Origin of the sequence: Delftia sp. JD2, assembly GCF_001682645.1 — a bacterium.
Classification (GTDB): Bacteria; Pseudomonadota; Gammaproteobacteria; order Burkholderiales; family Burkholderiaceae_C; genus Comamonas; species Comamonas acidovorans.
The window spans coordinates 1-55,201 of the sequence record NZ_LFJT01000044.1; the positions used below are offsets into that span (position 1 = coordinate 1).

The 55,201-nt window shown below is 66.8% G+C and carries 51 protein-coding genes and 1 pseudogene; 22 read left to right on the top strand and 30 right to left on the bottom strand.

Annotated features, from left to right (window positions below; all coding sequences use genetic code 11):
• Positions 1–12: 12 nt before the first annotated feature.
• The 3 genes from ACM14_RS21055 (at position 13) to aspA (ending at position 3,938) form a co-directional block, all read left to right on the top strand.
• Positions 13–948 (top strand): amino acid ABC transporter substrate-binding protein, encoded by a 936-nt coding sequence (locus ACM14_RS21055; protein ID WP_065347251.1) that lies wholly within the window; start codon positions 13–15, stop codon positions 946–948.
• A 126-nt stretch (positions 949–1,074) separates the two neighbouring features.
• Positions 1,075–2,505: an amino acid permease gene (locus ACM14_RS21060; RefSeq protein ID WP_065347226.1), complete on the top strand. Its 1,431-nt coding sequence runs from the start codon at positions 1,075–1,077 to the stop codon at positions 2,503–2,505.
• Between the two features lie 14 nt (positions 2,506–2,519).
• Positions 2,520–3,938 (top strand): aspartate ammonia-lyase, encoded by a 1,419-nt coding sequence (gene aspA / locus ACM14_RS21065; RefSeq protein ID WP_065347227.1) that lies wholly within the window; start codon positions 2,520–2,522, stop codon positions 3,936–3,938.
• Positions 3,939–3,948: 10 nt separating this feature from the next.
• Here aspA and ACM14_RS21070 read toward each other — a convergent pair.
• Both ACM14_RS21070 and ACM14_RS21075 read right to left on the bottom strand, forming a co-directional pair.
• Positions 3,949–5,011 (bottom strand): annotated as a pseudogene (locus ACM14_RS21070) (MFS transporter).
• Between the two features lie 71 nt (positions 5,012–5,082).
• A complete protein-coding gene (locus tag ACM14_RS21075; protein ID WP_065347228.1) occupies positions 5,083–6,360 on the bottom strand; it encodes a serine hydrolase in 1,278 nt (425 codons plus the stop codon).
• A gap of 117 nt (positions 6,361–6,477) precedes the next feature.
• Between ACM14_RS21075 and ACM14_RS21080 the strand changes: the two genes are divergently transcribed.
• A complete protein-coding gene (locus ACM14_RS21080) occupies positions 6,478–7,449 on the top strand; it encodes a LysR family transcriptional regulator (protein WP_065347229.1) in 972 nt (323 codons plus the stop codon).
• Positions 7,450–7,739: 290 nt separating this feature from the next.
• Positions 7,740–10,736: a diguanylate cyclase gene (locus ACM14_RS21085; protein ID WP_254662113.1), complete on the top strand. Its 2,997-nt coding sequence runs from the start codon at positions 7,740–7,742 to the stop codon at positions 10,734–10,736.
• Between the two features lie 67 nt (positions 10,737–10,803).
• Here the strand turns inward: ACM14_RS21085 and ACM14_RS21090 are convergent, their stop codons facing one another.
• From ACM14_RS21090 to ACM14_RS21120, 7 genes are all read right to left on the bottom strand, one after another.
• Positions 10,804–11,481, bottom strand: coding sequence for a DUF1028 domain-containing protein (locus ACM14_RS21090; RefSeq protein WP_065347230.1), 678 nt, complete (start codon positions 11,479–11,481; stop codon positions 10,804–10,806).
• Between the two features lie 53 nt (positions 11,482–11,534).
• Complete coding sequence (locus ACM14_RS21095; RefSeq protein ID WP_065347231.1) at positions 11,535–11,969, bottom strand: RidA family protein; 435 nt, start codon at positions 11,967–11,969, stop codon at positions 11,535–11,537.
• A gap of 53 nt (positions 11,970–12,022) precedes the next feature.
• Positions 12,023–13,297, bottom strand: coding sequence for an NAD(P)/FAD-dependent oxidoreductase (locus ACM14_RS21100; RefSeq protein ID WP_065347232.1), 1,275 nt, complete (start codon positions 13,295–13,297; stop codon positions 12,023–12,025).
• A gap of 115 nt (positions 13,298–13,412) precedes the next feature.
• The gene (locus ACM14_RS21105; protein WP_065347233.1) at positions 13,413–14,111 is read right to left on the bottom strand and encodes an ABC transporter ATP-binding protein; all 699 of its coding nucleotides are present in this window, start codon (positions 14,109–14,111) and stop codon (positions 13,413–13,415) included.
• Positions 14,104–14,931 (bottom strand): ABC transporter ATP-binding protein, encoded by an 828-nt coding sequence (locus ACM14_RS21110; protein ID WP_016448201.1) that lies wholly within the window; start codon positions 14,929–14,931, stop codon positions 14,104–14,106. The genes ACM14_RS21105 and ACM14_RS21110 overlap by 8 nt, the downstream gene beginning before the upstream one ends.
• Positions 14,921–16,102, bottom strand: a complete 1,182-nt coding sequence (locus tag ACM14_RS21115; RefSeq protein ID WP_065347234.1) for a branched-chain amino acid ABC transporter permease — start codon at positions 16,100–16,102, stop codon at positions 14,921–14,923. The genes ACM14_RS21110 and ACM14_RS21115 overlap by 11 nt, the downstream gene beginning before the upstream one ends.
• Positions 16,102–17,019 carry a branched-chain amino acid ABC transporter permease gene (locus tag ACM14_RS21120; protein WP_065347235.1) on the bottom strand — a complete coding sequence of 306 codons (918 nt, stop codon included), beginning with the start codon at positions 17,017–17,019 and terminating at the stop codon, positions 16,102–16,104. Before ACM14_RS21120 ends, ACM14_RS21115 begins: the two co-directional genes overlap by 1 nt.
• Before the next feature lie 289 nt (positions 17,020–17,308).
• Between ACM14_RS21120 and ACM14_RS21125 the strand changes: the two genes are divergently transcribed.
• The 3 genes from ACM14_RS21125 (at position 17,309) to ACM14_RS21135 (ending at position 21,055) form a co-directional block, all read left to right on the top strand.
• Positions 17,309–18,457 (top strand): branched-chain amino acid ABC transporter substrate-binding protein, encoded by a 1,149-nt coding sequence (locus ACM14_RS21125; RefSeq protein WP_012204869.1) that lies wholly within the window; start codon positions 17,309–17,311, stop codon positions 18,455–18,457.
• Positions 18,457–19,971: a 4-hydroxyphenylacetate 3-hydroxylase family protein gene (locus tag ACM14_RS21130; RefSeq protein WP_065347253.1), complete on the top strand. Its 1,515-nt coding sequence runs from the start codon at positions 18,457–18,459 to the stop codon at positions 19,969–19,971. The genes ACM14_RS21125 and ACM14_RS21130 overlap by 1 nt, the downstream gene beginning before the upstream one ends.
• Before the next feature lie 133 nt (positions 19,972–20,104).
• Positions 20,105–21,055, top strand: coding sequence for a LysR family transcriptional regulator (locus ACM14_RS21135; RefSeq protein WP_034398359.1), 951 nt, complete (start codon positions 20,105–20,107; stop codon positions 21,053–21,055).
• A gap of 29 nt (positions 21,056–21,084) precedes the next feature.
• Here the strand turns inward: ACM14_RS21135 and ACM14_RS21140 are convergent, their stop codons facing one another.
• Complete coding sequence (locus tag ACM14_RS21140; RefSeq protein WP_065347236.1) at positions 21,085–21,645, bottom strand: dihydrofolate reductase family protein; 561 nt, start codon at positions 21,643–21,645, stop codon at positions 21,085–21,087.
• 220 nt (positions 21,646–21,865) lie between these two features.
• Here ACM14_RS21140 and ACM14_RS21145 point away from each other — a divergent pair, with 220 nt between their 5' ends.
• Genes ACM14_RS21145 through ACM14_RS21155 form a run of 3 tightly spaced genes read left to right on the top strand, consistent with a single transcriptional unit; the run spans position 21,866 to position 24,354 of the window.
• On the top strand, positions 21,866–22,972 hold the full coding sequence (locus ACM14_RS21145) for an alkene reductase (RefSeq protein ID WP_065347237.1): 1,107 nt from the start codon (positions 21,866–21,868) through the stop codon (positions 22,970–22,972).
• A gap of 59 nt (positions 22,973–23,031) precedes the next feature.
• Positions 23,032–24,051 (top strand): zinc-binding alcohol dehydrogenase family protein, encoded by a 1,020-nt coding sequence (locus tag ACM14_RS21150; RefSeq protein WP_047470751.1) that lies wholly within the window; start codon positions 23,032–23,034, stop codon positions 24,049–24,051.
• A 3-nt stretch (positions 24,052–24,054) separates the two neighbouring features.
• Positions 24,055–24,354, top strand: coding sequence for a putative quinol monooxygenase (locus ACM14_RS21155; RefSeq protein WP_013802999.1), 300 nt, complete (start codon positions 24,055–24,057; stop codon positions 24,352–24,354).
• A gap of 55 nt (positions 24,355–24,409) precedes the next feature.
• Here ACM14_RS21155 and ACM14_RS21160 read toward each other — a convergent pair whose 3' ends face one another.
• On the bottom strand, positions 24,410–25,354 hold the full coding sequence (locus ACM14_RS21160; RefSeq protein WP_254662114.1) for a LysR family transcriptional regulator: 945 nt from the start codon (positions 25,352–25,354) through the stop codon (positions 24,410–24,412).
• A gap of 105 nt (positions 25,355–25,459) precedes the next feature.
• Between ACM14_RS21160 and ACM14_RS21165 the strand changes: the two genes are divergently transcribed.
• Positions 25,460–26,440: a tripartite tricarboxylate transporter substrate binding protein gene (locus ACM14_RS21165; protein WP_065347239.1), complete on the top strand. Its 981-nt coding sequence runs from the start codon at positions 25,460–25,462 to the stop codon at positions 26,438–26,440.
• A 12-nt stretch (positions 26,441–26,452) separates the two neighbouring features.
• Complete coding sequence (locus ACM14_RS21170) at positions 26,453–26,845, top strand: 5-carboxymethyl-2-hydroxymuconate Delta-isomerase (RefSeq protein ID WP_065347240.1); 393 nt, start codon at positions 26,453–26,455, stop codon at positions 26,843–26,845.
• A gap of 74 nt (positions 26,846–26,919) precedes the next feature.
• On the opposite strand, the gene ACM14_RS21175 is transcribed toward ACM14_RS21170, so the two are convergent.
• Positions 26,920–28,206, bottom strand: coding sequence for a pitrilysin family protein (locus ACM14_RS21175; protein WP_065347254.1), 1,287 nt, complete (start codon positions 28,204–28,206; stop codon positions 26,920–26,922).
• A 270-nt stretch (positions 28,207–28,476) separates the two neighbouring features.
• Between ACM14_RS21175 and ACM14_RS21180 the strand changes: the two genes are divergently transcribed.
• Entirely contained in the window at positions 28,477–28,908 is a 432-nt protein-coding gene (locus tag ACM14_RS21180) for a hypothetical protein (RefSeq protein WP_065347241.1), read from the top strand.
• A gap of 167 nt (positions 28,909–29,075) precedes the next feature.
• On the opposite strand, the gene guaA is transcribed toward ACM14_RS21180, so the two are convergent.
• The 4 genes from guaA to ACM14_RS21200 form a co-directional block, all read right to left on the bottom strand.
• Positions 29,076–30,692, bottom strand: coding sequence for a glutamine-hydrolyzing GMP synthase (gene guaA, locus ACM14_RS21185; protein WP_034364424.1), 1,617 nt, complete (start codon positions 30,690–30,692; stop codon positions 29,076–29,078).
• 31 nt (positions 30,693–30,723) lie between these two features.
• Positions 30,724–31,158 (bottom strand): type II toxin-antitoxin system VapC family toxin, encoded by a 435-nt coding sequence (locus ACM14_RS21190; RefSeq protein WP_012204856.1) that lies wholly within the window; start codon positions 31,156–31,158, stop codon positions 30,724–30,726.
• Positions 31,155–31,433: a type II toxin-antitoxin system Phd/YefM family antitoxin gene (locus ACM14_RS21195; RefSeq protein ID WP_065347242.1), complete on the bottom strand. Its 279-nt coding sequence runs from the start codon at positions 31,431–31,433 to the stop codon at positions 31,155–31,157. Before ACM14_RS21195 ends, ACM14_RS21190 begins: the two co-directional genes overlap by 4 nt.
• Before the next feature lie 139 nt (positions 31,434–31,572).
• A complete protein-coding gene (locus ACM14_RS21200) occupies positions 31,573–32,502 on the bottom strand; it encodes a LysR family transcriptional regulator (protein ID WP_047474145.1) in 930 nt (309 codons plus the stop codon).
• A gap of 93 nt (positions 32,503–32,595) precedes the next feature.
• Here ACM14_RS21200 and ilvD point away from each other — a divergent pair, with 93 nt between their 5' ends.
• Positions 32,596–34,290, top strand: a complete 1,695-nt coding sequence (gene ilvD, locus ACM14_RS21205; RefSeq protein WP_043820742.1) for a dihydroxy-acid dehydratase — start codon at positions 32,596–32,598, stop codon at positions 34,288–34,290.
• Between the two features lie 89 nt (positions 34,291–34,379).
• Here the strand turns inward: ilvD and guaB are convergent, their stop codons facing one another.
• Entirely contained in the window at positions 34,380–35,855 is a 1,476-nt protein-coding gene (gene guaB / locus ACM14_RS21210; protein ID WP_013803023.1) for an IMP dehydrogenase, read from the bottom strand.
• A gap of 136 nt (positions 35,856–35,991) precedes the next feature.
• On the opposite strand from guaB, the gene ACM14_RS21215 reads away from it, so the two are divergent.
• Entirely contained in the window at positions 35,992–36,546 is a 555-nt protein-coding gene (locus ACM14_RS21215; protein WP_065347243.1) for a DUF4124 domain-containing protein, read from the top strand.
• Positions 36,547–36,559: 13 nt separating this feature from the next.
• On the opposite strand, the gene ACM14_RS21220 is transcribed toward ACM14_RS21215, so the two are convergent.
• Together ACM14_RS21220 and ACM14_RS21225 are read right to left on the bottom strand one after the other, a co-directional pair.
• Positions 36,560–36,904: an RnfH family protein gene (locus ACM14_RS21220; protein WP_065347244.1), complete on the bottom strand. Its 345-nt coding sequence runs from the start codon at positions 36,902–36,904 to the stop codon at positions 36,560–36,562.
• On the bottom strand, positions 36,897–37,349 hold the full coding sequence (locus ACM14_RS21225) for a type II toxin-antitoxin system RatA family toxin (protein WP_034398355.1): 453 nt from the start codon (positions 37,347–37,349) through the stop codon (positions 36,897–36,899). The genes ACM14_RS21220 and ACM14_RS21225 overlap by 8 nt, the downstream gene beginning before the upstream one ends.
• A gap of 168 nt (positions 37,350–37,517) precedes the next feature.
• Between ACM14_RS21225 and smpB the strand changes: the two genes are divergently transcribed.
• The 4 genes from smpB (at position 37,518) to ACM14_RS21245 (ending at position 39,955) form a co-directional block, all read left to right on the top strand.
• On the top strand, positions 37,518–37,991 hold the full coding sequence (smpB, locus tag ACM14_RS21230) for an SsrA-binding protein SmpB (RefSeq protein WP_013803027.1): 474 nt from the start codon (positions 37,518–37,520) through the stop codon (positions 37,989–37,991).
• Positions 37,992–38,100: 109 nt separating this feature from the next.
• On the top strand, positions 38,101–38,517 hold the full coding sequence (locus tag ACM14_RS21235; RefSeq protein ID WP_012204847.1) for a hypothetical protein: 417 nt from the start codon (positions 38,101–38,103) through the stop codon (positions 38,515–38,517).
• Between the two features lie 30 nt (positions 38,518–38,547).
• A complete protein-coding gene (locus ACM14_RS21240) occupies positions 38,548–39,105 on the top strand; it encodes an RNA polymerase sigma factor (protein ID WP_065347245.1) in 558 nt (185 codons plus the stop codon).
• Between the two features lie 10 nt (positions 39,106–39,115).
• Positions 39,116–39,955, top strand: a complete 840-nt coding sequence (locus ACM14_RS21245) for an anti-sigma factor (protein WP_065347246.1) — start codon at positions 39,116–39,118, stop codon at positions 39,953–39,955.
• A 15-nt stretch (positions 39,956–39,970) separates the two neighbouring features.
• Here ACM14_RS21245 and ACM14_RS21250 read toward each other — a convergent pair whose 3' ends face one another.
• A complete protein-coding gene (locus tag ACM14_RS21250; RefSeq protein WP_012204844.1) occupies positions 39,971–40,666 on the bottom strand; it encodes a hypothetical protein in 696 nt (231 codons plus the stop codon).
• Positions 40,667–40,822: 156 nt separating this feature from the next.
• On the opposite strand from ACM14_RS21250, the gene ACM14_RS21255 reads away from it, so the two are divergent.
• Positions 40,823–41,488, top strand: a complete 666-nt coding sequence (locus tag ACM14_RS21255; RefSeq protein ID WP_065347247.1) for a TetR/AcrR family transcriptional regulator — start codon at positions 40,823–40,825, stop codon at positions 41,486–41,488.
• Between the two features lie 73 nt (positions 41,489–41,561).
• Here the strand turns inward: ACM14_RS21255 and ACM14_RS21260 are convergent, their stop codons facing one another.
• The 4 genes from ACM14_RS21260 to ACM14_RS21275 all read right to left on the bottom strand — a co-directional run bounded on the left by ACM14_RS21260 (position 41,562) and on the right by ACM14_RS21275 (position 45,565).
• A complete protein-coding gene (locus ACM14_RS21260; protein WP_065347248.1) occupies positions 41,562–42,653 on the bottom strand; it encodes an enoyl-CoA hydratase/isomerase family protein in 1,092 nt (363 codons plus the stop codon).
• A gap of 142 nt (positions 42,654–42,795) precedes the next feature.
• On the bottom strand, positions 42,796–43,827 hold the full coding sequence (locus ACM14_RS21265) for a tripartite tricarboxylate transporter substrate binding protein (protein ID WP_065347249.1): 1,032 nt from the start codon (positions 43,825–43,827) through the stop codon (positions 42,796–42,798).
• 42 nt (positions 43,828–43,869) lie between these two features.
• Complete coding sequence (locus ACM14_RS21270; protein WP_013803034.1) at positions 43,870–44,367, bottom strand: MaoC family dehydratase; 498 nt, start codon at positions 44,365–44,367, stop codon at positions 43,870–43,872.
• A 1-nt stretch (position 44,368) separates the two neighbouring features.
• Positions 44,369–45,565, bottom strand: coding sequence for a CaiB/BaiF CoA-transferase family protein (locus ACM14_RS21275; protein ID WP_065347250.1), 1,197 nt, complete (start codon positions 45,563–45,565; stop codon positions 44,369–44,371).
• An 83-nt stretch (positions 45,566–45,648) separates the two neighbouring features.
• Here ACM14_RS21275 and ACM14_RS21280 point away from each other — a divergent pair, with 83 nt between their 5' ends.
• A complete protein-coding gene (locus tag ACM14_RS21280; RefSeq protein WP_012204838.1) occupies positions 45,649–46,536 on the top strand; it encodes a LysR family transcriptional regulator in 888 nt (295 codons plus the stop codon).
• Positions 46,537–46,680: 144 nt separating this feature from the next.
• On the opposite strand, the gene typA is transcribed toward ACM14_RS21280, so the two are convergent.
• The 6 genes from typA to rimP all read right to left on the bottom strand — a co-directional run bounded on the left by typA (position 46,681) and on the right by rimP (position 54,917).
• Positions 46,681–48,507 (bottom strand): translational GTPase TypA, encoded by a 1,827-nt coding sequence (typA, locus tag ACM14_RS21285; RefSeq protein ID WP_034398352.1) that lies wholly within the window; start codon positions 48,505–48,507, stop codon positions 46,681–46,683.
• 23 nt (positions 48,508–48,530) lie between these two features.
• Positions 48,531–49,496 carry a tRNA pseudouridine(55) synthase TruB gene (gene truB, locus ACM14_RS21290; RefSeq protein WP_012204836.1) on the bottom strand — a complete coding sequence of 322 codons (966 nt, stop codon included), beginning with the start codon at positions 49,494–49,496 and terminating at the stop codon, positions 48,531–48,533.
• Positions 49,497–49,500: 4 nt separating this feature from the next.
• Positions 49,501–49,872: a 30S ribosome-binding factor RbfA gene (gene rbfA / locus ACM14_RS21295; protein ID WP_012204835.1), complete on the bottom strand. Its 372-nt coding sequence runs from the start codon at positions 49,870–49,872 to the stop codon at positions 49,501–49,503.
• 6 nt (positions 49,873–49,878) lie between these two features.
• Entirely contained in the window at positions 49,879–52,740 is a 2,862-nt protein-coding gene (gene infB / locus ACM14_RS21300) for a translation initiation factor IF-2 (protein ID WP_013803037.1), read from the bottom strand.
• 23 nt (positions 52,741–52,763) lie between these two features.
• Entirely contained in the window at positions 52,764–54,251 is a 1,488-nt protein-coding gene (gene nusA / locus ACM14_RS21305; RefSeq protein ID WP_012204833.1) for a transcription termination factor NusA, read from the bottom strand.
• Positions 54,252–54,338: 87 nt separating this feature from the next.
• The gene (gene rimP / locus ACM14_RS21310; RefSeq protein ID WP_034392158.1) at positions 54,339–54,917 is read right to left on the bottom strand and encodes a ribosome maturation factor RimP; all 579 of its coding nucleotides are present in this window, start codon (positions 54,915–54,917) and stop codon (positions 54,339–54,341) included.
• Positions 54,918–55,201 lie beyond the last annotated feature (284 nt).

Below are 55,201 nucleotides of genomic sequence, written 5' to 3' on the forward strand. Positions count from 1 at the left end.
GCCCTTGCGCTGCTGGCCGCCACGGCCGGCGCGCAGGAAGCCGACACGCCCGACCGCACCGCCGCCAGCCGCGCGCCCGCCACGCTCAGCGGCACGCTGGCCAAGGTGCGCGCCAGCGGCTCCATTGCGCTGGGCTACCGCCAGGCCTCGGTGCCGTTTTCCTACCTGAACGCGCGCAACGAGCCCATCGGCTACTCCATCGAGCTGTGCAAGGCGCTGGTGACCAGCATCGAGGATGCGGTCAACAGGAGCCTGGCCATACGCTGGGTGCCCGTCACGGCCGACAACCGCGTGGACGCGGTGGCCAGCGGCCAGGTGGACCTGGAATGCGGCTCCACCACCAGCAACCTGGAGCGCCAAAAGCGCGTGGCCTTCTCGCCCATCATGTTCGTGGCCGGCACCAAGGTCATGGTCCGGCAGGACACGCAGATCCGCTCGGTGCGCGACCTGGCCAGCAAGAAGGTGGCGGTGACGGCCGGCACCACCAATGAAAAAGCCATGCGCGACCTGGACAGGAAATTTCACCTGGGCATGCAGCTGCAGGTGGTGCCCGACCACTCCCAGGGCTTTGCCCAGGTGGCCGGCGGCCAGTCCGACGCCTTCGCCACCGACGACGTGCTGCTGTACGGCCTGATCGCGGAGAACGCCGGCAAGGCGGATGGCAACGGCGGCACGGGCGCGAGCACGGACGCGAGCCCGGGCGCCAGGTTCCAGGTGGTGGGCGACTACCTCTCCTACGACCCCTACGCCATCATGTTCCGCAAGGACGACCCCCAGCTGGCCCAGGTGGTGAGAACCAGCTTCCAGGCGCTGGCCGAGGACGGCGAGATCGAGCGCCAGTACAGGCGCTGGTTCCTGCGCCGCCTGCCTTCGGGCACCAGCCTGGACCTGCCGATGAGCGCCCAGTTGCAGACCCTCATCGAGACCCTGGCCGCCCAACCCCGTTGAGGCGGTTGCTTCCTGCACCTGCACCCATTGCGCGCCGGATGGCGCCTCGCCCGGCTTTGCTCTGCGCAAGGCACGCAGCACGCGGATCGCGCCCACTTTGCAACAGCAAACACAAGGAGACAGGAAATGAGTCAGCAACTCGAAGGTGGGCTGAAGCCGCGGCACCTCACCATGCTATCCATTGCGGGGGTGATCGGCGGTGCGCTGTTCGTCGGCTCCGGCAAGGTGATTGCCAGTGCCGGCCCCGCAGCCATCCTGGCGTACATGGGCGGGGGCATCCTGGTGGTGCTGGTCATGCGCATGCTGGGCGAGATGGCCGTGGCGCAGCCTGACAGCGGCTCGTTCTCCACCTACGCAGACCGCGCCATCGGGCGCTGGGCCGGCTTCACGATCGGCTGGCTGTACTGGTGCTTCTGGACACTGCTGATGGGCTGGGAGGCCTATGTGGCCGGGGCCATCCTCAACGCCTGGATGCCGGCCGTTCCCATCTGGGGCTACATGCTGGTGGTGGTCTTCGGCCTGATGGCCGTCAACTTCTTGCCGGTGCACAACTATGGCGAGTTCGAGTTCTGGTTCGCTCTGATCAAGGTCGTGGCCATTGTGCTGTTCATCGCCATCGGAGCGCTGGCCATCGCCAGGCTCTGGCCTGCGGGCGATGTCGCAGGCATGGCGTACCTGACCAGCAAGGGCTTCATGCCCAACGGCCCCGGCGCCGTGGTGGTGGCGCTGCTGGGCGCGATGTTCGCCTTCATCGGTGCCGAGATCGTCACCGTGGCGGCGGCCGAATCCCAGGACCCGGGCAAGGAAATCGTGCGGACCACCCGGTCCGTGGTCTGGCGCATTTCGCTGTTCTACGTGGGCTCCATCTTCATCGTGGTCTGCCTGATTCCGTACGACACCCCGGGCCTGATCCTCTCCACCGAAGGCACCTATGCCGTCGCGCTCAAGCACCTGGGCATTCCCTTCGCCGGCCAGATCGTCAACTTCGTGGTGCTCACTTCCGTGTGCAGTTGCTTCAACTCGGCGCTCTACACCTCCAGCCGCATGCTGTTCTCGCTGGCGCGCCGCGGCGACGCCCCCCGCCTGTTCACGACCCTGGGCCGCAGCACCAGCGCGCCCTACATGGCCGTCATCGCCTCCAGCGCGCTGGCCCTGCTGACGGTCGCCCTCACCGCCACCGGCCAGATGGACGTGTTCGATGTGCTCATGGCCGCGACCGGCTCCATCGCGCTGCTGGTGTACCTGTGCATCGCCGTGTCGCAGTTGCACATGCGCCGCAAGCTCGAAGCCAGCGGCACGCCCATCCGCCTGAAGATGTGGTGCTTCCCGGCGCTGACCCACGCCACCATCTTCTTCATCGTCGCCTCCATGGTGGTCATGGTGGCCGAGGGCACCTACCGCAAGGAAGTGCTCTACACCAGCGTGCTGGGCGGTGCATTGGTCGCCCTGGGCATGCTGGCGCAAAAGCTCCACTGGGGCCGCCCGAAACCCGGCCGCGTGGAGCAGGAGCAGGCCGTTCAGGAAGGCCTGGGTCCGTTGATCGTCAAGTCCGAATAAATGGAGACACAAGCATGAGCACCGATCCATCCGTCCGCATCGAACACGACCTGCTGGGGGACCGCGAGGTTCCTGCCGACGCCTACTACGGCGTGCACACCCTGCGCGCCCGGGAGAACTTCGGCATCACCGGCACGCCCATCTCCATCTACCCCGAACTGATCCGCGCCCTGGCCAGCATCAAGCAGGCGGCGGCCATGACCAACCATGAGCTGGGCCTGCTGGACCAGCGGCGCTGCGATGCCATCGTGCGCGCCTGCCAGGAGGTGCAGGGCGGACGGCTGCACGAGCAGTTCGTGGTGGATGTGATCCAGGGCGGTGCCGGCACCTCGACCAACATGAACGCCAACGAGGTCATCGCCAACCGCGCGCTGGAGCTGCTGGGCCACCACAAGGGCGAGTACCAGTACCTGCATCCCAACGAGCAGGTGAACATCGGCCAGAGCACCAACGACGTCTACCCCACCGCGCTCAAGATCGCCACCTGGTTCGGCATCCACGGGCTGATCGACGCCATGGACACGCTGCGCGTGGCCTTCGCGCAAAAGGCCGAGGAGTTCCAGGATGTGCTGAAAATGGGCCGCACCCAGCTGCAGGATGCCGTGCCCATGACACTGGGCCAGGAATTCAGCACCTATGCCGTGATGATCGAAGAGGACCAGGCGCGGCTGCGCGAGGCCGTGCTGCTGATCTGCGAGATCAACATGGGCGCCACCGCCATAGGCACGGGCATCACCGCCCATCCCGACTACGCGCCCCTGGTGCTCAGGCACCTGCAGGAGATCACCGGTATTGCGCTGCAGACCGCGCCCAACCTGATCGAGGCCACCCAGGACTGCGGCTCTTTCGTCCAACTGTCGGGCGTGCTCAAGCGCGTGGCCGTCAAGCTGTCCAAGACCTGCAACGACCTGCGGCTGCTGTCCAGCGGCCCGCGTGCAGGCCTGGGCGAGATCAACCTGCCGGCCATGCAGGCGGGATCGAGCATCATGCCGGGCAAGGTCAACCCCGTGATCCCCGAGGTGGTGAACCAGATCGCCTTCGAGGTCATCGGCAACGACATCACCGTCAGCTTCGCGGCCGAGGCCGGGCAGCTGCAGCTCAATGCCTTCGAGCCCATCATCGCCCACAGCATCTTCAAAAGCGTGAGCCACCTGCGCAACGGCTGCCTGACGCTGGCCGAGCGCTGCGTGCAGGGCATCACCGCCAACCGCGAACACCTGCGCGCGGCGGTGGAGAACTCCATCGGCATCGTGACCGCGCTCAACCCCTACATCGGCTACGCCAATGCCACCTCCGTGGCCCAGCAAGCCCACGCCAGCGGCGGCAGCGTCTACGACATCGTGCTGGCCCGGGGCCTGCTGACCAAAACGCAGTTGGACACCATCCTGCGGCCCGAGATCCTCACGCGGCCCACGGCGCTGAAACTCGGATGACCGGTCTGCCCTACCTGCACACCGCAGGAAACCCATGCCGCCTGGCCGCCCACACCACGGCCAGCGATGCGCCCAGCAGCGCCAGCAGCACGGGCGTGAAGGCGCCCACGCCCATGCGCGCCAGCAGCAGGCCGCCCACGATGCCGCCCCCGGCAATCGCCATGTTCCAGGCCGTGACCAGCATGGACTGCGCCACGTCGGCGGCCTCGCCCGCCGTGTGGGCAATGGCGGTCTGCAGCAGCGTGGCGGCGCCGCCAAAGGCCAGGCCCCAGACGGCCACCGCCGCATACACCAGGGCCGGCGCATCTGCGGCCACGCCCAGCATCAGTGTGGACAAGGCGAACAGCGCAATGCTGGCCAGCGTGAGCGCACGCAGGTGGCGGTCGATCAGCACGCCGGTGATCCAGATGCCCAGCACGGAGGTGGCGCCGAACACCAGCAGCACCAGGTCCGTGCGCGCGGCCATGCCCGCCACCGCCAGGAAGGGCGCGATGTAGGTGTAGAGAATGTTGTGCGCCAGCACGAAGGCCAGCACCACGAACAGCACGGGGCGCACGCCCGCCAGGGTGAACACGCGCCGCAGCGGCAGGGCGGGCGCGCACCCAGACCATGAGCGCCAGCGCCAGCACGCTCATGAGGCCGAAGCACAGCCGCCAGCCCACCAGTTGGCCCAGCACGGTGCCGGCCGGCACGCCCAGCGACAGCGCCAGCGGCGTGCCCACCATGGCAATGGCGATGGCGCGGCCCTTGAGATGGCCGGGCACCATGCGTGCCGCGTAGCCGGCCAGCAGCGCCCAAAGCAGCCCGGCCGAGACCCCCGCCAGAAAGCGCGCCACCAGGGTCAGCGCAAAGTGCGTGGACAAGGCCGTGACCGTGTTGGCGACGACAAAGCCCGCGATCGCCGCCAGCAGCAGGGAGCGGCGGCGCATGCCCTGCGTGGCGGCCGTCAGCGGTATGGCGGCCACCAGGGAACCTATGGCGTAGAGGGTGACGGTCTGGCCTACCCAGGCCTCGGTCACGGCCAGGCCCTGGGCCATCTGCGGCAGCAGGCCGGCCGGCAGCGCCTCGGTCAATATGGTGATGAAGGCTGCCATGGCCAGCGCCAGCAGGGAGGCAACGGGAAGGCGGTCCTGGCGTGTTCCGGTCATTGCGGCTCTCCCGAAACCCCTTGGACCTCACAAACCCCGTAGACCGCGTCGCGCAAATCGTTGACGAAGCGCCCCGACATGCCCTCGTACAAGGTGTTGGTGAAGGCCACGACACTGAGCTCCTGCGCCCGGTCCACGAACCAGGAATGCCCATAGGCCCCGCCCCAGCGCCAGGTGCCCACCGACTCCGGCGATGCCGCCTGCGCCGCATCGCGCAGCACGGAAAAGCCCAGGCCAAAGCCGAAGCCCGGCGCATTGGGCAGGGCCAGCCCGCCGGTCTGGTCCCGCGCCATCTCGGCGACCAGGGCGTCGGGCAGCAGGGTGTTGCAGCCCTGGCGCAGGGCTTCCAGCAGCCGCAGGAAATCGCCTGCCGTCCCCGCCATGCCGGCGCCGCCGGAGGCAAAGGCCTGGGCGTCAAAAATGCGCGAAGGGCTGAAGGCAATGCCGATGCTCCCCTCGAAGGGCGACACGGTCTCGCCCTCGGCCAGCGGATGGGGCTGCGGCACATCGCTGACATAGGCCGTGGCCACGCGCTGCGCGGCCAGCGCATCGGTGACGGCAAAGCCGGTATCGGTCATGCCCAGCGGCCCGGTCACCAGCTCGCGCACGGCCTGGTCCAGCGGCCTGCCGTGCACCTGTTCAATGAGGGCGCCCAGCACATCGGTGGCCAGCGAGTAGCCCCAGGCCGTGCCCGGCGCGTACAGCAGCGGCACGCTGGCGATGCGCTCCAGGTTCTCTGCCAGGCCGATGGCCTGGCGGTCCATGCCGTCCGATACGCCCGCGCGCGCATAGGGGCCCTGTGCATCGGCCTCGAAGAAGCGGTAGCCCAGCCCCGCCGTGTGGCTGAGAAGCTGCCGCACGGTGATGCGGGCGGGCCCGCCATCGGCCAGCCGGGGGCGGAACCGGGGCAGCCAGCGCTCCACCCCCTCGTCCAGCGCCAGCAGTCCCCGCGCCACCAGCACCAGCACGGCGGCCGAGACGATGGGCTTGCTGGCCGAGGCCAGGCGGAACACCGCATCCACGCCCATGGGCAGCCCGCGCTCGCGGTCGGCCCAGCCTGCGGCCTGGCGGTGGACCAGCGCGCCGCCACGCGCCACCAGCACCACGGCGCCGACCAGGCGCTGCGCCTCAAGCGCCTGCCGGACCACGGCCTGGACGCGGTCGGACAGGGGCGAGTTCAACGGGGTCGCAGGCAGCGCAGCGGGTGCAGCGGGTGCAGCGGGTGCAGCGGGTGCAGCAGGTGCTGAAGGCGCTGCAGAAAGGGCAATCGTCATGGGAATTCCCGGGATCAAATGAACAGGGTTCCGACGATAGAAAGCCCGCGATTAAAGAAAAAGTGGGGTAGATTTCCGGGCTATGCGGAGCTTTCTGTCCGCAATGAAGGAGTGGCCTTGGACAGCCTCAACGGTTTCCTGGTGTTCGTGCAGGTCGCCGAGACCCGCAGTTTCGTGGCGGCCGGCCGGCTGCTGGGAGTCTCGGCATCGGCCATAGGCAAGAGCGTGGCAAGGCTGGAGGACCGGCTGGGCGTGCGCCTGTTCCACCGCAGCACGCGCAGCATCACGCTGACGGCCGAGGGCGCGCTGTTCCTGGAGCGCAGCCGGCGCATCCTGGCCGAGATCGAGGCCGCGCAGCTGGAGCTGTCGCAGGCCAGCACCGCGCCGCGCGGCCGGCTGCGGGTCAGCCTGCCCCTGGTCAGTTCGCTGGTGCTGCCGGTGCTGGGCGAGTTCATGCGAGCCTATCCCGAGATCGAGCTGGACCTGGACTTCACCGACCAGCTGGTCGATGTGATCGAGGAAGGCTTCGATGCCGTGGTGCGCACGGGCGCACCCGCCGACTCACGCCTGTCCGCGCGCCGGCTGGGCGCCTTCGGCTACCTGCTGGTGGCCTCGCCCGGCTACCTGGCGCAGCGCGGCACGCCCCGGGTGCCCGAGGATCTGCTGCAGCACAGCTGCCTGCACTACCGCTATCCCCACAGCGGCAAGCTGGAGCCCTGGGTGCTGCGGCGCGCAGCGGGCGCGCCCGAGCTGCAACTGCCCACCTCCATGATCTGCAACAACATCGAAACCCGGCTGTGCTTTGCGCTGCAGGGCCTGGGCATCGCCTACCTGCCGGAGTTCTCCATCCGCGAGCCGCTGGCCGACGGCCGGCTGCAGCCTGTGCTGGCGGACTGCATGGAGCACACCAACGTCTTCCACGTGCTGTGGCCCGCCAGCAAGCACCCCTCGCCCAAGCTGCGGGCACTGGTGGACTTCCTGTGCGCGCGGGTGTTTCCGCAGGCGCAACCCGGGCAGGCCCCGGACGCTGCCAGGACCGCGGCGCCCAAGACACCCAAGACACCCCAGACATCCGGGACGCGCAGATAGGCTGCGCGCCGGCTGCTGCCCTGACTTGCTGGCTATCGCGCGGGCCCCTATCTGAGTTAGCATGCTTATAGAGCGACGTATTCACAGAGTCATATCGGTTGCTCTGGCCCACCGGCAGGCAGGACCTGCGTCTCGAGCGCTGTGGCGTGCGGGGCGCTGTATCGGTGGGCCATTGCGGTTGACAGCTGGCGTTGCAGATCTCTTTTCTTGTCTCGCTGCGTTGCATGTCTTCTCGTTCCACCGCTATCCATCGTCCCGCCCTTTCCTCGCGCTCGCACGCAAGAACATCATTGGCCATCATCGTGGGCGTCTGCTTCATGGTGCTGGCAGCGGGGCTGTACTGGGCCGCGTTGCTGACCAGCCACCAGTACATGCAGCGCTACACACGGGATCAGGCATGGCTGCGCGTCTCGCAGATGTCCCAGGCGGTTTCCGCGCAGGCCGGGACCATGCTGTCGGGCCTGAACTATTCCCTGCGGGACCTGGCCCAGGACTACGAGTCGGGTGACTCGCAGGCGTTCGTGCGGGCCGTCGCCAGCGTCCAGGAGGCCTATCCGCCCGGCACCATCGTCCAGGTGGCCGTGGCCGATGCGAACGGCCAGGTGGTGTATTCGAGCCTGGCAGCCTCGGAGCCGCCTGTGCAGAGCGTGTCCATTCTCGACCGCGAACATTTCCAGGCGCATCTGAAGGGCCTGACGCAGGGAACCTTCATTGGCCGTCCGGTGCAGGGACGGGTTTCCGGGCAATGGGGTATCCAGCTGAGCCGCGCCCTGCACCACCGAGGCGCGTTTGCGGGCGTGCTGGTGGTGTCGTTGTCGCCGCAGTACCTGTCGCGGCAGCTGCAGGCCATCTTCGACAGCCCGCGCGACGTGATCTTGCTGCTGCGCGAGGACGGCACCTATCTTGCACGCTCGCAGAACCAGGATCGGGTGCTCGGGCGCCAGCTGCCCGCGGCGCGGGTGGCGCTGTTTGCCCCCGACGTCACGCATGGCACCTACGAGGCGCTGGCGAGCACCGACGGCATACAGCGCATGTATGCCTGGAGCCGCGTCAGCGGCTTTCCGATCCTGGTGAGCACGGGGCTGGACCACGAGGCCGTGTTCGGCCCGCTCAACGAGACCATACGGCAGAGCCTGTGGCGCAACGGCATAGGCACGCTGCTGATTTTCCTGGGCGGGATGCTGACGGCCTGGCTGGCGTTCCAGCGCTGGCGGGAGGAGGACCAGCGGGTCCAGTCCGAAGAGCGCTTTCATCTCCTGTCCGAGGAAGTGCCGGGCGGCCTGTTCCAGTACAGCTGGGACCCTGCCGGACACTACGCCCTGTCGTTTGCCAACCCCGGCTTTTATGCCATGCACTGCATCGATGCGGATACGGCAGGCACGGCCTTGCAGGACCTGGCACAGCGGGTTCATCCGGAAGATATCTCCGCGCTCCGGCAGTCCATCGACGAAGCGATGCGCAGCCATGGGGACTGGGCCTGCAAGTACCGCGTACAGTCCGCCGATGGCTCCGTGCGCTGGCTGCAGGGCCATGCACGCCCGCAACGCACCGAAGACGCAACCGTGCTCTGGCATGGCTACATCCTCGATGTCACCCAGGACGAAGGCCTGCGCAAGGCGCTTCACGAGAGCGAGGAGCGTCTGCGGCTGACCATCGGCGCCGTGCGTGACGGACTTTGGCAGTGGGACCGCGAACAGGACCAGGTGCTATGGGATGCCCGCTGCTACCAGATGCTGGGCATGCCGGATCAGGCACTCGGTTCGTTCACCGTGGCCGGCTTCATGCATCTGCTGCACCCACTGGACCAGCCTCGCGTCCAGGAACGGCTCAGGCGCCACCTCGAACACGGCGACCCATTCCGTGTCGAGATGCGCATAAGGCAGGCCGATGGCTCCTGGCGATGGATCGAATCGCGCGGGGAAGTCACCCTGCGCGATGCCGACAACAAGGCACTGCGCATGCTCGGAATGCACACCGATATCCAGGAACGGGTGGAGCAGACCCATATGGTGGGCGCCCTGCTGGAGCGCGGAAGCGCCCTGGTGCTTGTCGCCAGCCATCGCCGCAGCATCGTCTACGCCAATGCCCAGGCAGCCGAGTGCTTCGGCCTTGCGGCGGGCGCACTGGAGCCGCAGTGCTCATTCCAGCAACTGCATCCGTCCAGCGACAGCTTCCACAGCTTCGCATCGCTGTACGAGCGCCTGAGCCTGAAGGGCACGGTGCGTACCGAGTGGGCACTGAAGGTCAAGGGCGGGCACATGCGCTGGTTCGACATGCAGGGCGCACTGCTGGACCCCGAAGATCCCCAGGGCAATGTGATCTGGACACTGTTCGACGTAGATGCCCGTCATCAGGCGGAGAGCGCATTGCACGAGGTACAGCAGCGGCTGGAGGCCATCATCGAGAAATTTCCGGCGGGCATCCTGGTGACCGACGATGCGGGGCAGTGCATCAGGGCCAGCAACGCAATGCTGGTGGACCTGTTCGAGCTGCCGCTGTCCGCCGCGGACCTTGTGGGGAAAAGCCTGCAGACATTGCTGTCCTATTTGCCCCCGGCCATGGCAACGGCCTTGCAACCTGCGCCGCAACCGGGGGCAGGTGCCCTGTCGCAACGAACGATCTTTGCCCTGTCCAACGGCCGCCATATAGAAACGGAGCTGCTGCCGCTTCGCAGGCAGGAGCGGCTGCTTGGCTACTGCTGGGTATTCCACGACGTGACGGACTACAAGAGGCGCGAAACGCAGCTCGAAGCCCTGGCATTGACCGATGCGCTCACGGGTGCCAGCAACCGGCGGGCCTTCATCACGCGCATGGAGTCGGAGCTGGAGCACCTGCGCCTGGGACTGAGCCATCCGTCGGCACTGATCATGCTGGATATCGACCATTTCAAGCGCGTCAACGACAGCTTCGGCCATGGCGTGGGCGACGAGGTGCTCAGGCATCTGGTGATCGCGGTGTCCAAGGAGCTGCGCCAGGGCGACATGCTGGGCCGCCTGGGCGGCGAGGAATTCGCCGTCTTGCTGACGGACGTGGACGCCCCCACCGCACTGCGGCGCGCGGAGAACCTGCGTGAGGCCGTGGCGGCGCTGGCCGTGTCCGTACAGGGCCAGGACAGCCCGATCCGCTTCACCGTGAGCCTGGGCGTATGCCTCATGGACGAGGGCGAGGCATCGGTCGAGCGCTGCCTGGAGCGGGCCGACGCCGCCATGTATTTCTCCAAGCGCAATGGCCGCAATCGCACCACGTGCTGGACGCCCGATACCCCCGTGATTTCGGACGCCAAGTGAGCGCGATGCCAGTGCCGCGACACGCCCGCACGCCCGGGCAAGGCGATGTGTCAGCTACCCGGCCGCCTCACTCATCGCCGGGCACTCCGTAGCTGGGCGCGGCCGTGGGATCGATGGCGCGCGTCTGGTAGTCCTGCATCTGCGGCGCGTAGGCGACCCAGAGGCTTTGCAGCGCGCCGATGGGATCGTGCTCGGACCAGTCCACGCGCAGGTCCGCCATGGGCCAGCTGTGCTCTCCCGCCACCTTGAGCGCGGCCGAATGCACCGGCCCGGCCTCGCCGCCCGCGGCCATGGCGGCCTGCATGGCGGCCAGCAGGCGCTCGGCCAGCGGCAGCGCCGCGCTGCGCTCGAAGGCCGGCACCATGGCCTCGATGGTGCGTTCGCTGGCCAGCAGGTTGCCGGCCGCCACGCACTGCCGCCCCACGGCGCTGGTGAAGATGCCCAGGGCCTGGCTGCCGCTGAAGACGCCGGTGCGGCCCTGTGCGTCCACCACGGTGACCTGGCGGTACTGGGGCCAGCTGCCGTCGTCCAGCGCCTGGCGCAGCGCGGCCTGGGGGTCGGCGCCCTGCTCCAGCAGGTCCAGCACGCGCGGGCCCAGGGCGGGCAGCGTGATGTTCTGCGTGGACACCACGCCCACGCCCGCGCGCACCCAGGGGCAGCGCGCGCCCACCGCAATGCTGGACGAGCTGATGGCCACGCCCAGCTGCCCGGTGCGCTCGCAGCGCCCCACAATCGAAAAAGTCATGGTTTCTTCCTCCTGCCTATGCGGCTGTACCAGGTGCTTGCTGTGGTCGACGTTCAGGCGCTGGCCGGCGGCTGCCAGTCATCGGGGATGACCGCGATCACGTCAATCTCCATCAGCCACTGCGGCTGCCCCAGGGCCGAGATGCACAGCCCCGTGGAGATGGGAAACACGCCCTTGAGCCACTTGCCCACTTCCCGGTAGACGGGCTCGCGGTAGCGCGGGTCGACGATGTAGGTGGTGGTCTTGACGATGTGCGACAGGTCGCTGCCCGCTTCCTCCAGCAGCTGCTTGACGTTCTTCATCGCCTGCTCGGCCTGCTTTTGCGGATCGCCCAGGCCGACCAGATTGCCCTCGAAATCGGTGCCGATCTGGCCGCGCACATAGACGGTGTTGCCGGCGCGCACGGCCTGGCACAGGTCGTTGTCCAGCGACTGGTTGGGATAGGTGTCCTTGGTATTGAACATGCGGATGCGGGTATGGGTGGGCATGGTCTGGCTCCTGCAGGGGGTGGATGGGAAGGTGTCTCAGAGCGCGCTACCTGCTACCTGCTGCGGGCCGCGGCGTCGTAGTCGCTGTAGCGGCGCTGCTTGGCGATGTGGTCGGCCACGAACTTGGCGTCATGCCACACGCCCCAGATGAAGGACGAGCCACGGCGCGACAGCCAGGGCAGGCCCAGGAAGTAGATGCCGGGCTCATGGCCCACGCCGCGGTGGTGGCGCGGCTTGCCACCGGGCTCGAAGCTGTCCACCTGCAGCCAGCTGAAGTCCACCCTGTAGCCCGTGGCCCAGATGATGGAGGTGATGCCTGCGGCGGCCAGGTCGAGTTCGCGCAGGGGCTGGCGCACGCACTCCGGATCGGGCAGGCGCCTGCGCGCTTCGGGCTCCTCGGGCAGGTCCAGGCCGTTGCGGCGGATGTAGTCGTCGGCCGCATCCAGCATGGCCAGGTAGTTGGCATCGCCGTTGGCGATGTTCTCGGCCAGGTCGTCCCGGAAGCGCACCCGGCCATCGGCGAAGGACTCGGTCAACCCCACCAGGGTGATGCCCTGGTGTCCCAGCGCACGAAAGTCCACGGTGTGGCCGCCGCGCGCGCCGCTGACGGCAATGGTCACATGCTCGCGGCCGGGCTTGGCAATGGCCGCATCCCATTCGCCCAGCACGCCCAGCCACCAGCAGAAATCACGGCCGCGATAGGCGCGCGGCGGCCGGTCATGGGCGCCTACCGACAGGAACACCTTGCGGCCCGCGCGCTGCAGTTCATCGGCAATCTGCACGCCCGAGGAGCCTGCGCCCACCACCAGCACGGCGCCTTCGGGCAGCTGCGCGGGGCGGTGGTAGTGCGCGGAATGGATCTGCAGCAGGCGGCCATCGGCGGGCGCAGCCGGCGCTATCGGCGGGATCACCGGCACCTGGAACGGCCCCGTGGCCGCGATCACGTTGCGGGCCTCGATCACGCCCTCGGACGTTTCCACCGTGAAGCCCGGCCGGCCCTGGTTGCGCGTGACCCGCCTGACCTCCACGCCGGTGCGCACGGGCGCCTTGATCTGGCGGACATAGTCCTCGAAGTAGTCGGCCACCTCGTCCTTGCCGGGAAAGCCGTCGCGGTCGCCCTTGAACTCCAGCCCCGGAAAGCGGTCATGCCAGGCCGGCCCGTTGGCCACCAGCGAGTCCCAGCGCCCCGTGCGCCAGGCCTGGGCGATGCGCTGGCGCTCCAGCACCAGGTGCTCTACGCCAAGCTGGCTCAGGTGTTCGCTGGCCGCAATGCCGGCCTGCCCGGCACCGACCACGAGCGTGTTGATGGTTTGAATGTCAGCTGTCATGGTGTGGGTCTCTCAGGAAAAAAAGGCGCAGCCCGTCCCGCATCGGCGCGGTGCCGACTGCCTTGGTGTGGTCCGCAACAAAAAAGGGAAGGAGGTGAAGGCCGCCCGTGCGGCGCTACAGGTACAGGTGCTTCACCACGTCGTTGGCCAGCAGCTCGCTGGCCGTGCCCGAGGCCACCAGCTGGCCCTTGAGCAGCAGATAGCCGGTGTGGGCGATGGACAGCGCCGCCTCGGCGTTCTGCTCGATGAGCAGCACGGTGATGCCTTGGCTGTGGATGCGCTGCACCGTCTCGAAGTACTCCTCGATGAGCTTGGGCGACAGGCCCAGCGTGGGCTCGTCCATCACCACCAGGCGCGGCTCGCCCATGAGCACGCGGCCCAGCGCCACCATGGCCTGCTCGCCGCCGGACAGGGTTCCGGCCGCCTGCGTCAAGCGCTCGCCCACCCGGGGGAACAGGGCCACCACGCGCTCCAGCGCCTGGGCAAAGCCCTGCTGCGGGCGCAGCGCGTCGTGGCCGATCTTCAGGTTCTCCTGCACGGTCAGCTCGGCAAACAGGCGCCGCCCTTCGGGCACGAAGCCCACGCCCAGGCCGGCCAGGTCCTCGGTGCGCATGCGCGCCAGCGGCTGGCCCATGACGCGGATGGCGCCGTGGTGCACGGGCAGCAGGGCCGCAATCGCCTTGAAGGTGGTGGTCTTGCCCGCGCCGTTGGGGCCCAGCAGGCAGACGATGCTGTGCTCGGGCACCTGCAGCGAGACCTGGTTGAGCATGTTCACCACGCCATAGCGTGTGCTGATGGAGTCCAGTTCAAGCATGGCTGGCCTTTCTGCCCAGATAGGCTTCCTGCACGCGCGGCAGCCGGCGCACCGCCTCGAAGCTGTCGTCGCCGATCTTGCGTCCGTAGTCCAGCACCATCACGCGGTGCGGCAAGGTGGCGATGAGCCGCATGTCGTGCTCGATGATGATGAAGCCCAGCGCCGGATTGCCTTCGCGCAGGCGCTGGATGTCGGCGATCAGCGCATCGGTGTCGCGGTCGTCCATGCCGCTGGAGGGCTCGTCCAGCAGCACGATGCGGGGCTCGGCGGCCAGGGCGCGCGCAATCTCCAGGCGGCGGCGGTCGGCCTGCGGCAGGCTGCTGGCCAGCACGTTGCGGCGCTGGTGCAGGTCGCTGGACACGCTTTGCAGCAGCGCGCAGGCGCGCTCGGCGCAGCGCTTCATCTCGGCGCGCGATACGGCCGGGCGCAGCAGCGCGGTGAGCACGCCGCAGCGGGTGCGCGCGTGCATGCCGATGATCACGTTGTCCAGCACGCTCAGCGAGCCGAACAGCCGGCTGGTCTGGAAGGTGCGCGCAATGCCGGCGCCCGCGATGTCGTGCGCGGCCATGCCCTTGAGCGAGCGGCCTTGCAGCAGTACCTCGCCCTCGGTGGGCTGGTAGATGCCGGTCAGCAGGTTCAGCAAGGTGGACTTGCCCGCGCCGTTGGGCCCGATGATGCCCAGCACCTCGCCCGCCGCCAGGTGGATGTCCACGCCCTGCACCGCCGTCAGGCCGCCGAAGCGCATGGTCAGGCCACGCCCCTCAAGGACCAGCGGGCCTGCGGGCGCGGCATGGTGGGTGGGATGGGAATCAATGCTCATGGTTGCGCACCCGTTGGGGGAAGATGCCGCGCGGGCGGATGATGAGGAAGGCGATCACCACCAGGCCGTAGAACAGGATGCGGTAGTCGGAAAACGCCCGCAGCTTCTCCGGCAGCATGGTCAGCAGGAAGGCGCCGACGATCACGCCCAGCGTGTTGTCCATGCCGCCTGCGATCACCAGCGTCATGATGGTCACGGACACCAGGAAGGTGAAGTTGTCCGGCGAGATGAAGCTCACATAGAACGCATACACCGTGCCCGCGAAGCCCGCCAGGAAGGCGTCCACCGCAAAGGCCTTGACCTTGAACCAGGTGACGTTGATGCCGCAGGCGCGCGCGGCGATCTCGTCGTCGCGCAGGGCATTCCAGGCCAGTCCCACGCGCGAGCTGTGCAGGCGCTGCGCCGAGACGATGGCCAGCCCCAGCAGGGCGACGGCCACGTAGTAGAAGTTGGCCTGGCCCGGCAGGCTGTGGCCCCACAGCGTGATGGGGTCGTTGAACGAATGCCCGAACAATGTGGGCGAAGGAATGCCCACCAGGCCGTTGGCGCCGCCCGTCCACTCCAGGTTCATCAGCAGCTGGTGCACGACGATGCCGAAGGCGATCGTCACCAGCGCCTGGTAGCTGTCGCGGGTGCGCATGGACGGCAGGCCCAGCAAAAAGCCGAATACCGTGGCCACGGCGGCGGCCACCAGCAGGCAGATCCAGAAGCTCACGCCGAAGTGGATGGCCAGCAGGGCCGACGCATAGGCGCCGATGCCGTAGGACGCGCCGGTGGCGAAGTTCGGTATGTTGGCGCTGCCCAGCTGGAAGTTCAGCGCCAGCGCCAGCACCGCGTACAGGCAGGCGATGATCATCAGGTGCATGGCGTAGCTGTCACCGCCCAGCACCCACGGAAACACCAGGGCCAGCACCACGCCCGTGCCCACGGCCAGCGGCCTGCACTGGCCGAAGGCGGCCACGATGCGGTCCTCCACCACCGGGCGTTTCTGCACCGCGACCAGGGCCACGGCAAAGCAGGCCAGCAGCGCCAGCACCGTGATCCAGCTTTCGGCCAGCAGGAATTGGCGCAGCAGCACGGCGCCTGCCAGGGACACGCCCAGCACGATGGCGGCCGAGCCCGCATTCCGTGGTCCCGCCTGCGGCGGCGCCTGTATCGTCGTTGTCTGCATCACACCTTCTCCATTTTCTGAACGCCGAACAGGCCGGCGGGGCGAAAGATCAGCACCAGGATCACCAGCGCGAACACGAACACCAGGCGGTACGAGGTGCCGTTGGGCACATAGCCCTGCACGATGGTCTCGATGGCCGCAATCAGCAGGCTGCCGACAATGGCGCCCCCCAGCCGCCCCAGGCCGCCGACCACCGCGGCGGAAAAGCCGATCAGCCCCGCCTGCACGCCGAAGTCAAAGCGCACCACGCCCGCATAGCTGGCCAGGAAGATGCCGCCCACCGCACCGGTGGCCGAGGCAATGAAGAAGGTGTTGCGAAACACCGGCCCCGGCGCAATGGAGAACAGCCGCGCGGTTTCGCGGTCCTGCGACACGGCGCGTATGCGCATGCCCATGGGCGTGTGGTGCAGCACATAGAGCAGCACGCCCACCAGCGCCACCGCCACCAGCACCGAGACCACGCTGATCAGGGGCAGCGGCCCGAACGGGGTGGGAACGGCCCCCTGCGCAATCGCCGGGAACGCGTGCGGATTGCTGCCCTGCGGGTACAGGTGGCGGATCAGCTCGCGGATCACGATGCCCAGCGCCACCGTGGCCACCAGCGGCATCATGGCCGGCGCATTGCGAAAGCGGCTGATCACCAGCCGGTCCAGGGCGACGCCCAGCCCTCCCACCGCCGCAATGGCCACCAGGCAGGCCAGGCCCAGCAACAGCCAGGAGGCCGAGCCGCCCAGCGCGGCGGCGAGGGCCTGCACGGCCGCCAGGGCGATGAAGGGGGCGACCATGGCCACGTCGCCATGGGAAAAGTGAATCACCTGCAGCACGCCAAACAACAGGCTGAAACCCAGGGCAAGCAGGCTGTAGATGCAGCCCAGGGTCAGCCAGTTGATGAGTTGCTGGAACAGCGCGTCATGCATCGATAGGGTTCCTCTTGTGTCGGGTTCGGCCGGTTTGGCGGGGCTTCGCTTGTCTCCATGTCACGCAGCCATTGAAGCAAGAAACCGCGCAAAACCTGCGTCGCTTTTGCCGAGGCGCTGCTTCGGAAAACGCGATCCAGTCCCGGGCAGGTGCGGCGATACATTGATCCGGCGGCGTTGCCAGACAGCGCCGGCCAGCCCGCCATGCACCGTGGCGCCCCGCCGCCCCGGCCCCCGCCCGGGTCGCCATGGCTGCCCTTCGTCTTCACCTGAACAGGACCGATCGACCATGCAAGCCTTCACGACAACCACCGCCCTCCTGCCATCGCGCCGGCGCCTTGCCGCATCCGCCCTGGCGCTGGCCGCCGCCACGCTGGCCTGCGGCGCGGCCTGGTCCCAGTCCACCGTGAAGCTGGGCTTCATCGGCCCCGTCAGCGGCGGCAACGCACAGCAGGGCCTGGGCGCGAAGAACGGCTTCCTGCTGGCCATCGACCAGTGGAATGCCACGGCCGGCGTGCCGTTCAAGGTGGAGGGCGTGGTGCTGGACGATGCCTCCGACCCGCAGACCGGCGTGTCCGCCGCGCTCAAGCTGGTCAACGACCGCGACGTGGTGGGCGCCATCGGCCACTGGAACAGCCCCGTGGCCCTGGCCACGCTGCCGGTGTTCAACCGCGTGCAGATGCCCTTCATCGTCTGGGGCGCCATCGGCCCCAAGATCACCGACCAGAACTTCGCCAACACCACGCGCGTGACGCCCACCCTGGTCAACGAGAACAAGCCCCTGGCCACCTGGGCCGCCACGGGCCTGGGCGCAAGAAAGATCGCCATCATTGCCGACACCAGCGACTACGGGCGCGCCAACCTGGCCTCGTTCGGCAGCTTCTACAAGGCAGAAAAAGGCAGCGTGGTGGCCGAGGAAAGCTACCCCGTGGGCACGACGGATTTCCGCTCCATCCTCACCAAGATCAAGAGCCTGAACCCCGACGCGGTCTACTTCGGCGGCGTGATCACCGAGGCCGGCATCGTGCGCAAGCAGATGGCCGAGCTGGGCATGAAGCAGCCCATGCTGGGCATCAGCGGCATCTTCGACCCGCAGCTCATCCAGATCGCCGGCCCGGCTGCGGACGGCACCATCGTCGGCACGCCCAAATCGCAGACCAACCCCCGGCTGGACGCCATGAGCCGCGCCTATGCCGCCAAGGGCTATGCCGACTCCGAGAGCCCGTACACCAAGTACGCCTACGACGCCACCGGCATCCTTTTGCAATCGCTCAAGACGGCAGGCACCAAGGACCGGCAGGCCGTGGCCAAGGCCATCCGCGCCATACGCTACGACGGCGTGACCGGTACCGTGACCTTCGACGCCAACGGCCAGACGCAGGTGCCCGTGGAGCTGCAGCTGCACGAGGTCAAAGACGGCAAGTGGGCCAGCCGCTGATGATCAGGACAGGCAGCCAGTACCGCGACTCCATCCGCGATGGCCGGCGGGTCTGGATGAACGGCGAGCGCGTCAAGGATGTGACCACCCACCCCATGTTCAAGCCGCTGGTGGACATCCGCGCGCGCATGTACGACCTGCAGCACGAGGCCGCGCTGCGCGACGCGCTCACCTACGACGAAGGCGACGGCGAGCGCCACCCCATCGCCCACAAGCTGCCGCTGACGCGCCAGGACTGGTGGGACAAGCGCCGCGCCACCGACCTGCTGCTGGAGGACATGGGCGGCGTGGTCATGCGCGTGGGCGACGAGAGCGTGGGCGAGATGTGGTCGCTGTTCGACGGCCAGGACGTGCTCAACGAGCTGGACCCGCGCTTTTCCGCCAACATCCGCACCCACATCCGCCGCGTGGTGCGTGGCGACCTGTTCCACGTATCGGCCAACACCGACCCCAAGGGCGACCGCTCGCGCCTGCCGCAGGACCAGGACCCCGACGTGCTGCTGCATGTGGTCAAGGAGACCGACGCAGGCGTCATCGTGCGCGGCGCCAAGTACGAGACCGCCGCCGCCTATGCCAACCAGGCCTTCACCAAGCCGGGGCTGGCGCACTGGGGCGACGCTGCGCAGTCCGAATACGCCATAGGCTTCATCTGCGACCTGGGCGCGCCCGGCCTGCGCTTCATCTGCCGCCCGGGCCTGGCCGCCCGCGCATCGGCCCAGGACCATCCGTTGAGCCATCGCTTCGACGAAGTGGATGCCATCGTGGTCTTCGACGACGTGCTGGTTCCCTGGGAGAACGTGCTGTTCTACCGCCACACCCGGGCCGCCCATTTCCTGCGCGAGACGCTGCACCGCTACTCGGCCTTCACCTTCCTGCAGCGCAGCCTGAAGCTGGCCGACATGCTGATAGGCACGGCCCTGCACAACGCGCGCCAGACCGGCGTGGAGAAGCTGCAGGCCGTGCAGGACAGGCTGGCCGGCCTGGCCTGCTACCGCGAAGGCATCAACGCCCACCTCACGGCCGCCATCGCGCTGGCCGAGCGCAGCCCGGCCGGGCTGATGATGCCCAACCAGTCGCTGCTGTTCACCGGAAGGTCGCTGGCCACCGGCCAGTTGCACCACATGATGAACACCGTGCGCGAGCTGTGCGGCGGCCAGGTCTGCCTGACGCCGGACCACGCCAGCTTCGAGAACGAGGACACCGGCCCCTGGCTGCGCAAGTTCTACACCCTCGGCCCGCAATGGCAGGCCGACGACCGCCGCAGGCTGCTGGCCTATGCGCGCGACCTGCTCGACTCGGACCACGCCGGCCACCGGCTCAGCTTCCAGCTGTTTGCACAATGCCCGCCCTACGCCCAGACGGCGGCCGTGTACCGGCACTTCAACTGGGGTGCGCCGCTGGACTTTGTCGGCAAGTCCGCCGGCCTGACGGACCGCGTGAAGGCCACGCAGGCGCCGGCCCAGGGCGACGGTGCGGTGGCGCAATGGTTTCGCAATCACAACGCCAGCGACTGAAGGCTGCCGGGGCCCGACCGCCTCACAATGCAGGCGCCTTGCGGGAAGGGCCTCTTGCAGCGCGGTCCGCAGCTTGGTCAACTACGCGGCGGATCACCCTGGCCGCCCTCCCCCTCTCCACCTCTTGCACACCGTGCTGACACGACTGACCTTCAGACAATTGGAATACTGCGTGGCAGCGGGCGAATTCGGCAGCATTGCCGAGGCCGCCAACCGCATCCACGTCTCGCCCTCGTCCATCTCATCGGCCATCACCCAGGTGGAGGCGGAGCTGCAGGTGCCGCTGTTCGTGCGTCACCATGCGCAAGGCCTGTCCGTCACGCCCGCAGGCGCCGAAGTACTGCGGGAGATCCGCGGCCTGCTCGACCAGGCCATGGCCTTGTACGACGTGGCCAGCAGCGCGCAAAGCCAGGTGCGCGGCCCCGTGCGCGTGGGCTGCTTCACCACGCTGGCGGCCATGGTCGCCCCCGAGCTGTGCCAGGGATTCGCGCGCGCCCACCCCAAGGCCACGGTCACCCAGATCGAGGACCACCAGGAAGGCCTGATCCACAAGCTGCGCACCGCGCAGATCGATGTCGCCATCACCTACGACCTGCTGGTGGCCGAATCGGACATCTGCTTCGAGCCGCTGGCCCAGCTGCCGCCCATGGTCATCGTCAGCGAACTCAACCCGCTGGCCAACCACCGCTCCACCACGCTGGAGGCGCTGGCCCAGCTGCCCATGGTCCTGCTGGACCTGCCCCTGAGCCGTGAATACTTCATGTCGCTGTTCCGCGAAGCCGGCGTCTCGCCCCTGATCGCGGCCCGCAGCGCCAGCCCCGACGTGGTGCGCTCCCTGGTCGCCAACGACGTGGGCTACTCCCTGGTCAACGTGCGCCCGCGCAACTCCCACGCGCTGGACGGCAAGAAGATCGTCAACCTGCACCTGAACGGCAACCACCGCCCCATGAAACTGGGCCTGGCCTGGGCCCGCGAACAAAAGCCCCGCCATGTGGTGGAAGCCTTCATGCACCGCTGCCGCAGCTTCATCTCCAATGAATACATTCCGGGGATGACGGCGCCTGGGCGCGGGGAGGCGAACTGAGCGGCGCGCAGACCGAATCAGGGAGCCCGTCAGCCAGTGCTCTTGCGCACCTCGTAATGCAGCACCGCCATGCCCTCGCCGATCTGCCGCACGGACAACAAACGCAACACCGGATGCAGCACCCGGCGCGGGAACAGCGGCTTGCCCCGGCCCAGCGTGGCCGAGCCCACGCTCAGGATCATCTCGTCCAGCAGGCCCGCGTCGTAGAACTGGCCTGCCAGGTCTCCGCCTCCCATGATCCAGAGATTGCGCCCGCCGGCCGCAGCCTGCATCTGCGCATGCACGGCACGCACATCACCGCTGACAAACCGAATATCGGCACCCGGGATACCAGGCAGCGTGCGGTTGGAAAACACCCAGGCAGGCTGCGTATAGGGCCACGCCGCCCCGGTCTCCTGCGCCACCGTCTCCGCGTGGCGCAGCATCCATTCGTAGGTGGCGGACCCCATGGCCAGCGCGCCCACGCCGGCAATGAACTCCGGGTAGCCCGTGGCCTGCATGTCGCCCAGCGGGAACAGCCAGTCCAGAGCGTCGTCCTCGGTGGCCAGGAATCCGTCGAGTGAGGTGGCGGCGAAGTATTGGGTCTTCATGGGGGAGATGGTAGCCAGGCAGGCGCGGCACGGCCATTCGCCGGGGTGTCGTGCAGGCCGCGCCTGGACCACATCGTCAAATTTCTTTTGAAGCCGCCTTCAGTCTTGCGGGTCTTTTTCAATTGAAACACCCAGGTCAACATCGCTCCATGCCCAGACGACTTGCGAACCGGATTTCCGCCACCGCCCCAACACCTCTACAGCTCCGCCAAAGAACCGCATGACCACCGCCTCCACGCCCCTGTTTAGCCCCCTGCAGCTCGGCCCGCTCAGCCTGTCCAACCGCATGGTGATGGCCCCCATGACGCGCAGCCGCACCAGCCAGCCAGGCGACGTGCCCAATGCATTGATGGCCACCTACTACGCACAACGCGCCAGCGCCGGCCTGATCGTCTCGGAAGCCACCCAGATCTCCCGCCAGGGCCAAGGCTACAGCTTCACCCCCGGCATCTATTCAGAGGCGCAGGTGGACGGTTGGCGCCGCGTCACGGACGCGGTGCACGCCGCCGGCGGGCGCATGGTGCTGCAGCTGTGGCACGTTGGCCGCATGTCGCATGCCAGCTTTCACGCCGATGGCCTGCCGGTCGCGCCTTCGGCGCTGTCGCCCGAAGCCCAGGTCTGGGTGGTCGGCGACGACGGTGTCGGCCGAATGGTCGACTGCCCCGTGCCGCGCGCACTGAGCGCACAGGACATCCAGGACGTGATCGGCGACTTCCGCAGGGGCTCGGCCAATGCGATGCGTGCCGGTTTCGATGGCGTGGAAATCCACGGCGGCAACGGCTACCTGATCGATCAGTTCCTGCGCACCACCTCCAACCGCCGCACCGACGCCTACGGCGGCGGCATCGCCCAGCGCACGCGCTTCGCCGAAGAGGTCGCGGCCGCCGTGGCGGGCGAGGTCGGGGCCGAGCGCACCGGCATCCGCCTGGCGCCCTTCATCACGCAGCGCAACATGAACTGCCCGCAGATCATCGAGACCATCCTGCATCTGGCCAGCAAGCTCGACGAGATCGGCCTGGCCTACATCCACCTGTCGGAAGCCGATTGGGACGATGCGCCCGAGATTCCGCAGGACTTCCGCCACGCGCTGCGCCGCGCCTACCAGGGCAAGGTGATCGTTGCGGGCAAGTACGACGCGGAGCGCGCCCAAGCCATCCTGCACGAGGGCCTGGCAGACCTCGTCGCCTTCGGCCGCCCCTTCATCGCCAACCCGGACCTGCCGGCGCGCTACGCCGCCCAGGCGCCGCTGGCCGCATTCGATCCGAAGGCCCTGTTTGGCGGCGACGCGCGCGGCTACTCGGACTACGCAGCCCTCGCCACTGCCTGAAACCCTCCTTGCTCTCCCTCCTTGCTATCCCCTCTTCCTCAACCTTTGAAAGCACGACCATGAAAGCCGTTGGATACCAGAAACCCCAGGCCATCAGCCAACCCGAATCGCTGATCGACATCACCCTGCCCGATCCAGTGGCCACCGGCCGCGACCTGCTGGTCGAAGTCAGGGCCGTGTCCGTCAATCCGGTGGACACCAAGGTGCGCGCCAGCGGCGCGCCCGCCGAGGGGCAAACGCACAAGGTGCTGGGCTGGGATGCCAGCGGCATCGTCAAGGCCGTGGGCCCCGAAGTCACGCTGTTCAAGCCGGGCGACCGCGTCTGGTACGCCGGCTCCATTGCGCGCCCCGGCACGAACAGCGAACTGCACCTGGTGGACGAGCGCATCGTGGGCCACGCGCCCAGGTCGCTGGACTTCGCACAGGCTGCGGCCCTGCCCCTGACCGCCATCACCGCGTGGGAGATGCTGTTCGACCGCCTGGGCATCGCGCCGGGCAAGCACCCCAGCCACAAGACGCTGCTCATCATCGGCGCCTCCGGCGGCGTGGGCTCCATCCTCACGCAGCTGGCCACGCGGCTGACCAGCCTTACCGTCATCGGCACCGCATCGCGGCCCGAGACGCAGGCCTGGGTCAAGGAGCTCGGCGCCCACCACGTGATCGATCACAGCCAACCGATTGCCGACGAACTCAAGCGCATCGGCTTTCCCACGGTGGACCACATCGTGAGCCTCACGCAGACCGACCTGCACTTCGCACAGATCGTCGAGGCGATCGCGCCCCAGGGAAAATTCGGCCTGATCGACGATCCCGCGTCGCTGGACATCACCAAGCTCAAGCGCAAGTCGGTGTCGGTGCACTGGGAATTGATGTTCACCCGCGCCCTGTTCGGCACCGACGACATGATCGGCCAGCACCGCCTGCTCAACGAGGTTGCCGCACTGGTCGATGCCGGCCTGATCCGCACCACGCTGGCCGAGCGCTTCGGCAGCATCAACGCCGACAACCTCAAACGCGCCCATGCCCTGATCGAGTCGGGCAAGGCGCGCGGCAAGGTGGTGCTGGAGAACTGGGGCTGAGCCATGAAGACAGAGACCATTTTCAACCTGGCCATCCTTGAGGCGAAGGCCGGCCAGCACGACCAGCTGCGCGACGCCCTGCGCGCGCTGGTGCCATTCACCCGGCAGGAGGCCGGATGCCTGGACTACACGCTGTTCGAGCTGGCGGACACCCCCGGCACCTTCTACATGCGGGAGTCATTCAGGGACCAGGCAGCGCTGGATGCGCACTTCAGCATGCCGTACTTCAAGGCGTTCGAGAAACGCTTCGACGAACTGCTGGCACGCCCCCTGCAACTGGTGGGCCTGAAGGAAGTGCCCTGACGGGCGGTAGAGATCCGGGGGGTACAGGTCCGGGCGGTACAGATCCGGCCGACGACTAGCGCGCGACTGCAACGCGCCGCCCCCACGCTGGCGGCAGCGTGGGGGTTGCCGCCGACAGCTGGTCCCATACGTACTGGGCGGCAAAGCCGTGGTGACGGCTGCGTGAGCGCACCAGGCAGGCTTGCCGGCCCAGATTTTTTTCGGCCAACGGGACTGCGTCCTGCACGTCAAGGCTCATTGCCGCAGCACCGTTGAGCAGCGCAACCATGCCGTTTTCACGAGCGGCATGCACCAGGTCCTCCAGCGTATCGGACTCCAGATGCACGCCCGGCTTCAGCCCCTGCGCCGCAAAGGCGTTGTCGAGCTGGCGCCGCATTGCGTATTCGCTTGGCAGCAAGGCCAGGGGGTGGTTCGCGACCTCGCTGAGCTCCAGCAGGCGTCGCCGCCGGCGGGGCTTCAATCCGACGGCCACCACCGGCTCGTCGAAGCAGGCCAGGATCTCCAGATCGGCATGCGGCTCCGGGTCGAAGCTGACGGCGAGATCGAAATCGCCCCGCAACACGCCCTCCACCAAGGCCTGTGCGGTGCGCCTGCGCAGTGCGATCGCCAGCTGCGGCCACTGCGCCTGGGCCCTGCGCACGACGGGCAGTACCCAGCATCCCGCGTAGGACTGCACCAGGCCGATGCGCACCTGGCCCGCCACGGTGCTCGCACGCGCCTGCACATCGCGCAGCGCCGCCTGCAGCTCACTGAGGCAGGCCGACACACGGCGGTCAAGCTCATGTCCGGAGGCCGTGGCAACGGCGCGCCCGCTCGCACGGTCGAACAGATGCACGTCCAGGGTCGATTCCAGCAAGGCGATCTGCTCCGACAGCGCCGCCTGCGAGATCGAGGCATCGCGCGATGCCGCACTGAAGCTGTGCGCCCGCATCGCCGACACGAAGTAGCGCAACTGGCGCAATGAGACGAGATCGAGGGGGTCGCGGCTGCGTGCGGACATGGCCATCGGATTATCCGATAGGCGCGGCCAGAAAATGCGAATTGCGAAGAAACAAGGGCCTGCCGACACTACGGCCACGAGACAACTCTGGTCACGAGAGCACCGATGAAACGACGCAACTTCCTTCAGTACGCCAGCACGGCGACGGCCATTTCAGCCTTGGGCGCAAGCCCCTCGGCGCGCGCGCAGGCATTCCCGTCCAAGCCCATCCGCATCATCTGCCCCTATCCGGCAGGTGCGACCACCGATGCCGTCTCCCGCCTGATGGCGAATGCCTTGCAGTCGGACAGCGGCAGCACGGTGATCGTCGACAACCGCAGCGGTGCGGGCGGCAACATCGGCACGGAGGCGGCGGCACGCGCCGAGGCCGACGGCTACACGCTGCTGCTGGGCGCACTCGGCCCCATGGCCGCGAATCCGGCGCTGTACTCCAGGCTCAACTTCGATCCGGCCAAGGACTTCACACCGCTGGCATGGGCCGCCTCGGTGCCCTTGATCTGGGCCGTGCATCCCTCCTTCTCGGCGACCACGGCCAAGGAGGCGCTCGAATGGCTGCGCAAGAACCCGGGCAAGTTCTCCTACGCATCCGCCGGCAACGGCACGCCGCAGCACCTGGCGGGAGAACTCGTCAAGCGCCAGACCGGCACCTCGATCCTGCACATTCCCTACCGCGGCTCCGCGCCTGCACTCAACGACGTGCTGGGCGGCACGGTGCAGATGGTGTTCGAAGCCACGCCGGCCATCCTGCAGCATGTGCAAAGCGGGCGCCTGAAGGCGCTGGCGGTGACGTCCGCCCGGCGCATTCCCGCGCTGCCCGGCGTGCCCACGCTCAAGGAATCGGGCGTGGACGCCGAGATCAGCGGCTGGTACGGTTTCCTCGCGCCCGCTGCGACCCCGGCCGACCGCAAGGCCTGGCTGATCAAGCACATGGGCGCGGCGCTGGCGGCCAAGGCCACGCAGGACAGGCTGGCCGAACTCGGCTCGGTGCCCATCGACAACTCGCCCCAGGCATTCGCACGCCTGCTGGACAGCGAGCGGGCACGCTGGCAGACGCTGATCCGCGAAGTCGGCATCAAGCTCGACTGAAGGCGCCGCCCCATGCCGCACATCGCCATCGAGGTATCGCCATCCTTGCTCCCGTCGATCCAGTGGGAGCCGGTCCTGCACGCCATGCACCTTGCGCTGGCCGAGCGCAGATGGGCACGGCTCGCGGACCTGAAGTCGCGCGTGGCCCCCATCGCCGTCGGACTGTGCGGCGAGGACCCCCACGCGCAGCAGCTCATCGCCACCCTGACGCTGACCAACCCGCGCCCGCCACAGATGTGCTCGGCCATAGCCGAGGTCGTGTTCGAGCATCTCTCGCGTGCGATCGGTGCGCCCCTGGAGTCAGCGGCGTGGGTACAGTGCTGCGTGTTCCTGCAGGAGCACCCGAAGTCGCACTACCTCAAGCGGCAATGGAACGCGCCGCCGCCCGCTCCCTCAACTCCATGACAACGGGAAAAGCGCCATGTGTTGCGGCTGGCGGCTGGCGGTTGGCCGCTGGCCGCTGACCGCGCGCTGCCGGCTCAGGCCGCCAGGCCTGCGGCCAGTTGCCGCACGGCCCGGGCACTGGCGCCCTTGCCGGTGATGGCCACCGCTGGGGGGTGGGCCAGCATGCGCTCGAAGACCTTGCGCACTTCCTCGGCACCGATGCCATCGATCATCGCCAGCGTTTCGGCCACGGATGTCACGCTGCCATGGGCAAAGAGGTCCTCGACAGCCCGCTCCATGGTGGCGTAGGTCCGCTCGCCCGCACGCACCCGCGAGACCGCCAGCTGGTTCTTGGCCCGTTCCAGATGCACGGGGTCGATGCCGGCAGCCTGGGCGCGCAGCAGGCCGCCTGTCGCGGCCACCAGCGCTTCGAGCTTGTCCGGGGTCGTGACCGCATGCACGATGAAATTGGCCCACACGTCACCGCCCTCCATCGCCGCATAGGCCGTATAGGCCAGTCCGAGCCGTTCACGCACGGTATCGACCAGGGGCGACGACATCCCCTCGCCCAGCAGATGGGCCGCCAGCGAGGCCACAAGACGCGCACGCTGCGGATGCTCGCCCTGCAACTGCTCGAACACCAGGGGATAGGCCAGGTTCACGAACACCTGGGACACCTGCGTGAAACGTTGCGCCAGGGCCTGCCCCACATACTTTGCGGGCTGAGGGGGCAGCGCCACAGCCGGATTGGCGGAAGCAGGCATGCCGGCGAACAGCTGCGCCGCCTGCTCCAGCCAGGCCGGCACATCGAAGTTTCCGGCCGCGACGACGACGGTCTTTTCTCCCACGTAATGGGACTGCACATGGCGCACCAGATCCTGCCGCGTGAAGCCTTCGATATTGGCCACCGTGCCGATCACAGGCATGCCCATGGGGTCGTCGCCCCAGATGGCGCGGTCCAGCAGATCGCCGGCGCTGTCCTCCGGGTCCTCTTCGTACTCGATGGCCTCCTGCCGGATCACCTGCAGCTCCCTTTGCAGCTCATGCTCGGGAAACACGCTGTTCAGCACGATGTCCGCAATCATTCCCAGCAAGGCCTGCGCATGCCAGCCCAGGCCGGTCATGAAATAGCCGGTGATGTCCTTGCCGGTGAAGGCGTTGACCTCCGCCCCCAGCCGCTCCGCATCCAGGTTGATCTCCTGCACGGAACGCGTGTGCGTGCCCTTGAACGCCATGTGTTCCAGCACATGGCTGATGCCGTTGCTGGTGGAGGTCTCGTCGCGGGAGCCCACGCGCAGGAACACACCCACGCTGACGCTCTGCAAATGCGGCATGGGCAGCGCCAGCAGCCGGACCCCATTCGCAAGAGTGCGCAAGGCCATGGCAGGCCGCTCCAGTTCGGTTGCCGCCAGGGGGTTTTCTTGAATCATGGGCTATTGTCGTCGGGCTCCAGAGGATGCGCAGGGCAGCCCTCTTCAGCCCTCTTTCATGTGCCTGTGATCAAAGCTGTGGGGAGCTCAGCCGCAGCCCATGCGCCACCGGCAGACAGCAAGGCGGACAAGGTCTGGGGACCCTGCGCGTTACCCCTCAAACTAGCTGGATCTCTGTCGCCAGGCACGATGGAACCATTTCTCATTTCCATACAAACAAACATGCTGACCATTGATTTCGATGACTTCAAATTCGATATCGTGCCGACTTCTCGTTCCATCGAGGAAGATGGCGTCCCTTATCGGGACTGGTTGACTCTCAATGTAAAAATCACGGACGGAAATTTTTCGGGCAGTGTTCAGTGGTTGACAATGCCAGCAGAAATCAAAAAATTCCAGCAAGACCTTTCACAGGCCTATCAATCATTGATAGCGGGCCATTTTGATATTGACCCTGTCCAACTCTCGGGGATCGAGCCTCAATTTCTGCTTGCCATCAGGGTAGCAAACGCATGGGGCCATCTGTTCGCCCAATACACCATGAAGGGCTCCCCGGACGGCCCCGAGCTCAAAGGCTCGTTCGGATTGGATCAGAGCTTCCTTCCCGAATGGATCCGTGATCTGGATGAATTGCTGGAATTCCGCGGCCATTAAGAGCCGATAGCACAAATTACCCAGAGCTCAGCACAAGCTCAAAAATTTCATGCATTTGGGCCCAGATAATTCCAGCCATGCCAAAGTCAGAAACAAAAAAGCCCGCATTGACGCGGGCTTGTGGTGGAAACACTGCCAGACAGTTCCAGCAGTTTCCTATTGCGCAATCACTCCCACTCGATCGTCGCCGGCGGCTTGGTCGAAACGTCGTAGGTCACGCGGTTGATCCCGCGCACTTCATTGATGATCCGGCCAGACACCTTCTTGAGCAGGCCGTAGGGCAGCTCGGCCCAGTCGGCGGTCATGAAGTCGCTGGTCTGCACGGCGCGCAGGGCCACGACGTAGTCGTAGGTGCGGCCGTCGCCCATGACGCCCACGCTCTTGACGGGCAGGAAGACGGTGAAGGCCTGGCTGGTGAGGTCGTACCAGTTCTTGCCGGTGGCTTCGTCGGTCCAGTTGCGCAGCTCCTCGATGAAGATGGCGTCGGCGCGGCGCAGCAGGTCGGCGTATTCCTTCTTGACTTCACCCAGGATGCGCACGCCCAGGCCCGGGCCCGGGAAGGGGTGGCGGTAGACCATTTCGCGCGGCAGGCCCAGGGCCACGCCGAGTTCGCGCACTTCGTCCTTGAACAGGTCGCGCAGGGGTTCGAGCAGCTTCAGGCCCAGTTGTTCGGGCAGGCCGCCGACGTTGTGGTGGCTCTTGATGGTGACGGCCTTCTTGCTCTTGGCACCGCCCGACTCGATGACGTCGGGGTAGATGGTGCCCTGGGCCAGGAAGGTGGCGCCCTTGTGGCCACCGTCGCCCGCCTTGAGCTTGGCGGCCTCGGCCTTGAACACGTCCACGAACAGGCCGCCGATGATCTTGCGCTTGGCCTCGGGCTCGCTGACGCCGGCCAGCTTGCCCAGGAACAGGTCGCTGGCGTCCACGCGGATGACCTTGGCGTGCAGCTTGCCCTCGAACATTTCCATGACCATGTCGCCTTCGTTCAGGCGCAGCAGGCCGTGGTCCACGAAGACGCAGGTCAGCTGGTCGCCGATGGCACGGTGGATCAGGGCCGCGGCCACGGACGAATCCACGCCGCCCGACAGACCGAGGATGACTTCCTCGTCGCCCACCTGCTCGCGGATTTTGGCGACGGCTTCCTCGATGTAGTCGCCCATGATCCAGTCGGCATTCGCCGCGCAGATCTCGCGCACGAAGCGGTTGAGCAGGGCCGCGCCCTGCACGGTGTGCGTGACTTCGGGGTGGAACTGGACAGCGTAGAAGCGGCGCGCCTCGTCGGCCATGCCGGCGATGGGGCAGGACGGCGTGGAGGCCATGACCTTGAAGCCCGGGGGCAGCTCGGTGACCTTGTCGCCGTGGCTCATCCAGACCTTGAGCATGCCGTGGCCTTCGGCCGTGGCGAAGTCCTCGATGCCCTTGAGCAGTTCGGTGTGGCCATGGGCGCGCACTTCGGCGTAGCCGAATTCGCGGGTGTGCGAGCCTTCGACCTTGCCGCCCAGCTGGGTGGCCATGGTCTGCATGCCGTAGCAGATGCCCAGCACGGGAATGCCCAGCTCGAACACGGCGTCGGGGGCGCGGTCGTCCACTTCGTAGACGCTGGCGTGGCTGCCCGACAGGATCACGCCCTTGAGGCGGCCGTCGGCGGCGAATTCGCGCACCCAGTCGCTGCTGACGTCGCAGGGGTGGACTTCGCAGTAGACATGGGCTTCGCGCACGCGGCGGGCGATCAGCTGGGTGACTTGGGAGCCGAAGTCAAGAATGAGGATCTTGTCGTGTTGCATGGTCATCTCAGGCAAAGGTGATGGGAGGGGATCAGAAATCTTCAGGGGCCAGCAGCGCCAGCCCGCGCTTGCGCGCGGCGGCGGCCTGGGCCGCGTCAAAGGTGGCCAGCGGCAGGCGCAGCGACTGCGCCAGCCACAGGTAGGCCGCGTCATAGACCGGCAGGCGGGTGTCCAGCGCCACGTCGAGCACGGCCTTGTGCTGGGCGGGCGCCAGCTCGTGCAGTTCCACGCGGTGGCGGATGGCCTCGAGCACGCCCCACAGGCCTTCGACCGAGCTGTGCGGAATGCGGCCGCCGTGCACGCCCGAGGCGATCAGGTTGCCACACTCCCACTGCCAGAGGTTGGGCGCCTGCGGGTCCACTTCATGGCGGCGGATGCGGGTATACAGGCGCTGGGTGTGCACGCTGGCGGCATCGGGCAGCAGCCAGGCGGCGGTGACGGAGGCATCAAGCACGAAGGAGGTCATGCCTGGCTCCGGCCTGCGTGGCGCAGTCGGGTGGTGGCGTCCGGCGCCTGTGCCGACTGTGTCGACTGGGCCGGCCGCACCGTGGCCTGCAGTGCCTGCATCTGCTCCAGCTCGCGGGCGATCTGCTCGTCGGTGATCACGGGGCGGCGGCGCACCGGCAGCATGCGCACCACTTCCTTGCCGTGGCGGGTGATGCGCACTTCCTCGCCCTGCTCGACAAGTTCGATCAGGGCGGAGAAACGGGTCTTGGCTTCGTAGATGCCGACAGATTGCATGGCGGGGCTGAAAACAAAAACAGGCCTGGTGTCCGGCCTGGCCCGAATTCTATCATTCTGGCCAGAATTTCCAAAAATTCAGACCAGAACCATGCGGATATTCGAGGGCCTTGCCTCGGGGGCTGTCGGTGAACGCCACTCAGCGCTGTTCGCGCACGAAGCCGACAAACCGCGCCAGCGCGGGCGACATGGCTCCGGCAGGCCAGGCCAGACTGGTCTCGCAGACCGGCAGGGCAACGGCCTTGCTGCCTGCACGGGCGCTGGCGAAAACCACCTCGCGATAGACCACGCCTGGCCTGCAGAACTGCATCACGCTGGCGGGCACCCAGGCCAGGCCGATGCCGCCCCAGACCAGGTTCACGATGGTCTGCATCTGTATCGCCTGCTGCGCGATGCGCGGCACATGTCCGTGCCGTCGGTACAGATCCGTCACCGCGTCATGGAGCGAGGGCATGATGCGGCGCGGAAAGATCACCAGCGGCTGCTCCAGCACTTCGTCGAGCATCAGCCGGTCTGCACCGGCAAGCGCATGCTGCTGAGGCAGGGCCAGCACCATGGCTTCCCGCCCCACGGCCAGGCGCTCCAGGCCGGCCGGCGCATGCCCGGGGGCATGCAGCATCAGCCCGGCATCGATCTGCCCGCGCTCGAAGGCTTCCATCTGCACATCGCTGGTGGCCTCGACCAGCTCCAACGCCACACCGGGCGTGCCTGCAACGAAGTCCCGCACCCACAGCGGCAGCCGGGTGAAGCCGATGGTGGAGACAAAGGCCAGCCGCACGCGCCCCACTTCTCCCGCTGCCGCAGCCCGCGCAATCCCGGGCAGCGCTGCCGCCCGCGCCAGAAGCTCACGCACCTGCGGCACAAGCGCCTCGCCAGCGGGCGTCAGCGCGACGTGGCGGCTCGAGCGCTCGAACAGCGCCACGTCCAGGCTGCGCTCCAGCTGGGCGATGGCCTGTGTGAGCGGCGGCTGCGTCATGTGCAGGCGCGACGCGGCGCGGCCGAAGTGCAGCTCGTCCGCCACGGCCAGGAATTGCCGCCAGACGCGCAGATCAATGGGGGGCTCATTCATATGTGCAGCATATCAATCATGCCGATGAATAGGATTGGATCAGATGAATCAGTCGGCCCATACTCATCCAACCCCCACAACGAGAGACATGCCATGACCCCGCCGAACCAGATCAACCGCCGAAGCTCCCACATCACCGAAGGCAAGGCGCGCGCAGCCAACCGCTCCATGTTCTACGGCATGGGCTACAAGGAAGAGGATTTCAAGAAGCCCATGGTCGGCGTGGCCAACGGCCACAGCACGATCACGCCGTGCAACTCCGGCCTGCAAAGGCTGGCGGACGCGGCCATCGCAGGCATCGAGGAAGCCGGCGGCAACGCGCAGGTGTTCGGCACGCCGACCATCTCGGACGGCATGTCCATGGGCACGGAAGGCATGAAGTACTCGCTGGTCAGCCGCGAGGTGATCGCCGACTGCATAGAGACCTGCGTGGGCGGCCAGTGGATGGATGGCGTGCTGGTGGTCGGCGGCTGCGACAAGAACATGCCCGGCGGCATGATGGGCATGCTGCGCGCCAATGTGCCGGCCATCTATGTCTACGGCGGCACCATCCTGCCCGGCAGGTGGAAAGGCCGGGACCTGAACATCGTCAGCGTGTTCGAGGCCGTCGGCGAAAACGCCGCGGGCAAGATCAGCGACCAGGAGCTCAAGGACATCGAGCAGCACGCCATCCCCGGCACGGGCTCGTGCGGCGGCATGTACACCGCCAACACCATGTCCAGCGCGTTCGAGGCGCTGGGCATGAGCCTGCCCTACTCCTCCACCATGGCCAATCCCCATGATGAAAAGGAGAACTCGGCCAAGGAATCCGCCAGGGTGCTGATCGAGGCCATCAAGATGGACCTCAAGCCGCGCGACATCGTGACGCGCAAGTCCATCGAGAACGCGGTCTCGGTGATCATGGCGACCGGGGGCTCCACCAATGCCGTGCTGCACTTTCTTGCGATCGCCCATGCGGCCGGCGTGCCCTGGTCCATCGACGACTTCGAGCGCATCCGCCAGCGGGTGCCGGTGCTGTGCGATCTCAAGCCCAGCGGCAGATACCTGGCGGTGGACCTGCACCAGGCGGGCGGCATCCCGCAGGTCATGAAGATCCTGCTGAATGCGGGCCTGCTGCACGGCGACTGCATCACCATCTCGGGCCAGACCATCGCGCAGACCCTGGCCGGCGTGCCTGACGAACCGCCCAACCCGCAGGTCATCCGCCCCCTCTCGGACGCGCTCTATCCGCAGGGCCACCTGGCCATTCTCAAGGGCAACCTGAGCCCGGAAGGTGCGGTGGCCAAGATCACGGGCCTTAAGAACCCGGTCATCACCGGCCCGGCACGCGTGTTCGACGATGAGCAATCGGCACTGGCGGCCATCCTCGACGGCAGGATCCAGGCCGGCGATGTGATGGTGCTGCGCTACCTGGGCCCCAAGGGCGGCCCCGGCATGCCGGAAATGCTGGCCCCCACGGGCGCCCTGATCGGCGCCGGCCTGGGCGAGAGCGTGGGCCTGATCACCGATGGCCGCTTCTCCGGCGGCACCTGGGGCATGGTGGTCGGCCACGTGGCGCCGGAAGCGGCCGTGGGCGGCACCATCGCGCTGGTGCACGAGGGCGACTCGATCACCATCGACGCGCACGCATTGCAACTGCAGCTGAACGTGCCCGAAGACGTGCTCGCCCAGCGCCGTGCGGCATGGAAGGCCCCCGCGCCCCGCTACACGCGGGGCGTGCAGGCCAAGTTCGCGTTCAACGCATCGAGCGCCAGCTCGGGCGCGGTGCTGGACAACTTCGCCATCTGAGCTTCGTCATCTAGGCGCACAAAAAAAGAGGTCCGGGCAGTGGCTGCCCGGACCTCTTTTCCATCTCGCGCCAAGGCGCTGGATCGGGATCAGTCGGCGCGGTAGTTGGGCGCTTCCTTGGTGATCTGCACGTCATGCACGTGCGATTCACGGATGCCTGCGGCGGTGATCTCGACGAACTCGGCCGTGTTGTTCATCTCTTCGATGGTGGCGCAGCCGCAGTAGCCCATGGCAGCGCGCACGCCGCCGGCCATCTGGTAGACGATGGAAACCATGGAGCCCTTGTAGGGCACGCGGCCTTCGATGCCTTCGGGCACGAGCTTGTCGGCGTTGGGATTGCCGGTGCTCGACTCCTGGAAGTAGCGGTCGGCCGAGCCCTGCTGCATGGCGCCGATGGAGCCCATGCCGCGATAGCTCTTGTACGAACGGCCCTGGTACAGGATGACCTCGCCCGGAGCCTCTTCGGTGCCGGCGAACATGCCGCCCATCATGATGGTCGAGGCGCCAGCGGCCAGGGCCTTGGCGATGTCGCCCGAGAAGCGGATGCCGCCGTCGGCGATCAGCGGCACGCCCGTGCCCTGCAGGGCCTGGGCCACGCTGTCGATGGCCATGATCTGGGGCACGCCCACACCGGCGACGATGCGCGTGGTGCAGATGGAGCCAGGGCCGATGCCGACCTTGACGGCGTCGGCGCCTGCCTCGGCCAGTGCCAGCGCAGCGGCGCCGGTGGCGATGTTGCCGCCGATGACATCGACCTGCGGGTAGTTCTGCTTGACCCAGCGCACGCGGTCGATCACACCCTTGCTGTGGCCGTGGGCCGTGTCCACCACCAGTGCATCGACGCCGGCCTTGACCAGCAGCTCCACGCGCTGCTCGGTGCCCTCGCCCACGCCCACGGCGGCGGCCACGCGCAGGCGGCCTGCGCTGTCACGCGCTGCGTTGGGGAAGGTGGTCTGCTTGGTGATGTCCTTGACGGTGATCAGGCCCTTGAGTTCAAAGGCGTCGTTCACGACCAGGATGCGCTCGAGCTTGTGCTTGTTGAGCAGGGCCTTGGCTTCCACGGGCGTGGTGCCGTCCTTCTCGTTGACGGTGATCAGGCGCTCGCGCGGCGTCATGATCTGGCTGACCTTGACGTCGTAGCGGGTCTCGAAGCGCAGGTCGCGGCTGGTGACGATGCCGACCACCTTGCCGCCGTCGCACACGGGAAAGCCGGAGATGCCCAGGTTCTCGGACAGCTGCAGCACCTGCAGCACGGTGTGCTCGGGGGTGATGACCACGGGGTCGTGCACCACGCCGGATTCATGGCGCTTGACCTTGGACACTTCGGCAGCCTGTTGCTCTGCCGTCATGTTCTTGTGGATGACGCCGATACCGCCCTCTTGCGCAATGGCAATGGCCAGACGCGCTTCGGTCACGGTGTCCATGGCGGCGGACACAAGGGGGATGTTCAGGGAGATGTTGCGCGAAAAGCGCGTCTTGAGCGAGGTGTCCTTGGGCAGGACCTGGGAGAAAGCGGGGACCAGGAGGACGTCGTCGAAGGTCAGGGCTTTACCGAGAAGGCGCATGTGAGAGCTCCAAAAGAAGGATTGTACCCGTGCGCCGGATCACAATGTATGCTGTAGGCCATTGTTCCCCGCTATCGCTGCCCGCCATCATTTCCTGCTATTGCTACCTGCAACCGGCCCGATCACCCCAATCACCATGCATGCCACCAAGCTTGTTTTGCTAGCCGCGCTTGCCGCCTGTTCGCTATCCGCAGCCGCCCAGTGGCAATGGGTCGACGCCACAGGCCGCAAGGTCTTCAGCGACCGCGCGCCACCCCCTGACATTCCGGCCAAGAACATCCTGCGCCAGCCTGGCGGCAGCGCGCCCGCTCCAGCAGCGGCGGCGCCATCCACTGCACCGGCGGCTACAGATGCGGCCACGCAGCCCGCTGCAGATGCAACGGCACAGGCAGCGCCTGCCGCCGCCAAGGACGCCAAGCCCGCAGGCACCGACAAGGCCCTGGAAGAGCAAAAGCGCAAGGCCGAGGCCCAGGAGGCCGCCAAGGCCAAGGCAGAAAAGGAACGCATTGCCAAGGATCGCCAGGAAAACTGTGCGCGGGCGAAACAGGCCAAGACGGCACTGTCATCGGGCGGCCTGCTGGCACACACCAATGCCCAGGGCGAACGCGGCTTCATGGACGAAGCCACGCGCAACAGCGAACTCAAGCGCGCCGACGCCACCATCGCCTCGGACTGCGGCCCGGTGCGCTGAGCGCCGCCCTCCGTCAGTAACCGGCCTTGGCCCCGGGCCTTTGGCGCTGGAACAGGCCTGTGGCGCGGGCTCCCTGGCGCGCAAAGCGCTCGCGGCGCGCCACCTTGGGGTCCACGGTCAAGGGCCGGTACAGCTCCACGCGATCGCCGTCGCGCAAGCCTTGCGTCAAAGGGGCGCTGCGGCCCCAAAGGCCAGCGGGCCCCTCCTGTGCAAAGCCCAGCGCCTGCCAGCCACCAGCGGCCTCGACCGCGTCGGCAATCGAGGCGCCGGCCGGCAATTGCAGGGCCAGTTCAACGACTTCACCGGCACGCGGGCTGCATGCCAGCGTGATGCACAGAAACGGCCGGGGTTCAGCCATAGACCTGCTCGGCGCGCTTGACGAAGGCATCCACCATGGAGCCCGCGATGCGGTCGAACACCGGGCCGACCACGGCGGCCAGCGCCATGTTGTCAAAGCCATAGTCCAGCTGCAGCTCCACGCGGCAGGCGCGCTGCGAGCCGTCGCCCACGGGGCGGAACATCCAGTTGCCCTCCAGCCGCGAGAACGGCCCCTTGATCAGGCGGATGCTGACCTGGCGCCCGCCATCGTCGAGCACGCTGTGCGTGTTGCGCGTGACGAAGGACTTGCGCATGCCGCCGAATGCAATGCCCACCTCGGCCGTCATGCCCTGCTCGTCCTGCTCCAGCACCCTGGCCTGGTCGCACCAGGGGAGGAAGTCGGCATAGTGGGCCACGTCCGTCACCAGGGCAAACATTTCTTGGGGGCTGTACCAGATCAGGACGGACTTGTTGACTTTTTTCATGAATGGGGCGGGCTGCACGGCATGCAAAACACCGGCTGCGCGGTCATGGCGCATACGGCTGTCACAATGACGGCAAGGCGAAACTAAAATCCCGCACGGAGGCGAGACGGCAATCCAGTATTGTATGGAGAGCTTTCATCTCCAGGTTTTCGCCGCATCTATTACTCCATGGCCAAGAAACCTGAAACACAGTCGCGCATCGCCGACAACAAAAAAGCCGCGTTCAACTACTTCTTCGAGGAACGCTTCGAGGCCGGCATCGTGCTGCACGGCTGGGAAGTGAAGGCACTGCGCAGCGGCAAGGTGCAGCTGACCGACGGCTACGTCATCGTCAAGGACGGCGAGCTGTTCCTGCTCGGCTGCCAGATCAACCCGCTCAAGACCGCCTCCACCCACGTCAACCCCGACGCGGCGCGCATCAAGAAGCTGCTGCTCAAGAAGGACGACATCCTGCGCCTGATCGGCAAGGTCGAGCAAAAGGGCTTCACGCTGGTGCCCATCAACCTTCACTGGAAGAACGGCTTCGTCAAGTGCGACATCGCCCTTGCCAAGGGCAAGGCCGAGCACGACAAGCGCGACGTGATCAAGGACCGCGAAGGCAAGCGCGAGGTCGAGCGCGCCATGAAGAGCTTCAACCGTTGACGGGCATCCGCAGCTTTTTTTGCACTGCTGCGGAATAAACCGGCACGGCCCAGTGTTCATTGCAGTGTCCGGCCGCAATTTCGCGCGCCGGCAAGCACCGGAGACAGCGATGAAGAAGCTCGGCATGAAACTTGGTACCTGTGCCTTCACGGCAGCCCTGACATTGACCCTGGCAGGCTGCTATTCCGCGCCTGCGGCCAACGCCTCTGGCCAGACCCCGCCCAGCGCGGTCAGCGTGCAAAACGGCATGCTGGTCGGCGCCAACGGCATGACGCTCTACACCTTCGACAAGGACACGGCCGGCAGCGGCAAGTCCGTCTGCAACGGCCCCTGCGCGACCAACTGGCCGCCGCTGATGGGCAAGCAGGCGCCGTCCGGCGGCAACTACAGCGTGATACAGCGCGACGATGGCAGCAGCCAGATCGCCTACAAGGGCAAGCCGCTGTACTACTGGGTGAAGGACGGCAAGGCCGGTGACACCACGGGCGACGGCGTCATGGGCGTCTGGCATACCGCACGCCCCTGATTCCAGCCGCATCCGCCTTCGGACCTGCCCATGGACCGCAGCCAGATCCTGGAGCACCTGCCCGGCCTGCGCCGCTATGCGCGGCTGCTGGCAGGCGATGCCTGGGCCGCCGACGACCTGGTGCAGGACACGCTGGAACGTGCCTGCCGCAAATGGCTGCTGTGGCGCCCCGACGGCGATCTGCGCGCCTGGCTGTTCACGCTGATGCACAACCTCTACCTGAACCAGCGGCGCTCTGCCGCGCGCGGGCAGTGGCTGGACATAGACAGCCTGTCCGAGACCCTGGCCGCACCCGAGGACAGCAGCGACGCGGCCCTGGACCTGGAGCGCTGCCTGCAGCGCCTGCCCGCCGAGCAGCGGGCCGTGCTGCTGCTGGTCAGCGTGGAGGACATGAGCTACGCCGACACGGCGCGCCTGCTGCAGCTGCCCCTGGGCACCGTGATGTCGCGGCTGTCGCGCGCACGGTCCCGGCTGCGCGAATTGATGGAGACCCCATCGGCCTCCTCTGCAGCGCCTGCACAGTCAGCACCGACTGCCAAGGCCGCAACACCCCAAGCCGCAGCCCCCGCGCTGCGCCGGCTCAAATGACGAGGCCGCCATGACCGCATCCGCCCCCACCCCTCTTTCATCTTCCTCGCCCTTGCCCCCGCCCATTTCCGACGAGCAGTTGCACGCCCTGGTCGATGGCCGCCTGCCCGCGCAGCAGGCGCAGGCACTGCGCGACCAGCTGGACGAAGACAGTGCCGCGCGCGTGGAGCAATGGCAACGCCAGCGCCAGTTGCTGCGCGCCCTGCATGCCGCCCGGGATGAACCCGGCATGCCCGACGAAATGCGCGCCGCCGCCGAACAGTTGCAGGGCCTGCACCAGCGCCAGCAGCAGTGGTGGCGCTGGGGTGGCATGGCCGCGGGCTGGATGCTGGCCTTCGGCCTGGGCTGGCTGGTGCATGGGCAGCAGGCGGTGCCAGCCGCCGCGCCATCAACGGCGGCCACGCTGGCTGCCGCCACCCCGGCCCGCTTCGCCCACCAGGCGGCCGTTGCCCATGCGGTCTACCAGCCCGAGCAACGCCACCCGGTCGAGGTGGAGGCAGCGCAGCAGGCCCATCTGCTGCAGTGGCTGTCCAAGCGCCTGGGCCGGCCGCTGAAGCTGCCGGCACTCACGGACCTGGGCTATGAGCTGGTGGGCGGCCGATTGCTGCCCGGCGACAGCGGCGCACGCGCCCAGTTCATGTACCAGGACGCGGCCGGCGAGCGCATCACCCTGTACCTGGGCGCGCTGCAGGACCCGGCCACGCACGGCGAGACCGCCTTTCACTTCAGCAGCGACGGCCCCGTGCCCAGCTTCTACTGGGTGGACCAGGGCTTTGGCTATGCGCTCAGCGGCGCCCTGCCGCGCAACCGGCTGCTGCAGCTGGCCACGGCCGTGCACCAGCAGCTTTGAAGCCTGGGGCCACGGCTACCAGGGCAGCGGCGCCGCCTCGCCGTTGCCATGCTCGCCGTAGTACAGCGAGGGCAGGAAGCGCGACAGGTAGGTGAACTCCGTGTAGCAGTGGCGCAGCAGGCCCAGGCCCAGCGCGTCAGGCAGCTCGGCCGCCGGGTCGGCGCAGGACTGGCCCAGCAAAAAGCGGCTGCGCAGCACGCAGCCAAAAGGCGTGTCACGCGCCAGGTGCACCATCTGCCCGTCCATGGGGTCCCCGCTGGCGTCCAGCTGCACATGCTCGCCAAATCCGATGCGCGCATAGACGGCGGCCGATGCGCGTTTTTCGGCAAAGGCCAGCTCCAGTTGCGCAGGGTCGAAAAGCTCGCGCGGATCATGGAACTTGAGCCTGGCCGCCACGGGCGGAATATCGGCCAGGGACTCCACGGCCTCGATGGACGCGCCGATGTAGCTCTCGCCCTTCTTCCATTGCGCATCCCAGCCGCGATGCGCGATGTGGTCATGCGGATGCCACCACTTGATGTGCTGCGTGGTCTCGAAGAACTTGAACCACCAGTCCAGCATGCGGCCGCTGCAGCCATGCAGGTCGGTGCGGCAGGCCACCACCAGGCAGCCGCTGGGCAGCCGCTGGATTCCCGTCTCCAGCCGCAGCGGCGTGATGTGCAGCAGCTCGTCGATGCGGGAAATGTCGGGCTCGAAGGCATGGGAGTTCATGGGTGTTTTCCGTTCCTGGGTTGATGAGGAAAAGCCATCTTATATTAAAGAAACGAACAACGTTTCCAAACAATCGGATAATCCCTACCGGGTAACAAAATGCTGCACAACCAGGCACGACCCTGCACAACACCGAACGGAACGACAAGAAATCCAATGGAATCCGAAATCACTCCTGCGGCCCCCCGGCCGCGCGGGCGGCCGGCCCGGCCCGAGCACGAGGCCAACGATGCCGCCGTGGCCGCCGCCACCTGGCTCTTGCTCAACGAAGGCTATGCCGCCACCACCATGGAAGCCGTGGCCAGGCGCGCGGGGCTGGCCAAGAAAACGCTCTACCGCTTTGCCGCCAACCGCGAGGACCTGGTGGCCCTGGTGGTGCGCGGCTGGACCGACGGTTTCCGCCCCGCCCTGTCGGCCGATGCGCAATCGGCCGCAGAGGTGGCCCCAGCGCTGGCCGAGATCCTGCGCGTGATTGCCGCGCGCGTGCTGTCGGCCGAGGCAGTGGGCATGTTCCGCCTGCTCACCACCGATTTCCCCGCCAAGCCCGAGCTGCTGGAGGTCTACCAGCGCAACGGCATAGAGCGCGGCCGCGGCATGCTGGTGGACTGGCTGCGGCGCCAGTGCAGCAAGGGGTTGCTGCGGGCCGAACAGCCCGAAGTCGTCTGCGACCTGCTGCTGTCCATGGTCATTGCCGAGCCCCTGCGGCAGATGGCCCTGGGCCTGACCCCGCCCGTGCCCGAATGGGACCCGGGGCCGCGCATAGAGCATGCGGTCCGGCTGCTTGCCGGCCAGGCCTGCAGCATGGAGCCGGCGGATCGTTGAATGAAAAAAGGCCACCCGGCATGGCGCCGGATGGCCTTTTGAACCCTTGGAGGTTTGAGCAACCGCCGCGCGATCAGTCCAGCGCTGCCAGCGGGTGCGAGTGCGCGGGCCAGGGGCTGTCGAAGAAGGCACGCCACTGCGCTTCCTGCACGTCTTCGATGCGCGCGGGGTTCCAGCGCGGGTGGTGGTCCTTGTCCACGGCCAGCGCGCGTATGCCTTCGATGGTCTCGCTCTGGCCTGGGCGCAGGTAGAAGCAGTGGCGCACCATGTCGCGCTCCATGCGCAGGTCCTGGGCCAGCGTCATGCCGCGCGCGCGGCGGATCTGTTCCAGCACCACGTGCAGCATCAGCGGCGAGCGCTTGCGCAGCGTGGCTGCCGTGTGCTGCGCCCACTCGCCATCTGCCGCTTCCAGCGCCTGCACCATGGCAGCCACCGTAGGCAGGGCGAACACGCGGTCGATCTCGGCGCGGGGCTGGGCCGCTGGCTTGGCCGGGGCCGTGAACTTCGACTTCACCAGGGCCTCGATGGCCGCTGCATCGGCAAAGCTGCCGGCGGCCAGCGCGTCCCACAGCGCAGGCTGCTGGTCCGAGGGCAGGTAGCCATCGGCCAGGCCGAAGTCCAGCGCATCGGCCGCGCCGATCACATCGCCCGTCAGCGCCAGCCACTCACCCGCGTGACCCGGGCAACGCGAGAGGAAGTAGCCGCCACCCACATCGGGGAACAGGCCGATGGCCGTCTCGGGCATGGCCATCTTGGTGCGTTCGGTGACGATGCGCAGCGTGCCGCCCTGGCTGATGCCCATGCCGCCGCCCATGACGATGCCATCCATGAAGGCGATGTAGGGCTTGCCAAAGGTGTGGATCAGGTGGTTGAGCGCGTACTCCTCGGTGAAGAAGTCCTCCAGCTGCGGATTGCCCGTGCTGCCCGCGCCATGCAGGAAGCGGATGTCCCCGCCCGCGCAGAAGGCGCCGAAAACCCCTTCCTTGCCCATGCCTCGGATGGCCACGGCCAGCACCTGCTCATCCTTTTGCCAGGCCAGCAGGGTGGCCAGCAGATCGCGCACCATGCCCAGCGACAGCGCATTCAGCGCCTTGGCCCGGTTCAAGGTGATCATGCCCATGCGGCCCCGCACTTCGCTGAGGACTTCGCCGGCAGCTCCCGTCATATCTTGCTCCTTGTTGCTATGCATGCCCTGCCCCGGCAGCCCGGGGCAATGAGCCGCAACCATAGCTGAAAAACCGCACCCACCCCTGACAAACAGGTGCCAATTTGCGCAACTGCGCGACAGGCGGCGCAACGCCCCGCACTCAGTCCAGAGAGACACCCGTGCTCTTGACCACGCCGGCCCAGCGCTTGATCTCGCTGCGGATGTAGGCGCCGTATTCCTCCGGCGTGGAGCCCAGGCCTTCGGCGCCTTGCAGCTGCAGCTTCTCGACCACGCCCGGGTCCTTGAGCGCGCGCATCAGCTCCTGGTTGAGCCGCTGGATGATGGCGGCCGGCGTTTTGGCCGGCACCATCACGCCCTGCCAGGCCCCGGCCTCGAAGCCGGACATGCCGCTTTCGGCCAGCGTGGGTGCATCGGGGAAGTTGGGCAGGCGCTTGGAGGAACTCACGGCCAGCAGCTTGAGCCGCCCCTCCTTGATGAAGGGTGCGACCGAGTTGATGGTGTCGGTCATGAAGTCAATCTGCCCGGCCACCAGATCCACGTCGGCCGGAGCGCTGCCCTTGTAGGGCACGTGGCTGGCCTCGATCTGGTAGTGCTGCACGACCTGGAAGGCCGCCAGGTGGGTGACGTTGCCGTTGCCGGCCGAGCCATAGGACAGCTGGCCGGTCTTGTCCCTGGCATGGCGCACGAACTCCTGCACGTTCTTCACCGGCAGCTTGGGGTTGACCACCAGGCCCAGCGGCACCACGGCCGTCAGCGCCACGGGCATCAGGTCCTTGCCCACGTCGTAGCTCATCTTCTTGTACAGCGACGGGCTCAGCGCAATGGACGAGGTGTTGTAGAGCACGGTATAGCCATCGGGCGCGGCCTTGGCCACCAGGGCATTGCCGATGTTGCCATTGGCTCCGGGCCGGTTGTCCACGATCACGGTCTGGCCCAGTTGCTGGCCGACCTGCTGGGCCAGCACGCGCGCCACCAGGTCGGTGGGCCCGCCCGGCGGGAAGGGCACGACCATCGTGATGGGCTTGCTGGGCCAGGGCTGCTGCGCCAGCGCGGCACCGGGCAGTGCCGCCCCCACTGCCACCGCCGCTGCCGCCGCAATAGGGGCCGCCAGGGTGACCAGCGCCATGCGGCGCCCTCTTTTGCGGGCCGCCTTGTCGATCTGCTTGTCCATGCTTTTGTCTCCTGATGTCGTTATGGGAATGCTTGTGGCCGCCTAGCTGCGCCCGGCCAGCAGGCGCACGGCCGTGTATTCCATGACCTTCTGGTGGCCCTGGTTGAAGACCTCGATGCGCGAGGTGACGACGGCGCGGTTGCCCTTGGAGGTGGGCTTGATGGCGGTGACTTCGACCAGGGCCTCGATGGTGTCGCCCACCAGCACGGGGCCGAGGATCTTCTGGTGCAGCTCCAGCATGGCCAGGCCCGTGCCCTGGATCATGCTTTGCAGGATGAAGCCTTCGATCAGCGCATAGGTCATGGCGCCCGGCACGGGGCGGCCGGCAATGGCGCCGCCGTCGTAGCCCTCCTCGATGAAGATGGCCTCCAGCATGCCCGTGGCATTGATGAAGGCGACCAGGTCGGACTCGGTCACGGTGCGGCGGAAGGTGCGCAGCTGCTGGCCAACCTGCAGGTCCTGCCAGAAGAAGCCCTGGCCCATGCGGGGCACGGCGTTCCAGGCGGCGCCAGGGTGGGGCTGCGGGGTGTTCACTGTCATCTCATGTCTCCTGTTGCGTGATCTGCAGGCCGGCGATGCGCTCGACGCTCCAGCCCGCCTGGGCCAGCAGCGCCGCCGTGTGCTCGCCCAGGCGCGGTGGCATGCCCATGGGGGCCTGCCGGCCATCCATGCGCACGGAAGAGCGCGGCAGGTGCACGGTGCCCATGGCGGCGTCGTGCAGCGGCACGAAGAACTCCGTGGCCTGCAGGTGTGGATCGGCGGGCAGATCGTCCATGCGCGCCACCGGGGCGGCAGGAATCTCCAGGCGCTGGCAGGTATCGAGCCAGTGCTGGGTGCCGTGCAGGGCCACATGCTCGCCTGCGGTCTCCAGCAGCTCGGCAATGTGGGCCGTGCGGCTGGCCTGGCTGGCAAAGCGCGCATCCAGGGCCAGCTGCGGCTGGCCCACGGCGGCGAAGAAGCGCTGCCAGTGCGCATCGGTGTACGGCATCATGCAGACGTGGCCGTCCAGCGTTCTGTAGGGCTTGCGCCAGGGCGCCATCACGCGCGGGTAGCCTGCGCCGCTGAGCGCGGGGCTGAAGTGCATGCCGTAGAAATGCTCGACCAGGTTGAAGCCCACCATGGTCTCGTACATGGGCACTTCCACAAAGCAGCCATGGCCGCTGCGCTCGCGCTGGAACAGCGCCGCCAGCACGGCATGCGCGGCCACCAGGGCGCAGGTCTTGTCGGCCGCAATGGTGGGCAGGTAGCGCGCCTCGCCCGTCTGGCGCTCCATCAGGTCGGCCAGGCCGCTCATGCCCTGGATGACGTCGTCATAGGCGGGCATGCCTGCATAGGGGCCGTCCTCGCCAAAGCCATGCAGGCCTGCATAGACCAGGCGCGGATAGCGCTCGCGCAGCGTTGCGGGGTCCAGGCCCAGCGGGGCCAGCTTTTGCGGCCGCATGCTGTGCATGAACACATCGGCCGTGGCCAGCAGCGCATGCAGGGCCTGACGCGACTCTTCCTGCTTGAGGTCCAGCACCACGCTCTTCTTGCTGCGGTTGGTGCCCATGAACATGGCCGCCATGCCGGGCTCCACGGCCGGGCCGGTATGGCGCGTGGAGTCGCCGGCCGGCGGCTCGATCTTGATGACTTCGGCGCCGTAGTCGGCCAGCACCTGGCTGGCCAGCGGCCCGAACACCACGCTGGACAGATCCAGCACCCGAATCCCTGTCAACGCAGCCTGCACTGTGGTCTCCATGTTGCTTCAGGGAGCCAGTATTTGATATCTTCAAAGCTGCGTCTAAGACTTAATTCAGCATCTCTGATACACGGTAGATATCAATGGACCTGCGCCAACTGCGTCACTTCGTCACCCTGGCCCGCACGCTCAACTACCGGCAGGCGGCCGAGCAGCTGCACATGTCGCAGCCGCCGCTGTCCCAATCCATACGCAGGCTCGAAGACAGCCTGGGCGTGCAGCTGTTCCAGCGCGACCGCCGGGGCACGGCGCTGACCGAGGCAGGCCTGGCGGCACTGGAAAGTGCCGAGCTGGCCCTGCACCATGCGCGCCAGATGCAGGAGGTCTCGCGCGCCACGGCCGGCGGCGAGCGCGGGCGGCTGCACATAGGCTTCATAGGCTCGGCCACGTTCTCGTTGATTCCACGGCTGGTGCAGGCCTTTCGCAGCGAATATCCGCTGATCGACCTGGTGCTGACCGAATCGACCACGCGCGAGATCTGCGCGCAGGTGGCCAGCGGCGATTTCGATGCCGGCCTGCTGCGCTATCCGGTGACGCAGGCCACCGACCTGTCCATCACGCCCGTGGAAAAGGACGAGCTGGTGGCCGTGCTGCCCGAAGGCAACCCGCTGCTGCAGCGGCCCGCCTTGCGGCTGCGGGACCTGGCGGACCAGCCCTTCATCAACTACCGCCCCAGCGAGGTGCCAGGCCTGCATGCGCTGGTGGTGCTGGCCTGCCAGAACGCGGGCTTCATGCCCCAGGTCAAGCAGCATGCCGTGCAGGCGCAGACCCTGGTCAGCCTGGTGGGTGCGGGCCTGGGCGTGGCGCTGGTGCCAGCCGTGGTGGCCAAGGGCAGCACGCCGGGGGTGGTGTTTCGCGCGCTGGCAGATACCGAGAACCTGCCCTCCATCGGCCTGGCCCTGGCGCTCAATCCGCAGCAAAGCGCAGCGGCCGGGCAGCGACTGCGCGAGTTGCTGCTGCAGCTGCAGTAGCAAGCAGTTGCAAGCAGTAGCTCCTTTGCCGTGGCACCCGCACGCCTGAACGGCGCGCCACAAAGACAAAGGCCGCAGATGCGGCCTTTGACAGTCAGGGCGGTGAAGCCATGCGGCTTGCGTGCGCCCTTGGCGCAACAGCGCTTATGCGCCGCGCGAAGCGCGCTTGCGCTCGTTCTCGGACAGGTGGCGCTTGCGAACGCGGATGCTCTTGGGGGTGATTTCCACCAGCTCGTCGTCCTCGATGAATTCCACCGCGTATTCCAGCGACAGGTCGATCGGGGGCGTGATCTTGATGGCATCTTCCTTGCCGGACACGCGGAAGTTGGTCAGCTGCTTGGTACGCGTGGCGTTGACCACCAGGTCGTTGTCACGGCTGTGGATGCCGATGATCATGCCTTCGTACACGGGATCGTTGGCCTTGACGAACATGCGGCCACGGTCGTCCAGCTTGCCCAGGGCGTAGGTGAAGATTTCGCCTTCGTCCATGGAGATCAGCACACCGTTCTTGCGGCCGCCGATTTCGCCCTTGTGCGGCTCGTAGCTGTCGAAGATGTTGGAGATCAGGCCGGAACCACGGGTCAGGTTCAGGAATTCGTTGGTGAAGCCGATCAGGCCACGCGCAGGAATGCGGTACTCCAGGCGCACGCGGCCACGGCCATCGGGTTCCATGTTGACCAGCTCGCCCTTGCGCTCGCCCAGGGCCTGCATCACGCCACCCTGGTGGCCTTCTTCGATGTCGGCCGTCACCAGCTCGATAGGCTCGTGGCGCACGCCGTCCACGTCGCGGTAGACCACGCGGGGCTTGGACACGGCCAGCTCGTAGCCTTCACGGCGCATTTCTTCCAGCAGGATGGTCAGGTGCAGTTCGCCGCGGCCCGACACTTCGAAGATGCCGTCTTCGTCGGTTTCCTTGACGCGCAGGGCCACGTTGGAACGCAGTTCCTTTTGCAGGCGGTCCCAGATCTGGCGGCTGGTCACGAACTTGCCTTCACGACCTGCCAGCGGCGAGGTGTTGACGCAGAAGTTCATGGTCAGCGTGGGCTCGTCGATCTTGAGCATCGGCAGCGGCTGGGGGTTCAGCGGGTCGGTCAGCGTGACGCCCATGCCCAGGTCGGCAATGCCGTTGACCAGCACGATGTCGCTGGGACCGGCTTCGGTCACCTGCACGCGGTCAATGCCCTGGAACTTCAGAACCTGGTTGATGCGGCCCTTGTAGCTCTTGCCGTCAGGACCTTCCATGACCAGCACGTCGGTCGAAGGCTTGAGCGTGCCGGAGGTGATGCGGCCCACGCCGATACGGCCCACGAAGGTGGAGTAGTCCAGCGCCGAGATCTGCATCTGCAGCGGAGCGGCAGGATCGCCCTTGACGGCGGGAACGTGCTTCAGGATGGTGTCGAACAGGGCCGACATGTCGGGGCCCCACTGTTCGCCGGGAGCGCCTTCTTCCAGCGAGGTCCAGCCGTTGATGCCCGAGGCGTACACCACGGGGAAGTCCAGCTGCTCGTCGGTGGCACCCAGCTTGTCGAACAGGTCGAAGGCGGCGTTGACCACGTAGTCGGGACGCGCACCGGGCTTGTCCACCTTGTTGACCACGAGGATGGGCTTCAGGCCCAGGGCCAGTGCCTTCTTGGTCACGAAGCGCGTCTGGGGCATGGGGCCTTCCTGCGCGTCGATCAGCAGCACCACGCCGTCCACCATGGACAGGGCACGCTCCACTTCACCGCCGAAGTCCGCGTGGCCGGGTGTGTCGAGGATGTTGATGTGCGTCTCGTTCCAGCTCACGGCGCAGTTCTTGGCCAGGATGGTGATGCCACGCTCGCGTTCGATGGCGTTGTTGTCCATCACCGTGTCCACGACTTTCTCGTGCTCGGCGAAGGTTCCGGATTGGCGCAGCAGCTGGTCCACCATGGTGGTTTTGCCGTGGTCCACGTGGGCGATGATCGCGATATTGCGGATTTGTTTGCTCATAGTGTTTTCCCATTGCCGCTGCGTCATGGGCGCGGCGTGTCTTCCAAAATCTGTTGAATTTCCAGTGAACTGAGCAGGCGCCCGGGGATCAGTTCCCCACGCACCACGCGCCCCACTCCCAGCAGAGCCTGTGGGTTCTCGCCATACACAGCCACCGCCTCGGCATCGGCCCAAGCGCCCTTGCGGGGCAGGCCCGTGAGAAAACGGGCCGCATCTTGCTCGCCCAGCGTGACAGCCGTGTGGCTGGCCAGCAGGGCGTCGACAGGCTGCAACTGCTGCAGACGCTCGCCCTCGCCCATGGCGGCCAGCGCCTCCAGCGAGATACAGCGCTCGACACCCAGCCCCCCGGTGTCGATACGGCGCAGCGCGCGCAGGTGCGCGCCGCAGCCCAGGGCCTCGCCCACGTCCTCGGCCAGCGTGCGGATGTAGGTGCCCTTGCTGCAGGTCACCAGCATCCGGATCGCAGGCAGCCCTTCGCTGTCTTGCGTCAGCGAAAGCTCCAGTGCGTGGATTGTCACTTCGCGCGCCGGGCGCTCGACTTCGATGCCGGCACGCGCATATTCATAGAGAGCCTTGCCGTCCTTCTTGAGGGCGCTGTACATGGGTGGCACCTGGCGGATCGCACCCGTGAACTGCGCCTGCACGGCGGCCAATCGCTCGGCCGTGAGGGCGGCGAGGTCAACGGCGCGCTCGCGCAGCACCTCGCCCTCGGCATCGGCCGTGGTCGTGGTCTGGCCCAGGCGCGCAATCGCCTCGTAGGTCTTGGCAGCTTCAAGCTGCAACTGGCTGAACTTGGTCGCCGCACCGAAGCACAGCGGCAGCACGCCGGTGGCCAACGGGTCCAGCGTGCCGGTGTGTCCGGCCTTTTCGGCGCGCAGCAACCACTTGACCTTTTGCAAGGCGTCGTTGCTGGACAGCTCCAGCGGTTTGTCGAGTAGCAACACCCCATGCACAGGGCGCCGCTGCACCCTTGTGCGTGGCGCGTTCATGGGGCTACTCTTCCTTTCCGCGCGAAGAAACGGCCTTGGCGATCAAGGCGTTCATGTCGGCCGCACGCTCGGAGGTGCGGTCGTAGATGAAGTGCAGCGTGGGCACTGTGTGGATGTGCAGGCGCTTGAACAGGCCATTGCGCAGGAAGCCTGCGGCCTGGTTCAACGCTTCCTGCGTCGCCTGTGGATCGCCCACGAGCAGGCTGAAGTAGACCTTGGCGTGGGCATAGTCCGGAGTCACCTCCACGCTTTGCAGCGTGACCATGCCCACGCGCGGGTCCTTCAACTCGCGCGCGATCAGCTCTGCCAGATCACGCTGGATCTGGTCAGAGACTTTGAAGCTGCGATTCGGCGCAGCGGACTTGCGTGTTGCCATGGCGAATTACAGCGAGCGCGCGATTTCCTTGATCTCGAACACTTCGAGCACGTCGCCTTCGCGAATGTCGTTGTAGTTCTTGAGCTTGATACCGCACTCGAAGCCTTCCTTGACTTCCTTGACGTCGTCCTTCAGGCGCTTGAGCGATTCGATCTCGCCCGTGTAGATGACCACGTTCTCGCGCAGCAGGCGGAAATGCGCATTGCGCGTGACCTGGCCTTGCGTGATGTACGAGCCGGCCACGGTGCCGATCTTCGAAGCCACGAACACGGTGCGGATCTCGGCCATGCCGATGATCTCTTCCTTGCGCTCGGGAGCCAGCATGCCGGACATGGCCGCCTTCACCTCTTCGACTGCGTCGTAGATGATGTTGTAGTAGCGCAGGTCCACATCGTTGCTCTCGGCCGTCTTGCGCGCCTGGGCATCGGCCCGGACGTTGAAGCCGATGATGATGGCCTTGGAGGCCAGCGCCAGGTTCACGTCGGACTCGCTGATGCCGCCCACGCCCGAGTAGACCAGCTGAACGCGGATCTCGTCGGTCGAGAGCTTGAGCAGCGATGTGCCCAGCGCTTCCTGAGAGCCCTGCATGTCGGCCTTGATGATGATGGGCAGGGTCTGGACCTCGCCTGCACCCATTTCGGCAAACATGTTCTCGAGCTTGGCAGCCTGCTGGCGGGCCAGCTTGGTGTGACGGAACTTGCCGGCGCGGTAGGTCGCGATTTCGCGGGCACGACGCTCGTCCTGCAGCACCATGAAGTCGTCGCCGGCCTGGGGCACGTCGGACAGACCCTGGATTTCCACCGGGATGGAGGGGCCGGCAGACTTGGTCTGCTTGCCGTCTTCGTCCAGCATGGCGCGCACGCGGCCGTAGGTCTGGCCTGCCAGCACCACGTCGCCCACCTTCAGCGTACCGGACTGCACCAGCACCGTGGCCACAGGGCCGCGGCCCTTGTCCAGCTGGGCTTCGATGACCAGGCCCTTGGCAGCGGCTTCCACGGGAGCGGTCAGCTCCAGCACTTCGGCCTGCAGCAGAACCTGCTCCAGCAGCTCGTCGATGCCCTGGCCGGTCTTGGAGGACACGGCGATGAACGGGGACTCGCCGCCGTACTCTTCAGGCACCACCTGCTCGGCCACCAGACCTTGCTTGACGCGGTCGAGGTTGGCATCGGGCTTGTCGGCCTTGGTGATGGCAACCACGATGGGCACACCAGCCGCCTTCGCGTGCTTGATGGCTTCCTTGGTCTGGGGCATCACGCCGTCGTCGGCCGCGCACACCAGGATGACGATGTCGGTGGCCTGGGCACCACGGGCACGCATGGCCGTGAAGGCCTCGTGGCCCGGGGTATCCAGGAAGGTGACGATGCCGCGGGGCGTCGTCACATGGTAGGCACCGATGTGCTGGGTAATGCCACCGGCTTCGCCCGACGCCACCTTGGTGCGGCGGATGTAGTCCAGCAGCGAGGTCTTGCCGTGGTCCACGTGGCCCATGACGGTGACCACGGGAGCACGCGACTCCTGGGCAGCTTCCTGCTGGGACACTTCCTCGGCCGTGAAGGCCTCGGGATCGTCCAGCGCGGCGACCTTGGCCGTGTGGCCCATTTCCTCGACCACGATCATGGCCGTGTCCTGGTCCAGAGGCTGGTTGATGGTGACCATCTGGCCCATCTTCATCAGCACCTTGATCAGCTCGGACGCCTTGACCGACATCTTGTGGGCCAGCTCGGCCACGGTGATGGTCTCGGGCACGTGCACTTCGATGGCGCGGAATTCCGCTGCCGCGCTCTGGTGCTGACCGTCATGACGGTCATTGCCACGACGGCCGCCACGCGGGCCGCCGCGCCAGTTGGAACGGCCACCCACGCCACCGGAGCTGTCGCCACGGGTCTTGATTTCCTTCTTCTTGCCATCGCCAGCCCAGCTCGACGAGAGCTTGGCGGACTTGACTTCCTTGCCGGCACCGGCAGGCGCACCCGCACGCGCACCGGCTCCACCGGCGGTCGTGCCAGCGGGCTTGTGCAGCGTGGTCTTCTTGGCATCGCCGGCAGCGGGCGCTGCAGGCTTGGCCACGGGCTTGGGCTCTTCAGGCTTCTTGGCCACGAGCACCTTCTTGGGCGCAGCCATCATGGCGCGAATGGCTTCGGCCTCGGCCAGCGCCTTGCGGCGGCGGTCTTCCAGATCCTTGGCGCGTTCGGCTTCCTCGGCCGCGCGGGCCTTGGACTCTTCCTCGGCCTTGACGCGAGCCGCAACCTGGGCTTCGGCGCGCGCGGCCTGGCCTGCAGCCTGCTCACGCGAAGCTTCCTGCTTCGCGCGGTTGGCCTCGAGGATCTTTGCGGCTTCTGCAGCCGCATAGGCGCTTGCGCGCTCTTCGGCTTCTCGTTCGCGTTGTTGAACTAGTTCGCGCTCTTCGCGCTCACGGCGTTGCTGTGCCAATTCTTCCTCCTCGCGGCCGATCATTTCGGCCTGGCGACGTGCTTCCCCTTCGCGGCGCACCAGATCCTGGGACTCGCGCTCCGATGCCGCGCGCTGCTCCTGGGCAGCGGCAACGACAGCGGGATCGGAGGCGCCCTCGGCGACCTCGTCACGCTTGACGAAGGTACGCTTCTTGCGCACTTCCACCTGGATGGTGCGGGCGCGGCCCGACGAATCGGCCTGCTTGATCTCGCTTGTGGACCGTTTGGTCAGCGTGATCTTCTTGGCGCCACTTCCGTGGCTGGCCTGCAGATGGCTGAGCAGTTGCTGCTTGTCGCCGTCGGTCAACGCATCCGATGCGTTGTCCTTGGCGACGCCTGCAGCCTTGAGCTGCTGCAGCAACGTGTCAGGGGTCTTGTTGAGCTCTCTTGCAAACTCGGCAACCGTATTACTGGACATATATGCTCTGAACCTCCCTGACCTTACTCTTGCCCTTCGGTGAACCAGTGTTCACGCGCCTTCATGATCAAAGCCTTCGCTTCTTCCTCGGTCTGCCCGGTCAGCTCGGTCAACTCGTCGATGGCCAGATCGGCCAGATCGTCTCGGGTGTGCACATCGGCCTCGGCCAGCTTGTCCACGATCTCCGGAGTCATTCCCTCGAGCGTCAGCAGATCCTGCGACACTTTGCCCACGTTTTCCTCGTGCGCGATTTCCTGCGTCAGCAGTGCATCTTTCGCCCGGGTGCGCAACTCGTTCACCGTCTCTTCGTCGAACGCCTCGATTTCGAGCATTTCCTGCAGCGGCACATAGGCCACTTCTTCCAGGGTCTCGAAACCTTCCTCGATGAGGATGTTGGCGATTTCCTCGTCCACATCGAGCTTTTCCATGAACAGCTGGCGCGCAACAGCGGACTCGTCCGCCTGCTTTTGCGCAGACTCAGCCGCGTCCATGATGTTGATCTTCCAGCCGGTGAGCTCGGAAGCCAGGCGAACATTCTGACCGCCACGGCCGATGGCGATGGCGAGGTTTTCCTCGTCAACCACCACGTCCATGGCATGCTTTTCCTCGTCCACGACGATGGACGACACATTGGCCGGAGCCAGCGCGCCGATCACGAACTGTGCAGGGTCTTCGGACCACAGCACGATGTCCACGCGCTCGCCAGCCAGTTCATTGGTGACGGCGTTGACACGGGTGCCTCGCACGCCGACGCAGGTGCCGATGGGATCGACACGCTTGTCATGGCTGAGCACGGCGATCTTGGCGCGGCTGCCGGAATCGCGAGCGCAGCTCTTGATCTCCAGCAGGCCCTGCTCGATCTCGGGCACTTCGTTGCGGAACAACTCGACCATGAACTCGGGCGCCGAGCGCGACAGGATGATGGGCGCGCCGCGCAGCGTGGCGTCCACTTCCATGATCATGGCCCGCACGCGGTCGCCGTTGCGCAGGTTTTCCTTGGGGATCATCTCGTTGCGGCGCAGGCGTCCTTCGACACGGCCGGCCTCGACGATGATGTCGCCCTTGTCCATGCGCTTGACGGTGCCCGTGAAGATCCGGTCGCCGCGCGACAGGAACTCGTTGAGCAGCATTTCGCGCTCGGCGTCACGGATCTTCTGCAGGATGACCTGCTTGGCCGCCATGGCGCCGATGCGGCCGATGGGCACCGACTCGATCTCTTCCTCGATGTACTCGCCTTCGGAGATACCGGGGACGCGGTCCTGTGCGTCCATCAGCATTTCTTCGGCATCGGGGTTTTGCAGGCCCGCATCATCGGGCACCACCAGCCAGCGGCGGAAGGTGTCGTAGTTACCGCTATCGCGATCGATGGCCACGCGGATGTCCACCTCACCTTGGTACAGCTTCTTGGTGGCCTGGGCCAGGGCCGATTCCACTGCACCGAACACCAGATCGCGCTCCACGTTCTTTTCGCGCGAAATGGCTTCTACCAACATCAACAATTCGCGATTCATGCGACGACTCTCCTATTTCAATCACACAGGAAGGGGATGGCAGTGCCCTTCCTGCCCCAATGATTCGACGTACCCTGCCTGCTCCGATCAGACCGGCTTGGCAGAACGCCCCTTGAAATCCACGATGGGAGCCAGACGCGCCTCGCGCAGCTCCTCCAGAGTGAAGCCCAGCGCCTGCAGGGGCGCGGGAACACGCTTTTTGCTGACCTTCTGGCCAGGCTTGACGGGTGGCTCGTCGCTCCAGACGATCTGCCAGCCACCATCTTCGGCACGCTCCAGCGTGCCGCGGAATTTCTTGCGATTGGCGCTGACCTGCCCTTCAGCGGCAGCGCCGATGGGCTCCTTGAGGGTCAGGTCGATGACTTCACCGACAAAGCGGGTGAAGTCCTGCTCGTGCCGCAGGGGGCGGTCGATACCAGGGGAGGAGACCTCAAGGCGCGTGTAATCTGCGCCATCAACCTCAAGCGCGAACTGCAGCTGGCGCGTGATCTTCTCGCAGTCCTCGACTGTCACGAACTGCTCCGGCACCACCGGCTCACCCTCCACCGGGGGCTGCCAAGGCAAATCAATTGTGACGCGCAACAGCCCGCCCGCCGAGCGTTCTATTTCCACCAGGTCATAGCCCAGACCTGTCACGGTTTGTTCAACGATTTGCTGTAGTGCCACGTGTATTTAAATTCAGTCCTGCAAACACAAAAGACCCGGAACGCCCCTGAAACATTGGCAGCAGCCATGTCCCAACAGCGCCGAGCCCCATGGCAATCCCGAAGGTCGCCCGAAGATCGCCCAAAAAAAAGGGCGGTTGGTACCCGCCCGTTTGGTCGTGAATATGCCATTGTATCCGCAAACGACCTTCAGGCCAAGCCCGCCCCGCACAAAAGCGGGGACAGGACGAGGCGCCTCATGCCCGCCCACCCGCCCTTGCCCGAGGCTCAGACGCCAACGCGCTC

Bases quoted from the DNA above. Each gene is read 5' to 3' on its own strand.
- ACM14_RS21060 (WP_065347226.1), top strand. From the start codon at position 1,075: ATGAGTCAGCAACTCGAAGGTGGGCTGAAGCCGCGGCACCTCACCATG.
- aspA (WP_065347227.1), top strand. From the start codon at position 2,520: ATGAGCACCGATCCATCCGTCCGCATCGAACACGACCTGCTGGGGGAC.
- ACM14_RS21075 (WP_065347228.1), bottom strand. From the start codon at position 6,360: ATGACGATTGCCCTTTCTGCAGCGCCTTCAGCACCTGCTGCACCCGCT.
- ACM14_RS21090 (WP_065347230.1), bottom strand. From the start codon at position 11,481: ATGACTTTTTCGATTGTGGGGCGCTGCGAGCGCACCGGGCAGCTGGGC.
- ACM14_RS21095 (WP_065347231.1), bottom strand. From the start codon at position 11,969: ATGCCCACCCATACCCGCATCCGCATGTTCAATACCAAGGACACCTAT.
- ACM14_RS21100 (WP_065347232.1), bottom strand. From the start codon at position 13,297: ATGACAGCTGACATTCAAACCATCAACACGCTCGTGGTCGGTGCCGGG.
- ACM14_RS21105 (WP_065347233.1), bottom strand. From the start codon at position 14,111: ATGCTTGAACTGGACTCCATCAGCACACGCTATGGCGTGGTGAACATG.
- ACM14_RS21110 (WP_016448201.1), bottom strand. From the start codon at position 14,931: ATGAGCATTGATTCCCATCCCACCCACCATGCCGCGCCCGCAGGCCCG.
- ACM14_RS21115 (WP_065347234.1), bottom strand. From the start codon at position 16,102: ATGCAGACAACGACGATACAGGCGCCGCCGCAGGCGGGACCACGGAAT.
- ACM14_RS21120 (WP_065347235.1), bottom strand. From the start codon at position 17,019: ATGCATGACGCGCTGTTCCAGCAACTCATCAACTGGCTGACCCTGGGC.
- ACM14_RS21125 (WP_012204869.1), top strand. From the start codon at position 17,309: ATGCAAGCCTTCACGACAACCACCGCCCTCCTGCCATCGCGCCGGCGC.
- ACM14_RS21130 (WP_065347253.1), top strand. From the start codon at position 18,457: ATGATCAGGACAGGCAGCCAGTACCGCGACTCCATCCGCGATGGCCGG.
- ACM14_RS21140 (WP_065347236.1), bottom strand. From the start codon at position 21,645: ATGAAGACCCAATACTTCGCCGCCACCTCACTCGACGGATTCCTGGCC.
- ACM14_RS21145 (WP_065347237.1), top strand. From the start codon at position 21,866: ATGACCACCGCCTCCACGCCCCTGTTTAGCCCCCTGCAGCTCGGCCCG.
- ACM14_RS21150 (WP_047470751.1), top strand. From the start codon at position 23,032: ATGAAAGCCGTTGGATACCAGAAACCCCAGGCCATCAGCCAACCCGAA.
- ACM14_RS21155 (WP_013802999.1), top strand. From the start codon at position 24,055: ATGAAGACAGAGACCATTTTCAACCTGGCCATCCTTGAGGCGAAGGCC.
- ACM14_RS21160 (WP_254662114.1), bottom strand. From the start codon at position 25,354: ATGTCCGCACGCAGCCGCGACCCCCTCGATCTCGTCTCATTGCGCCAG.
- ACM14_RS21165 (WP_065347239.1), top strand. From the start codon at position 25,460: ATGAAACGACGCAACTTCCTTCAGTACGCCAGCACGGCGACGGCCATT.
- ACM14_RS21170 (WP_065347240.1), top strand. From the start codon at position 26,453: ATGCCGCACATCGCCATCGAGGTATCGCCATCCTTGCTCCCGTCGATC.
- ACM14_RS21175 (WP_065347254.1), bottom strand. From the start codon at position 28,206: ATGGCCTTGCGCACTCTTGCGAATGGGGTCCGGCTGCTGGCGCTGCCC.
- ACM14_RS21180 (WP_065347241.1), top strand. From the start codon at position 28,477: ATGCTGACCATTGATTTCGATGACTTCAAATTCGATATCGTGCCGACT.
- guaA (WP_034364424.1), bottom strand. From the start codon at position 30,692: ATGCAACACGACAAGATCCTCATTCTTGACTTCGGCTCCCAAGTCACC.
- ACM14_RS21190 (WP_012204856.1), bottom strand. From the start codon at position 31,158: ATGACCTCCTTCGTGCTTGATGCCTCCGTCACCGCCGCCTGGCTGCTG.
- ACM14_RS21195 (WP_065347242.1), bottom strand. From the start codon at position 31,433: ATGCAATCTGTCGGCATCTACGAAGCCAAGACCCGTTTCTCCGCCCTG.
- ACM14_RS21200 (WP_047474145.1), bottom strand. From the start codon at position 32,502: ATGAATGAGCCCCCCATTGATCTGCGCGTCTGGCGGCAATTCCTGGCC.
- ilvD (WP_043820742.1), top strand. From the start codon at position 32,596: ATGACCCCGCCGAACCAGATCAACCGCCGAAGCTCCCACATCACCGAA.
- guaB (WP_013803023.1), bottom strand. From the start codon at position 35,855: ATGCGCCTTCTCGGTAAAGCCCTGACCTTCGACGACGTCCTCCTGGTC.
- ACM14_RS21215 (WP_065347243.1), top strand. From the start codon at position 35,992: ATGCATGCCACCAAGCTTGTTTTGCTAGCCGCGCTTGCCGCCTGTTCG.
- ACM14_RS21220 (WP_065347244.1), bottom strand. From the start codon at position 36,904: ATGGCTGAACCCCGGCCGTTTCTGTGCATCACGCTGGCATGCAGCCCG.
- ACM14_RS21225 (WP_034398355.1), bottom strand. From the start codon at position 37,349: ATGAAAAAAGTCAACAAGTCCGTCCTGATCTGGTACAGCCCCCAAGAA.
- smpB (WP_013803027.1), top strand. From the start codon at position 37,518: ATGGCCAAGAAACCTGAAACACAGTCGCGCATCGCCGACAACAAAAAA.
- ACM14_RS21235 (WP_012204847.1), top strand. From the start codon at position 38,101: ATGAAGAAGCTCGGCATGAAACTTGGTACCTGTGCCTTCACGGCAGCC.
- ACM14_RS21240 (WP_065347245.1), top strand. From the start codon at position 38,548: ATGGACCGCAGCCAGATCCTGGAGCACCTGCCCGGCCTGCGCCGCTAT.
- ACM14_RS21245 (WP_065347246.1), top strand. From the start codon at position 39,116: ATGACCGCATCCGCCCCCACCCCTCTTTCATCTTCCTCGCCCTTGCCC.
- ACM14_RS21250 (WP_012204844.1), bottom strand. From the start codon at position 40,666: ATGAACTCCCATGCCTTCGAGCCCGACATTTCCCGCATCGACGAGCTG.
- ACM14_RS21255 (WP_065347247.1), top strand. From the start codon at position 40,823: ATGGAATCCGAAATCACTCCTGCGGCCCCCCGGCCGCGCGGGCGGCCG.
- ACM14_RS21260 (WP_065347248.1), bottom strand. From the start codon at position 42,653: ATGACGGGAGCTGCCGGCGAAGTCCTCAGCGAAGTGCGGGGCCGCATG.
- ACM14_RS21265 (WP_065347249.1), bottom strand. From the start codon at position 43,827: ATGGACAAGCAGATCGACAAGGCGGCCCGCAAAAGAGGGCGCCGCATG.
- ACM14_RS21270 (WP_013803034.1), bottom strand. From the start codon at position 44,367: ATGACAGTGAACACCCCGCAGCCCCACCCTGGCGCCGCCTGGAACGCC.
- ACM14_RS21275 (WP_065347250.1), bottom strand. From the start codon at position 45,565: ATGGAGACCACAGTGCAGGCTGCGTTGACAGGGATTCGGGTGCTGGAT.
- ACM14_RS21280 (WP_012204838.1), top strand. From the start codon at position 45,649: ATGGACCTGCGCCAACTGCGTCACTTCGTCACCCTGGCCCGCACGCTC.
- typA (WP_034398352.1), bottom strand. From the start codon at position 48,507: ATGAGCAAACAAATCCGCAATATCGCGATCATCGCCCACGTGGACCAC.
- truB (WP_012204836.1), bottom strand. From the start codon at position 49,496: ATGAACGCGCCACGCACAAGGGTGCAGCGGCGCCCTGTGCATGGGGTG.
- rbfA (WP_012204835.1), bottom strand. From the start codon at position 49,872: ATGGCAACACGCAAGTCCGCTGCGCCGAATCGCAGCTTCAAAGTCTCT.
- infB (WP_013803037.1), bottom strand. From the start codon at position 52,740: ATGTCCAGTAATACGGTTGCCGAGTTTGCAAGAGAGCTCAACAAGACC.
- nusA (WP_012204833.1), bottom strand. From the start codon at position 54,251: ATGAATCGCGAATTGTTGATGTTGGTAGAAGCCATTTCGCGCGAAAAG.